The sequence below is a fragment of the Nocardiopsis halophila DSM 44494 genome, assembly GCF_000341245.1.
GTDB lineage: Bacteria > Actinomycetota > Actinomycetes > Streptosporangiales > Streptosporangiaceae > Nocardiopsis_A > Nocardiopsis_A halophila.
Map to the genome: position 1 here is coordinate 1 of NZ_ANAD01000003.1, position 57,381 is coordinate 57,381.

Below are 57,381 nucleotides of genomic sequence, written 5' to 3' on the forward strand. Positions count from 1 at the left end.
ATTCGTCGTCGCCCATCTCCTTGCACCCCGACGACCCGACACCCGGCAAGCAGCCCCGAGCGGGGCACCCGCCGTGCCGTCGCCGATGATCTTGCTGGACGACCAGGGGCCCGGCGGCCGAACGGCCACCCCGGGAACCGCCCCGCCTCTCGGACGGTCGCTTCTCGCGGCGGCCGCGGTGCCGGCTCCCGGCCGGGGGCCGGGAGCCGGGGTCACGGAGCCGGAGGCCGGGGTCAGGGAGCCGGGGCAAGACCCGGCCGACCCGGACACCTGGCCGTGTCTAGTCCTGTGCGGCCGCCGCGGCGCGGTTGACCGCGCTGCAGACCGCCTTCAGGGACGCGGTGGTGATGTTGTGGTGCATCCCCACGCCCCACATCACCCGGCCGTCCACCTCGGCCTCGACGTAGGCGGCGGCGCGGGCGTCGGTGCCTTCGCTCATCGCGTGCTCGACGTAGTCGACCACGCGGACCTTGACGTCCACCGCGGCCAGCGCGTCGCAGAAGGCCGAGAGCGGCCCCTGCCCGGTGCCGGTGATCTCCTGGATCCGCCCGTCCAGGCGCACGTCGGCCTCGATGCGGTACCCGTCCTCGCCGTTCTGCGAGCGGTGCGCCAGCACCCCGACCCGGCCCTTCTCGGACAGGTAGGTGTCGCGGAAGGCCTCCCAGATCTTCTCCGCGCTGAACTCGCCGCCCTCGGTGTCCGTGTGGCCCTGGATGACGTGGGAGAACTCGATCTGCAGGCGCCGCGGCAGGTCCAGGGCGTGGTCGCGCTGCAGCACGTAGGCCACCCCGCCCTTGCCGGACTGGCTGTTGACCCGGATGACCGCCTCGTAGTCGCGGCCCACGTCCTTGGGGTCGATCGGCAGGTAAGGCACCCCCCAGGCGTGCTCGGACACCGGGACGCCGGCCGCCTCGGCCTCGGCCTCCAGGGCGGCGAAGCCCTTCTTGATGGCGTCCTGGTGGGAGCCGGAGAAGGCGGTGTAGACCAGGTCGCCGCCGTAGGGGTGGCGCGGAGCCACCGGCAGCTGGGTGCAGTGCTCGGTGATGCGGCGGATCTCGTCGATGTCGGAGAAGTCCACCATCGGGTCCACACCCTGGCTGTGCAGGTTCATGCCCAGGGTGACCAGGTCGACGTTGCCGGTGCGCTCGCCGTGCCCGAACAGGCACCCCTCGACCCGGTCGGCGCCGGCCATCACGGCCAGCTCGGCCGAGGCCACACCGGTGCCGCGGTCGTTGTGCGGGTGCACCGACAGGCACACGTGCTCGCGCCGGGACAGGTTCCGGCTCATCCACTCGATCTGGTCGGCGTAGACGTTGGGGGTGGCGCGCTCGACGGTGGCGGGCAGGTTCAGGATGATCTCCCGCCCCGGGCCGGGCCGCCACTCGTCCATGACCGCCTCGCAGACCTCCAGGGCGAAGTCCAGCTCGGTGTCGATGAAGATCTCGGGCGAGTACTCGTAGCCCACGTACGCGGTCCCGCCCAGGTACTGCTCGGCGAAGCGCATGACGTGGCGGGTGCCCTCCACGGCGATGCGCTTGCAGTCCTCGCGGTCGACCTTGAACACCACCCGGCGGAACAGCGGCGCGGTGGCGTTGTACAGGTGCACGGTGGCGCGCTCGGCGCCGACCAGGGACTGCACGGTGCGCTCGATCAGGTCCTCGCGTGCCTGGGTCAGCACCGAGATCTGCACGTCGTCGGGGATGCGGCCGCCCTCGATCAGGCTGCGGACGAAGTCGAAGTCGGTCTGGCTGGCCGAGGGGAAGCCGACCTCGATCTCCTTGTAGCCCATGCGCACCAGCAGGTCGAACATCTCGTGCTTGCGCTCGGCGTCCATCGGCTCGATCAGGGCCTGGTTGCCGTCGCGCAGGTCGGTGCTCAGCCAGCGGGGGGCGGCGTCGATGGTCTTGGCGGGCCATGTGCGGTCGGGCAGGTCGACCGGCTTGAAGGGGGCGTAGCGCTGGAAAGGCATACCACTGGGCTGCTGCTGCGGCACCATGGAAAGGGCTCCTCAGAAGAAATCACGCGGTGTCGAAACGGCCGACAAGAGCATGCCGAAGCCCCGCGGCGAGGGAGTCGACCTCTTAGCGACCCCCGCCGCGGCCGCTAAGGAGGAGCAGCTCGCGCAGCATAACGTGGGCCACAGTAGCAGACCGGTCGGCACATGGTGGGCGGCCGGCCCGTAATCTGCGGGCCGCGCGCCCGGGCGGCGGCGCGGAACCGCAGGCCGCAGGCGGGACCTGGCGCGGGAGAAGACAGAACGGCGGGGCGCCGCGGTGGTCCGGCCAAGTGACCACCGATGCGCCCCGCCGTGCGCCGGTGTGCGGCGGTGGCCCGGCCAAGCGGCCACCGACGCAACCGGTCCCAAGGGGCGCGGAGGGCCTTCCGCCTCCGCGACCGCACCGCGCCCCCGTCTCGTGCCCCCTAGCCCTGCGGCTCGGGGGCGGGCTCGAACTCCTTCACGGCGTCGATCGCCGGGCCGTGCGGAGTGTTGGCCTCGCGCTCGATCATGATCTCCACCAGCACCGGCCGCGAGGTGGACTGCGCCTGCTTGCGGGCCCACTCGATGGACTCGCGGATCTGGGAGGGCTCGAAGACGCGGCGCCCGGAGCAGCCGTAGGCCTCCATGATCTTGACGCTGTCCGTGCCGTGGTCGTCGTAGTGGATGTCGACCTGGTAGTTCATGTCGTAGGGGATCTCCGCCTGGCGGATCAGCCCCAGGTACTCGTTGTTGAGCATGATGATCACGAACGGCACGTCGTACTGGGCGGCGACCGCCAGCTCCTCGACCATGTACTGGAAGCCGTAGTCGCCCACGACGCCGACCACCTCGGCGTCGGGCTCGGTGTCCTTGAGCGCCTTCTTGACGCCGATGGCCGCGGGGATCTCCCAGCCGAGCGGGCCCGCCTGGCCGCAGATCTGGTAGTGCCGCGGCTTGTAGGCCTTCTGGTGCTGGCCGCCCCAGATCTGGTACAGGCCGATGGCGGTGACGAAGTAGGCGTCCTCGCCGAAGACCTCGTTGATCTCCTTGTAGACGCGCGGGGCCTTGATCGGCACGGCGTCGAAGTCCTCGCGCCGGCCCAGGGTGCGCTTGAGCTCGCCCACGCGCTCGATCCAGGCGCCCACCTGCGCCTTGGCGGAGCGCTTCTTGGCGGCGTCGACGAGCTCGCGCAGGAAGAGCCTGGCGTCGGAGACGATGCCCAGGTCGGGTTCGAAGACCCGACCGAGCTGGGTGGCCTCGATGTCGACGTGGATGAACTTCCGGTCGCCCCGGTAGACGTCGATGGCGCCGGTGTGCCGGTCGGCGAAGCGCGCGCCCACCGCCAGCACCAGGTCCGACTCCAGGAAGGAGGCGTTGCCGTAGCGCTGGGAGGTCTGCACGCCGGTCATGCCCGCGTACAGGTCGGAGTCCTCGTCGAAGGAGCCCTTGCCCATGAGGGTGACCTGGACCGGGACCCGCAGCAGTTCGGCGAGCTCGGTCAGCTCCTCGGAGGCCTCGGAGATGATGATGCCGCCGCCGGCCAGGATGAGCGGGCGCTCGGCCTCCAGCAGCATGTCCAGGGCGCGCTCGACCCGCGGGCGGTGCGGGACGACGTCGTTGACCTTAAGCGGGGCGTCGATGGCGGGGTCGTAGGAGATCTCCTGCTGGGCGACGTCCAGCGGGATGTCGATGAGCACCGGCCCCGGGCGTCCCTCGCGGGCGATCCGGAAGGCCTCGCGGAAGACCCACGGGGCGGTCCCGGGCTCCTTGATCTGCACGGCCCACTTGGTGACGGGCTTGGCGATCTCGACGATGTCGACCGCCTGGAAGCCCTCCTTGTCCAGCAGGTCGGTGCGGTTCTGGCCGGTGATGCACACGATCGGGACGGAGTCGGCCATCGCGGTGTACAGGCCGGTGATCATGTTGGTGCCGGCCGGGCCGGAGGTGCCGATGGCCACGCCCACCTTGCCGGTGGTCCGGGCCCATCCGTCGGCCATGTGGGTCGCGCCCTCCTCGTGGCGGACCGTCAGGTGCTCGATCCCTCCGACCTGCTCGAGGGCCTTGTAGAGGGGCAGGATCGCGGCGCCGGGGCACCCGAAGGCGGTGTCGACGCCCTCGTCTTTCAGGACCTCGACGGCCGCGTTCATGGCGGGCATCTGTACCATTTGATGAGAACCCTTCAGTGCTAGGGGGTCGATGGGCCCGCCTGCGGGACCAAGGGTGCGGCCAACACCCAGGCCTCGGCGGTTCGCGCTGAGCACACACACGTAAGTCGCGAACCGTCCACGGCCGTCCCGCGGCGGGATCCCTTTCCTACTTCTGCTCGCCCTGCTCGCCGGAGAGCTGCTCCACGAGCTTCAGCAGCGCGGAGTGGTCCAGGCCGCCGTGCCCCTGGGCCTTGAGGGCGCCGACGAACTGCGCCACCAGCGCGCCCAGCGGGATCGACACACCGGCCTCGCGGGCCGCGGTGGTCACGATCTTCATGTCCTTGTCGTGCAGCTCGATCCGGAAGCCCGGGGCGAACTCGCGGTTGCGCATGCCCTCGCCCTTGCGGGTCATCACGGTGCTGCCGGCCAGGCCGCCGTTGAGGACCTTCAGGCCCTGCTCGGTGTCGACGCCGTGGGCCTCCAGGAAGACGAGCGCCTCGGCGACGAGCTGGATGTTGCCGGCCACGATGAGCTGGTTGGCGGCCTTCACGGTCTGCCCGGCACCGGCGGGGCCGACGAGGACCGGGGTGGTGCCCAGCACGTCGAAGACGGGGCGCGCGGCGTCGAAGTCCTCCTGGGCGCCGCCCACCATGATCGACAGCTTGGCCTCGATGGCGCCGGCCTCGCCGCCGCTGACCGGGGCGTCGAGCACCCGGAAGCCGCGGGCCAGGCCCTCGGCGGCCACGGTGCGCGCCACGTCGGGGCGGATGGTGCTCATGTCGATGACCAGGGCACCGGAGGGCGCGTTGGCGAAGACGCCGTCCTCGCCCAGCATCACCTGCTCCACGTCGGGGGAGTCAGGGACCATGGTGATGACCGCGTCGGCGCCGGCGACGGCCTCGGCGACCGAGGCGGCCGCCTTGCCGCCCTGCTCCGTCAGTTTGCGCGCCTTCTCCGGGCTGCGGTTGTACCCCGTGACCTCGTAGCCGGCCGTGGCGAGGTTGGCGGCCATGGGCAGGCCCATGATGCCGAGGCCGATGAAGGCGATGGTGCGCGGCTGGGACATGGTGGCTGTTTCCTTTCGTGGGTTCTGGTCGGCGCGGCCGGGGCCCGGGGTCAGCGCCCGATCCAGCCGAAGCTCTCGGCGGTGGGCACGGTCGGCTTGTACTCCAGGCCCACGTACCCGTCGTAGCCGCCGGCCTGGGCGGCGGCGAGCAGCTCCTGGAGGGGCAGCGCGCCCGTGCCGGGCTCGCCGCGGCCGGGGGCGTCGGCGATCTGCACGTGCCCGAACTCGGCGGCGTGGTCGCGCACGGCGGCGGCCACGTCGTCGCCGTTGACCGCCAGGTGGAAGAAGTCGGCCAGGAGCGCGACGTTGGCGGCGCCGGCGGCGCGGGCCTTGCCGACCACCTCCAGGCCGTCGGCGGCGGTCTTGACCGGGTAGCCTTCCGCGCCGCTGACCGGCTCGATCAGCACGGTGCCGTCCACGGCCCGCACGGCCTCGGCGGCGGCGACGACCGACTCCAGGCCGACGCGGTCCTGCTCGGCCGGGTCGACCCCGTCCTGGCGCAGCCCGTAGAGGGCGTTGAAGGCCTTGGTGCCGGTGCGGCGGGCGATGCCGACGACGACGTCGAGGTTGTCGCGGAACTCCTGGGCGCGCGAGGGCTGGGAGAGCACCCCGCGGTCGGGGCCGGGCAGCTCGCCGGCGAAGAAGTTGAGCCCGCTCAGGTGCACCCCGGCGTCCGCGATCGCCTCGACGAAGGCGTCGACCTCGCGGTCGGCGGGGACCGGGCTCGCGAAGGGCCACCAGAACTCCACGGCGTCGAAGCCGGCCTTGCGGGCGGCGGCGGGACGCTCGTTGAGCGGCAGCTCGGTGAACAGCAGCGAGCAGTTCACCGTGTAGCGCAGCGAGTGGCTCATGTCGCGCTCTCCTCAGTGCGGAGGTTTTCGTAATCCGGAAACTACTTTTCACTTGAAGGAATGCCTTGAGTCTGCGTCCGCGGACCGGGCTTGTCAACTCCCCCGCGCCCCGACCGGGCCGCCACCCCGTCTCCCCCCATCGCGCGCATAAGGTCGACTAGTAGGACATAGCTCACATATGACGCGGTTCACGAACGGGTACACCAGGCGACACGGCCGTCGACGCCTCCGGGATTTCGCCGCACCCGTGTTGACAACCCCACTGTGACCGGGGCTACAGTCCGAGATGTAAAAGCAAGTTTCTGCTCTACGAAATCCGGTCGCCGGAACGGGGAGCAGCGGGTGAACGCGCGCACCAGCCACCGGCCGCAGTGCAGCCGAGCGCGTCCCGGCGCATCCCGCCCGGGCACCGCCGGGTCGCCCGCCCTCCGCCGCCGCGCGGGCCGGACCGATCCAAGGAAGCGAGCCGCCATGCCCGAAACCCCGACCTCCCCGGGCACCGGGGACCCGGGGCTCGACCGGGTCAACGCGCTCTCCCCGCCGGCCTTCCGGGAGGAGTTCGCGCGCTGCCTCAACGTCGACCGGTGGGTCGCGGCCCTCGACGCCGAACGGCCCTTCGCCTCCCGGCAGGAGCTGCTGGCCGCCGCCGAGGCGCACGCCAGCCCGCTCACCGTGCCGGAGGTGGAGGCGGCGCTGTCCCGCCACCCCCGGATCGGCGAGAAGGCCTCCGGCGGCGACACCGAGTCGCGCTGGTCCCGCGGCGAGCAGGCCGCGGTCACCGCCGGCGGCGACACCACTGAGCAGGCCTTCAAGGCCGCCAACGCCGCCTATGAGGAGCGCTTCGGCCACATCTACCTGGTGTGCGCCAGCGGCCGCTCCCCCGAAGACCTCCTCGGCGACCTCGAGGCCCGCCTGGACAACGATCCGGAGCGGGAGAAGCGGGTCGTCGGCGAGGAGTTCCGCAAGATCGCGCTGCTGCGCGTGGAGAAGGTGCTGGACGAGGTATGAGCCATGTGACCACGCACGTCCTCGACGCCTCCCTGGGCCGCCCCGCCGCGGGCGTCCCGGTCCGGCTCGAGGCCGCCGCCGACGCCGACCGCTCCTCCTGGAAGCCGGTCGCCACCGGGACCACCAATGACGACGGGCGGGTGCCCGACCTGGGGCCCGATCAGCTCGCCGCCGGGATCTACCGGGTCGTCTTCGACACCGCGCGCTACTTCGAGCGCACCGGGCAGAAGGGGTTCTACCCCGACGTCACGATCGCGTTCGAACTGGCGGACACCGACGCCCACTACCACGTCCCGCTGCTGCTGAGCCCGTACGCGTTCTCGACCTACAGGGGGTCCTGACAGCAGGAGAAGAGCCCTCCCCATCCGAGTGCGGTGACAGGTCCTTCCGCATGACCACAGCGGTCCTCCCTCGTCGCACGCCGCCCGCTCCCCTTCCCCGACCCCAGGCCGGCCCCGGCCCGGAGCGGCGCAGGCAACTTCTGTGAAGCGCAGTTCGAGCACAGAATCCAGGAGACGACCCACATGGGCATCCGACTCGGAGACAACCAGTACGGCAAGGCCGAGGTCCGCATGGTGCACGTCACCCGCGACACCCCGGTGCACACCATCAAGGACATCAACTACACCTCCCAGCTCCGCGGCGAGCTGGAGTCGGTGCACACCGAGGGCGACAACGGCACCTGCCTTCCCACCGACACGCAGAAGAACACGGTCTACGCCAAGGCCAAGGAGTGGGGCGGCGTCGGCGCCATCGAGGACTTCGCCCTCAAGATGGCCCGCCACTTCGTCGACGAGCACGACTACGTGCACGGCGCGCGCCAGGAGGCCGAGGAGTACGCCTGGGACCGGATCACCACCGCCCAGGGCCCACACGACCACTCCTTCGTCCGCCGCGGCGGCGAGGTGCGCACCACGGTGGTCACCAAGGACGGCGACGCCGAGTGGGTGGTCTCGGGCTTCTCCGGCCTGACCGTCCTGAAGTCCACGGGCTCGGAGTTCCACGGCTACCCGAAGACGAAGTACACCACCCTGCCCGAGACCGACGACCGGATCCTGGCCACCGACGTCACCGCCCGCTGGCGCTACACCGGCACCGACGTCGAGTGGGACAAGACCTACGAGTCCGTGAAGGCCCTGGCCCTGGAGGCCTTCGCGCAGACGCACAGCCTCGCGCTGCAGCAGACCCTCTTCCAGATGGGCAAGGCGGTCCTGGAGGCCCACCCGCAGATCGCGGAGATCAAGTTCTCCATGCCCAACAACCACCACTTCCTGGTGGACCTGTCGCCGTTCGGGCTGGACAACCCGAACGAGGTCTTCTTCGCCGCCGACCGGCCCTACGGCAAGATCGAGGCCGTCGTCGAGCGCGACGACGCCCCCGAGGCGGGCCGCGCCTGGGAGACCGTCCCCGGCTTCGTGTAGAGCCCCCGCGCCGGGCCCCGCCTACCGCGGGGGCCCGGCGCGCCCGCGGTGCGGCCCGGAAACCTGCCGGTGCCGGGCACCGCCCCGCCGCCCGCCGGCCCGCGCGCCCGGCGTCCGCGGCCCTCACGCGTACCCGCTTCCAGGCCGCCGGCCCCGCTCCCTGAGGCCGCGACCTGTCATTGACCCACGGGACAGGTCACCTCCCATGCCGAACCACCCCTCCGGCCCGGACGCCCCCGGCGTCCCCTCGCCCCGCACCGAAGAACGGCCCGAAGACCACCGCCTGGGCGTCGGGCAGTACCTCGTCGGCGGGCTCCAGCACCTGCTCACCATGTACGCGGGGCTGATCACCCCGCCGCTGATCATCGGCACCGCCGCCGGCCTCGACGCGAGCGGGACCGCGACGATGATCGCCGCGACCACCCTGCTCGCCGGGCTCGCCACCCTCCTGCAGACCCTGGGCGTGATGCCCCTGCGCCTGGGCTCGCAGCTGCCCATCGTGGTCGGCGCCACCTTCGTCCCGGTCGGCGCGATGGAGTCCATCGCCGCCACCGACGGACTGCCCACCGTCTTCGGCGCCAGCCTGGCGGCGGGCCTCTTCGCCCTGGTCATCACCCCGTTCTTCGGGTCCCTGGTCCGCTTCTTCCCGCCGATCGTCACCGGCACGATCGTGACCGTCATCGGGCTCTCGCTGTTCCCGGTCGCCATCGGGTGGATCGTCGACGGCGCCCCCGGCGGCACCCCCGCCACCGCCGACCTGGCCCTGGGGCTGGGCACGCTGGCGCTGGTCCTGGGGCTCAACCGGGCCCCGGGGGTCCTGGGCCGCTTCGCCATCCTCATCGGCCTGGTCGCCGGGACCGCCGTGGCGGCCGCCCTCGGGCGCACCGACTTCTCCGGGGTCGGCTCCGGCCCCGCGTTCGCCCTGCCCGAGCCCTTCCACTACGGGCCCCCCGCCTTCGACCCCGCCGCGATCGTGACGATGTGCATCGTCATGCTGGTGGTCCTGACCGAGGGCACCGCCAACATCATGGGCGTGGGCGCGGTGGTCGGCGCGCGCGTGGACCGCCGGCGCATCTCCGACGGGATCCGCGGCGGCGCCCTGGCCTCCATGCTCGCGCCGATGCTCAACACCTTCCCGGTCTCCTCCTTCGCCCAGAACATCGGCCTGGTGGCGATGACCCGGGTGCGCAGCCGGTTCGTGGTCGCCTGGGCGGGCGGGCTGCTGGTGCTGCTCGGGCTGTTCCCGGTGCTGGGGCGGCTGGTCGCCGCCATCCCCATGCCGGTGCTCGGCGGCGCCGGGCTGGTGCTGTTCGGCACCGTCGCCGCCAGCGGCGTCAAGACCATCGCCGAGGCCGACCTGACCGACCAGCTCAACCTGGTGCTGGTCGGCGCCTCGCTGGCGGCGGGCCTGACCCCGCTGCTCTTCCCGCACTTCTACGAAGGGCTGCCCGGCTGGGCGGCCACCGTCCTGCACTCCGGCATCGTCGGGGCCTCGGCGGTGGCGATCGGCCTCAACGTGCTGTTCACCCTGGGCCGCGGCAGGCGCGGCCCCGAGACCCCCGCCGCCGGGGGCGAGGACCCCGGCGGCGGTGCGGCGGAGGCGCCCCCGGCACCGTCCGCCGCGACGCCGGCATCCGCACCGTCGGCCCGCTCCCAGGGCGGCTGACGCGCCGGCCGGGCGGCCCTGGACCTCAGGGCGCGACCGGGCCGCCCGCCCTTCCCACACGCCGGGTTCGGCCGCACCCCGGGACGGTGTCCCCCAGGGTGGAGTGCCCCGCACCTCGGGACGGCCGGACCCCGAACCGAAGGCTGGAAACTGGCCATGAGATTCGGAAAGCCGGAGCGTGAACCCCGGGCCACAACGAAAGCCGACGCCGAGGGAGACACCGCCACCCCCCAACGCCCTGAAGACGAGACGCTTCCCCCGAGACTGCTGCTGCTCTACGGGCTGCAGCACATCCTGACCATGTACGCCGGCGCGGTGGCCCCCGCGCTGGTCATCGGCGGCGCCGCCGGACTGGGCCCGGCCGACCTGGGCATCCTGGTCAGCGGCGCCCTCCTGGTCGCGGGCATCGCGACCCTGCTGCAGAGCCTGGGCCCCTGGCGCACGGGCGCCCAGATGCCCATCGTCGTGGCCGCCTCCTTCGTCCCGGTCTCGGCGATGACCGCCATCGCCGCCGACCAGGGACTGCCGGTGGTCTTCGGCGCCTCCCTGGCGGGCGGGGTGTTCGCGCTCTGCCTGACGCCGTTCTTCGGCCAGCTGGTGCGGTTCTTCCCGCCCCAGGTGACCGGGAGCATCATCACCGTGATCGGGCTGTCGCTGATGCCGGTGGCGGCCGGGTGGGTGGTCGACGGCGCGGAGTCGGGCCACCCCTCCGCGGGGGACCTGGCGCTGGCCGGGACCACCCTGGCGCTGGTGCTGCTGTTCTCGCGGGTGCTGCCCGGGCTGCTGGGCCGGGTGGCCATCCTGCTGGGCCTGGTGGCCGGCACGCTGATCGCCCTGCCGTTCGGCAAGACCGACTTCGGCTCGGTGCCCGACGGCGCCTTCTTCGCGCTGGGCTCGCCGCTGCACTTCGGCATGCCCGAGTTCGACGTGGCGGCGATCCTGACCATGTGCGTGATCATGCTGGTGGTGCTGACCGAGGGCGCCTCGCACATCATCGCCGTCGGTGAGATCACCGGCTCGAAGGTGGACGCCAAGCGCATCTCGGCCGGCCTGCGGGCCGACGTCAGCGCCTCCATCATCGGCCCGATCTTCAACTCCACCCCGGGCAGCTCCTTCGCCCAGAACATCGGGCTGCTCGCGCTGACCAAGATCCGCAGCCGGTACGTGGTCGCCACCGGGGCGGGCATCCTGATCGTGCTGGGGCTGTTCCCCGTGCTGGGGCGGGTCGTGGCCGCCATCCCGATGCCGGTGCTGGGCGGTGCCGGGCTGGTGCTGTTCGGCTCGGTGGCCGCCAGCGGCGTGCGCACGCTGGCGAAGGTGGACTTCGACAACAACCTCAACCTGATCCTGGTGGCCACCTCGCTGGGCTTCGGCATCATCCCGATGGCCGTGCCCGAGTTCTACGAGGGCTTCCCGCCGCAGGTGGCGCTGGTGCTGCACTCGGGCATCGTCGGTGCGGCGATCGTGGCGATCGTGCTGAACATCTGCTTCAACGTCATCGGCCGGCCGGCGGCCCAGGACCCTCCGGACATCGACGGGGACGAGCTGCGCACGGCCGGTCCGGGCGAGGCCAAGTACACCGAGTCGGCGGACGCCGCCTACCGCGCCCCCGGAGAGCGCGACCCGGGAGAGGAGCTGGCCAAGGAGGCGGAATAGCGGGACGGCGGCCGAGAGCGCTCCGGGTGTGAACGGACGCCCTCGACCGGGGAACGAAGGGCCCGGGACGTCGGTCCCGGGCCCTTCGCATCGCGGGTCGGCCCTGGTCGTGGCGGTCGCGGTCCGAGCCGTGGCCGCCCCTCCGAACAGGCGGTCACAACAAGGCGCAGGGCGCGGCGGGCGCCCTGCGCACGGTCGCCGCCGGGGCACAGGCCGCCGAAGAGCCAGAGGCGGGACACGGGCTCGTGTCCCGCCTCTGGCAGGGGATTCGCCCCTCGCCGACCTCTCGCCTCGGCGGGCGGCCGGCGGCCGAAGGCGGTGGCCCGGCGCCCCGCCTTCGGCCCGGCCCTCGGGCCCCCTGCCGCCTACGGGCGGTCCAGCAGGCGTCCCTTGGGGGTCTGCGGGTCGATCCGCTCTCCGCGCAGGTAGGCCGCGCGCACGACGCCCTTGAGGGTGCGGCCGTCGTAGGCGCTGACCTTGTTCTTGTGCTGGAGGGTCCTGGCGTCGATCGTGGTCGAGGCCTCCGGGGCCACCACCGCGAAGTCGGCGTCGCGGCCCGGCGCCAGGGCGCCCTTGGACGGGAGCCCGGCCACCCGGGCGGGCCCGGCGGACATCCACGCGGCCACGTCGGCCAGGGAGTACCCGCGCTCCGCGGCCTCGGTCCACACCGCGGGGAAGCCCACCTGCAGGCCGGCCACGCCGCCCCAGGCGGTGCCGAAGTCGTCGGTCTTCAGGTCGGCGGTGCTGGGCGAGTGGTCGCTGACGATGCAGTCGATCACCCCGTCGGCCAGGGCCTGCCAGAGGGCGTCGCGGTTGGCGGCGCCGCGGATCGGCGGGCAGCACTTGAAGCTGGTGTCGCCCGCCGGCACCTCCTCGGCGGCGATGGTCAGGTAGTGCGGGCAGGTCTCCACGGTCAGCGGGACCCCGTCCGCACGCGCCTTCTCGATCATCGGCAGCGCGGTGGCCGTGGACAGGTGCAGGATGTGCGAGCGGGTCCCGGTGCGCCGGGCGGTCTCGATGACCAGGCGGATCGCCTCGTGCTCGGCCTCGTCCGGGCGCGAGGCCAGGAACGAGGCGTAGTCGGTCCCGGACGCCTGGGGGGCCGACTCCAGCAGCCCGGGGTCCTCGGCGTGCACGATGATCTGCCCGCCCAGGGCACCGATGGCCGACACCGCCGACCGGTACAGGTCGGGGGTCAGGTGGCCGAACTCGTCCACCCCCGAGGGCGAGAGGAAGGCCTTGAAGCCGAAGACCCCGCCCTCGTACAGGGAGGCCAGCTCGCCGGTGGCGCCGGGGGCGCTGTTCTCCGGCACGGCGCCGCCCCAGAAGCCCGTGTCCACCGCCACCTGGTCCCGGGCGACCCCGCGCTTGACGCGCAGGCCCTCGGCCGTGGTGGTGGGCGGAACGCTGTTGAGGGGCATGTCGACGATGGTGGTCACACCGCCGGCGGCGGCGGCGCGGGTGGCGCTGGCGAACCCCTCCCACTCGGTGCGGCCGGGCTCGTTGACGTGCACGTGGCTGTCGACGAGGCCGGGGAGCAGCACCTCGTCCTCGGCCAGCTCGACGGTGCGGGCGCCGTCGAGCGCGGCCCCGGCGTCCTCCACCGCGGCGATGCTCCCGTCCCGCACGCCCACGGCCGCGGGGCGCTCCCCGTCGGGGGTGACCGCGCGGCGGGCGCGCACTACGAGATCGAAGTCGTGCTCGGACATGGTCCTCCGTACTCTGCAAGTCTGCATCTATTGTCGTCGCCGGTCGCGCCCGATGCCTCGGCTTCCGGCCCCGGCTCAGAGGGCACGGGCGCGGCACCGGGGTTCGACCGGGTCGTTCGTCTTCCTTCGTTCCTTATGGCAGGCTTCGCGTCCGCCCGGGTGGTGCCGTCGTCGGCCGCAGGGAAGTCGGCCCTACGCGGGGCCCTTGAGGCCGATGCTCCGAAGCCGCAACAGGTCCGGGCCGAGCCGCGCCCCTACCCGGCGCAGGGAGCATTCGGCCCCGTTCTCCCAAGGGCGGTACAGACCGTCAGGCCGTTCACGCTCCGGACGTCCTCGCGTGGTCGACCATCGGGCGCACCCGCCCTGCGCGATCTCGACGGGGACCGGACGACCCCACGGCCGGGCCCGACGAACCGCACAGGGGCAGATCGTGCCGCCTCGCCACTGCCTCAGACCGGCGGGGTCTCATCCCTGGTGACCCCCTGTACCGCAACGCTCGGAACGCCTACCACCGCCCTGGACGGGACCAGGCCCGTGTCCCCGGTCCGCCACCGTGGCTTCCCGGGGCGACGGAAGCGCGCCCGCCCGGTGGGACCGGGCTTCTTCAGAGCCACAGGCCTGGAAAGGGAACCGGCCCCGGAGGCGACGCCACCCGAGACATGTCAGGCGGACACGTCTCAGGCACTTCCAGCGCCCGAGCAGCCCTTCCCCTCGGTCGGCGTGCCCCGGCCTCAGGTGGGCTCCACACAGGTGTCCTGCACGTGCGCGGCTATCCCCGGTTCAAAGCGCGGCGCTCATCGGACGATCACCGTCACGGCCCTACCCGCCGTCGCGCCGCTCGGGGCCCTAGGGCGCCCGAGCCCCGCCGGAAGTCGCCAGCTGGAAGCGCCATGCGCACAGGCCCCAGGGGGCGCGGCTCAGGGGAGCCCCGGACGCCCAGCGGCCGCCCGGGGCTCCCCCCGCCCCATGGGGGCCGCAGGCACGGCCCCGGTGTCCGCCATCGGCGCCCTGGGCGGGCGGCTCCTCGTGCACGCCGAGGACCCCGGTCCTCTGAAAGCAGCCCCGCAGGCCCACAGGGCCGGGCACCAGGCGATCCGACCGCACGTCCCGCCCCCGCCGGGACACGAGACCGCCCCACCGGCGGCCGCGTTCGGCGGGCCGGTGGCCGGGGGGCGTGGTACGTACGGGCACGGCCGCCTAGCCCACCCGCCGGTTCGCGAAGCCGCGCAGCACCTCGGCCCCGACGCCCGTGGCCTCGGCGACCTCCTGCTCGGTCAGTGCGCCGCAGTTGACCCCGCGCACCAGCGCCGAGGCGAGGGCCTGGGCGGTCGCGGGCTCGTCGGCCACACCGCCCCCGGCGGCCGTCAGGTAGGCCTTGAGCCGCGCGGCGGCCGGTCCGAAGGCCTCCCGGTAGAAGGCGAACGTCGCCAGGTACCGGGTGGGCAGGTGGGCCGGGTGCATGTCCCAGCCCTGGTAGTAGGCGCGCTCCAGGGAGCGCCGCACCAGCCCGGCGTGCAGCCGCCAGGCGGCGTGCACCTCCTCGCGGGTGCCGACGGGCAGGACGTTGGTCGAGCCGTCGGAGAGCCAGACGCCGGTTCCGGCCGCGGCCAGCTGCATGACCGCCTTGGCGTGGTCGGCGGCCGGGTGGGCCATGCTCTGGAAGGCGGCGGTGACGCCCACGGCGGCGCTGTAGTCGTAGGTGCCGTAGTGCAGGGCGGTGACCCGGCCCTGGCCGGCGTGGACCATACGCGCCACCGCGGTGGTGCCGTCGGGGGAGAGCACCGACTGCGGGGTCTCGATCTGCAGCTCGAAGCCGAGCCGCCCCGCGGGCAGCCCGAACCGCTTCTCCAGGTGCTCGGCGGCCCACACCATGGCCTCGACCTGCTCCACCGAGGTGATCTTGGGCAGGGTGAACACGAAGCCCTCGGGGAGCCGCCCGGCCTCCTCCAGCAGGCCCCCGGTGAACACGGCCAGGCTGCGCATGCCGCGGCGGCGCCCGCCCGCCTCCATGCCCTTCATCCGGATCCCGACGTAGGCGGGGGCGCGGCCGGAGGCCAGGTCCGCGGCGACGGCGCGCACCGCGGCCGCCACGTCGCGGTCCTCCTCCTCGTCGGAGCGGTTGCCGTAGCCGTCCTCCAGGTCGATGCGCAGGTCCTCGACCGGTTCTTCGGCGAGCTTGGCCCGCACCGCGGGCAGCGCCCCGGCGACGGCGCCGGGATCCATCCCGGTGGCCTCGGCCAGGGCCGCGGCGTCGGGGGCGAACTCGTCGAGGGCGGCCAGGGCCTGGGCCCCCCACTCGTCGCAGACGCCCGCACGGACCTTGTCGGCGGGGATGTAGACGGTGTGCACGGGCTGGCGCCGCCCGGTGTCCCCGGGATACCGGCTCAGCAGCCGGGCGTCGGCCGCGGAGAGGCGGGCGTCCAGGGCGTCGCCCATCTCCTCCAGGCCGGCCCCTGCCGCCCAGCGTTCACCCTCCGTTGGCTCCTGTCCACCCACGTGGTGCTCTCCTCATCGCGTGGCCGTCCGCCCCCGGGGCCGTGCCCCGGGGGCGGGGCGGGCAATCCGCCCACCCCTAGGTCTTTTATATAGCGGACACTAACTTCTACAATTCGGAACAACAAGAGGGGGGTGGGAGCGAGCGGGCGCGCGGTTGGCGTCGGCCGACTTCCGTATCGCAGAATGAGACCGCACGATCCTCGCGATGGGAGCTGGAGACCCTTGGCAACGTCACAGACCTCGATCGGGGACGCCGACGGCGTCCCCCGAGCGCGCGCCGGCGGCGTGCAGTCGCTCGACCGGGCATTCGCGCTGCTGGAGATCATGGCCGATGCCGGGGGCGAGATCTCGCTGAGCCAGCTCGCCGACTCCTCCGGGCTGCCCCTGCCGACGATCCACCGCATCATCCGCACCCTGGTCGACAACGGGTACGTCCGCCAGCTCCCCTCGCGCCGGTACGCCCTGGGGCCGCGGCTGATCGGGCTGGGCGAGAGCGCCTCGCGGATGCTCGGCACCTGGGCCCGCCCGCACCTGGCCCAGCTGGTGGAGGAGCTGGGCGAGACCGCGAACCTGGCCATGCTCGACGGCGACAAGGTCGTCTACGTCGCCCAGGTGCCCTCGCCGCACGCGATGCGCATGTTCACCGAGGTGGGGCGGCGGGTCCTGCCGCACTCGGCGGGCGTGGGCAAGGCGCTGCTGGCGCAGCTCCCCCCGGACGAGGCGCTGGCCACTGTGCGGCGCACCGGCATGCCCGCGGCGACCGACCGCACGATCACCACCCCCGAGGACTTCGCCGAGGAGATGGGCCGCATCCGGGACCGGGGCTATGCCATCGACGACGGCGAGCAGGAGATCGGCGTCCGCTGCCTGGCCGTTCCGGTGCAGGGCGGGCCGGCCATGATGGCGGTCTCCATCTCCGGCCCCGAGGCCCGGGTGAGCTGGGAGTTCGTGGAGAAGGCGGCACCCATCGTGCAGCGCACCGCCCACTCCCTGGCCGGGGACCTCAACCACCAGAGCTGACCGGCCGACGGCGGGGGTGCCGGGAGGGCCGCAGGCCCCGGCGCCCCCATCGCCGACCGCTCCGCAGAGGTGGACCGGAACCGCTCGCCGGACTCACCCACCGCCCCCTTCGGCCGCGGGTGCGTCCACCGGTTACGCCGCCGCCGGCGCACCCGCCTCCCAGGACCCTCGGCCCACGCGCCGCAGGTGGACCAGGTGGCGTCCCAGGGCCACCGCGCACAACAGGGCGGCGACCGCGCACACCCCCGGCCACCGCGCCAGGGCGAAGGCCTGCACGCCCAGCCAGGACCCGGCGGTACCGCCGAGGAAGGCGCAGGTCATATAGGCCGTGTTGATCCGGCCTCGGGCCTCGGGGCGCAGGGCGAAGACCCGGGCCTGGTTGGCGACCATGCCGGACTGCATGGCCACGTCCAGCAGCAGGATCCCGGCGGTCAGGGCGGCGAGCCCGGCGGCCCCGCCCAGGGCCCCCAGGGCGAGCGGCCCGGCCGAGGCCAGGGCACCGAGCATGCAGACCAGCCCGACGGCGTCCGGGCCGCGCCGGTCCACCCACCGCCCGGCGACCGGGGTCAGCGCCATGGAGGCCGCCGCGACCAGCGCCACCGCCCCCGCGGCCGAGGCTCCCAGCCCGTACACCGGCCCGGTGAGCACGAGCGCCATGCCGGTCCAGGCCGCCGAGAAGGCGCCGAACACGCAGGCCTGGTAGAGGCAGGAGCGGCGCAGGTCCGGCTCGGTGCGCAGCAGCCGCAGCGGCGCCGCGAGCAGGGCCGGGTAGGGCTGCCGGCCGGAGGGGACCGTGGTGGGCAGGGCCGCGGCGAGGACGGCTGCGAGCAGGAGCACCGCGACCGCCGCCACCAGGTAGGGGGCGCGCCAGCCCAGCTGGTCGGCCAGCACCCCGCCGAACCCCCGGGCCAGCAGCATGCCGCCGATGGACCCGCTGAGCAGGGTGCCCATCACCTCCCCGCGCCGGTCCGCGGCGGCCGTCGCGGCCGCCATGGGGGCGATCAGCTGGGCGGCGACGGTGGCGGTGCCGACCAGGGCGCCCGCGGCCACGAGCACGGGCAGCGCGGGCGCCAGTCCGGCCGCCAGCAGCAGGAGGCCGGTGAGCCCGAGCAGTCCGGCGATCAGCGGGCGGTTGGGCAGCCGGTCGCCCAGCGGAACGAGGAGGAGGATGCCCACCGAGTACCCGGCCTGCGCGGCGGTCGCCGCCAGGGCCGCGGAGGCGGGGGCCACGTCCAGGCCTTCGGCGATGATCGGGGTGACGGCCTGCGGAAAGTAGAGGTTGCCCACGGCGACACCGCAGGTGACGGCCAAGAGGAGGACGAGGCGCTTACTCATACCGGGTGAGCGTGACACCGGAGGAGTGTCACAAGGGCCGCGCCCGACGGGCAATGGATTTTCGATGCGAGGCGGCGACGGCGGGGCAGGCGCCCCTGCTCGCGGGCCCTGGCCCGGGGGCGGGCCACTTGGTGTCCAGGAAGGGGCGGCGACGAGACGGCGGCGGCTCAGCGGCCAGCACTGTCGGGTGCCGGGCGTGCGGGTGGTCACCGGAGGGGCGGCGACGGAGGAGCACGTACCCTGCTCACCGACCCCGGCCGTGCGCCGGGGAGGGCGGCGACGAGACGAGGCGGGGCGGGGCGGGGAGCGGGTGGGTTTCCTCGGCTTCCCGATCGACTGCGGGGGCAGCGGGCCCACGGGGCCCGGGGTCCGGCTCGGTAGGCGGCCGCCCCGCATCGAGTGTGGTGGTATTGCCACGCAATCGCACATTGCGTGGCAATACCACCACACTCGATGGCCCCACCCCGCGGGCACGCCCGGAGGCGGTCCGGAAGAGGCGCCTCAGGTCTGCTGGTCGAAGCCCAGCCGGCGCAGCTGCTTGGGGTCGCGCTGCCAGTCCTTGGCCACCTTGACCCGCAGGTCCAGGTAGACCCTCCGGCCCAGCAGGGCCTCGATCTGGCGGCGGGCCTCGGTGCCCACCTGCCTCAGGCGCGCCCCCTTGGTGCCGATGACGATGGCCTTCTGGCTCGGGCGCTCCACGTACAGCGAGGCGTAGATGTCGGTGAACTCACGCCCCTGGGCGGTGTCGGGCCGGTCGGTCATCTCGTCGACCACGACCGCGATGGAGTGCGGCAGCTCGTCGCGCACCCCCTCCAGGGAGGCCTCGCGGACCAGCTCGGCCACGAGCATCTCGTCCGGCTCGTCGGTCAGGTCCCCGTCCGGGTAGAGCGGGGGGCCCTCCGGCAGGTGCGTGCACAGCACCTGCGCCGCCTCCTGCAGGTTGTCCCCGGTCTCGGCCGAGACCGGGACGATGTCGGCCCACTCGCCCAGGCGCTCCACCGCCAGCAGCTGCTCGGCGACCCGCCCGCGGTCCACCTTGTCGGCCTTGGTCACCAGCGCCACCACCGGCGTGTGGCGCTGGGCGGCCAGCTCCCGGGCGATGTAGGTGTCCCCGCGCCCGATCGGCTCGTCGGCCGGCACGCAGAACCCGATCACGTCGACCTCGACCAGGGTGGAGCGCACCAGGCTGTCCAGCCGCTCCCCCAGCAGGGTGCGCGGCTTGTGCAGGCCCGGGGTGTCCACCACGATCAGCTGGGCGTCCTCGCGGTGCACGATCCCGCGCACGGTGCGCCGGGTGGTCTGCGGCCGGTTGCTCGTGATGGCGACCTTCTGCCCCACCAACGCGTTCATCAGGGTCGACTTGCCCACGTTCGGGCGGCCCACGAAGCAGGCGAAGCCGCTGCGGAACCCGTCGGGCACCGCGGTGGCGCCCGGCAGCGGGGCACGGAGTCTGTCGAGGTCGAGCTCGTCCATCGTCGTCATGTCTCGAATCGTGCGGGTGCGGGGGCGGGCGGGGCGCGGCGGCCCCGCCCGGCCGGGTCAGGGGCGGTCGACGGAGGCCGGGGTGCCGTCGGGGGCGGCGGTGATGAGCACGCCCGTCTTCAGGTCGGCGGCCACCTCGCGGTCCTGCTCGCTCGGCCCCTCCTGGTCGGTCACCACGGCGGCGGCCTCCAGGCGGTCGGCCTCGCTGGCGACCGCGGCCGCGACGGCGGCCTGCAGGGCGCTCAGCCGCAGGTGCGGCAGGTCCACGGTGACGGCGGCATAGGTGCGGCCGGTCTCGTCGCGCACCGCCGCGCCCTCGGCGGCGCCGGTGCGGGCCCGCGAGGCGCGGGCCAGGGTGACGAGCTTGCCGTCCTCGGCGCCCAGCTCAGGGGTGGTGCTGTCGGTCACTGCTCTCCTTCGTCCGGTCCGGGTGGCGGATCCAGCCGCTCCACCAGCACCGTCGCGGTCCGGTTGCGGCGGCCGGCGGGATCCTCGGCGGTGAGCCTCAGACCAGCGTAGTCGGCCCGGGACCCGCTGATCGGCACCCGGCCCAGCGCGTAGGCGAGCAGCCCGCCCACGGTGTCCACATCGGGCGCGTCGAGCTCCATGCCGAAGTGCTCGGCCAGCTCGCCCAGCGGCAGCCGCGCCGTCACCCGGGCGCGGCCCGGGCCCAGGTCCTGCACGGGCGGCACCTCGTCGTCGTACTCGTCGGTGATCTCGCCGACGATCTCCTCGACGATGTCCTCGATGGTGACCAGCCCGGCGGTGCCGCCGTACTCGTCGATCACCACCGCGATGTGGATGCGCTGGCCCTGCATCTGGCGCAGCAGCTCGTCGATGGGCTTGGAGTCGGGCACGTAGGACGCCGGGCGCATGGCCTCGCTCACCGGCGGCACCGGCGCGTCCGCCCCGGCCTCGGCCCAGTGCTCGCGCATCCGCGCGGTCAGGTCCTTGAGGTAGACGATGCCCACCACGTCGTCCTCGTCCCGGCCGGTGACCGGGATCCGGGAGAAGCCGCTGCGCAGCGCCAGCGACAGGCAGGAGTCCAGGTCCTCGTCGGCCGACGCGAACACGATGTCGGTGCGCGGGACCATCACCTCGCGCACCACCGTGTCGTCGAGCTTGAACACCGAGTGGATCATCTGCCGCTCGTCGGCGTCGATCACGTGCCCCCGCTCGGCGAGGTCGACCAGCCGCCGCAGCTCCTCCTCGCTGCTGAACGGGCCGCCGCGCTCGCCCTTGGTGCGCGGGGTCAGCGCCCGGCCCAGGCGGACCAGCAGCTGGGCGGGCGGCCCCAGCACCACCGAGGGCCAGGCCAGCAGCACCGCCGTCGCCTCGGCCACCTGCACGGAGAACTGCCGCCCCAGGATCCGCGGGGTGACGCCCATCAGCACGTACTCCACCGGGATCAGCACCGCGACGGTCAGCGCGGCGGAGGCCCAGCCGAAGCCGAGCAGCGCGGTGAATCCGGCGGCGACCGCGACCACGGCCGCCACCTCGCAGGAGACCCGCAGCAGCAGGACCAGGTTGAGGGTGCGGGCCGAGTCGGCGGTCAGCGACTCCAGACGGGCGCGGCGGCGCTCGGGCAGGTCCGCGGCGGCCCCGGCGCCGCCGGCGGCGACCCGGGTGACCGCGATCTCGGCGGCCACCAGGAAGGCGGCGGCCAGGCCGAACACGGCCCCGGCGGGGAACGCGGCCCAGGCGGTCGGCACGTCAGGCCTCCCGGGTCTCGGCGGTGCGGGAGGCCTCCGCGGCGCTGGGCCGCCACCCCGTCAGCAGCTCCGCCTGCAGGCCGAACATCTGCGCCCGCTCGTCGGGCTCGCCGTGGTCGTAGCCCAGCAGGTGCAGGATGCCGTGCGTGCACAGCAGGTCCAGCTCGTCCTGGGCGCTGTGCCCGCCCTCCTCGGCCTGGCGGGCCGCCACCTGCGGGCAGATGATCACGTCTCCCAGCTGGCCCGGGTCGCTGGTGCGGTCCGGGCCGCCGGGGCGCAGCTCGTCCATCGGAAAGGACATCACGTCCGTGGGCCCGGGCAGGTCCATCCACCGCTGGTGCAGCTCGGCCATCGGCTCCTCGTCCACCAGCACCACCGACAGCTCGGCGAGCGGGTGCACCCGCATCGCGTCGAGGACGTAGCGGGCCAGCTCCGAAAGGGCCGATTCGTCGACCGGGACGCCGGACTCGTTCGCGACGTCGATACTCATCGTGTTGCGCGCCTTACTCGTGTGCTCCTGCGGGGCTCAACCGTCCTCGCCCCGGCGGCCGTGCTCTCTGCCCTGGCTCTGGCCCCGGCCCTGCTCCCGTCCCGACTCGCGGCCCTGTTCCCGGCCCCGCTCGCGGGCGCGGCCCCCGTCGTAGCGCCCGTAGGCGTCGACGATGGCGCTGACCAGCTTGTGGCGGACCACGTCCTCGCTGGCGAGCCGGCAGAACCCGATGTCGTCGATGCCCGAGAGGATGTTCTCGATGGTGCGCAGACCGCTGGAGGTCCCGCTGGGCAGGTCGACCTGGGTGACGTCGCCGGTGACGACGATCTTGGAGCCGAACCCGAGCCGGGTCAGGAACATCTTCATCTGCTCGGGCGAGGTGTTCTGCGCCTCGTCGAGGATGATGAAGGAGTCGTTGAGGGTGCGCCCGCGCATGTAGGCCAGCGGAGCCACCTCGATCGTGCCCGACGACATCAGCTTGGGGATGCTGTCGGGGTCGAGCATGTCGTGCAGCGCGTCGTAGAGCGGCCGCAGATAGGGGTCGATCTTCTCGTAGAGGGTGCCGGGCAGGAAGCCCAGCCGCTCCCCCGCCTCGACCGCCGGGCGGGTCAGGATGATCCGGTTGACCTGCTTGTTCTGCAGTGCCTTGACCGCCTTGGCCATGGCCAGGTAGGTCTTGCCGGTCCCGGCCGGGCCGATGCCGAAGACGATGGTGTGCCGGTCGATGGCGTCGACGTAGCGCTTCTGGTTGAGCGTCTTGGGGCGGATCGTCCGCCCGCGCGACGAAAGGATGTCGGCGGTGAGGACCTCGGCGGGGCGCTCCTCGGAGGGCGAGCGCAGCATCGCCAGGGTGCGGTCGATCGCGTCGGGGGTGATGTGCGTGCCGTTCTTCACCAGCTCCAGCAGCTCCTCGATCAACCGGACGACCAGCGAGGTCTCCTCGGGGGAGCCGCTGATGGTGATCTCGTTGCCGCGGACGTGGATGTCGCTCTCGAAGGACCTCTCGACGGTGCGGAGCAGCTCGTCCTCGGGACCGAGCAGGGCGACCATCATGTGCTCTTCCGGCACGACGATCTTGACCTGGGTGCTGTTCTGCGTTGTCTCGACCATGGGTAGGCCTCGCGGCCTTCTCGCCCCTGCCTCTCGCGTTCCACGTGGTCGCTTCCGGCGACCCCTTCACTTTATCCCAATGGGCCCCCGGTCCGGTTTGTTCCCAGGGGCCGCCGCGCCTCCCGGAGGCCTACCCCGGGGGCCACTCCATCCCGCGCCCGCCCAGCACATGGGCGTGCACGTGGAAGACGGTCTGCCCGGCGCCGGTGCCGGTGTTGAACACCAGGCGGAAGTCGGACCCGATGCCCTCGTCCCGGGCCGCCGCCTCGGCCTCCCGGGCGATCTCGTCGACCAGGCCGGTGTCGGACCGCGCCGCCGAGCCCACATCCGGGTGGTGGTCGCGGGGGATCACCAGCACATGGGTGGGGGCCTGGGGGTTGATGTCGCGGAAGGCGAGCGTGCGGCCGCCCTCGCGGACGATGTCGGCCGGCACCTCGCCCTTGACGATCTTGCAGAACAGGCACTCGGGGTCGCTCTGGGCCACCTGTCGTCCTCTCCCAACTGGTCGGCGTCTCCCCGCTGCCGGGGCCGTCGGTCGGCACCCGGCGCCGCAGGGCGTTCCGGGCCCGCCCCCATCATGCCGCAGTCCGGCCGCGGCGAGGGGGAGCACGGCGGCCCGGGCGCGCGGCCGTGTCCGGCCGCGCGGGCCGATCCGCCGGTTCCGGCCCGGCGGGCCGCGCGTTCTTCTACCGTTGGCTGCGGCGCCGCGGACGTTCCGGCTCGCCGGGCGGCGCGGACCGTGACGGTTTCGTGAGGTTGCGGGGGCCTGCGCCGGGGAAGCACAATCGGCGACCCCTCCGCGATTCGCCGCCGTTGCGGGCTATTCTGTTCCTTCGCGTGGCTTCGCCCACAGCGTCCTCTTCCCGGGGCCCCTCCCCCGCGGAGCACGGCGGTATGCGGACACGTGGCGAGGCGCGTGCCCGACCACAGACCTCAACGAGAAGAATAGGTATGCCCTTTCGTAAACCCGGCGACAAGGGCGCGCGTCGAACGGACGTGACGGAGACCATGGTCGCGGGGACGACCGCGGCGGCAGCGACAGCGATCGAATGGGACGCGGACCAGGCCGTGACCCGGCTCTACAGCGAGCACTACCGGCCGCTCGTGCGCCTGGCGGCCCTCCTCGTGCGCGACCACGCCACGGCCGAGGAGGTCGTCCAGGACGCCTTCGTGGCGATGCACGGCGCCTGGCGGCGGCTCAGGGACCCCAACAAGGCCCTGTCCTACCTGCGCCAGTCGGTGGTCAACCGCGCGCGCTCGGTGCTGCGGCACAGGGCCGTGGTGGAGAAGCACGCCCCCAAGGCACTGCCCGACGCGCCCAGCGCCGAGCACGGTGCCCTGGGCGAGCTGGAACGGGCCGCGGTGATCGCGGCGCTGCGCCGGCTGCCGACCCGCCAGCGCGAGGCCATCGTCCTCCGCTACTACGGCGACCTGTCCGAAGCCCAGATCGCCGACGCGATGGGTATCAGCCGCGGCGCCGTCAAGAGCCATACGGCACGGGGCATCGCCGCGCTCCGCTCGGTTCTGGAGCAGACGACATGAGCGAACCGTTCGACGAAGGAACCGAGGAGCGGCTGCGCGCGATCCTGCGCTCGGAGGCCGACTCGGTGGAGCCGTCCCCCGAGGCGCTGAACATGATCAGGGAGCGCACCCAGAGCCGGCGCTCGCCGCTGTGGTCGGGGCTGCCCTGGCTGCGGCCGGTCGTGGCCGTAGGGGCGGCGGCCGCCATCGCGGGCAGTGTCCTGATGGGCACTCCGCAGCTGCGCGACCAGATCTTCTTCGCCGCCAACGACACCGGCACCCCCCAGCAGCAGGAGCGGCCCGAGGGCGACGGGGCGGGCGAGGCGACCGACTTCACCTCCCATGACGACGGCCGGGCCGAGCAGGAGGGCACCGGGGGCGGCCAGGGCGGCGGCGCGGCGTCCCCCACCGAGGAGGACGAGGAGCGGCGGACGCAGGAGCTGCCGGCGCACTGCCGCACGCCCGAGCCGCCCGGCTCCGAGTCCCCCGTGGCCACCGCGACCGGCCGCTCGGATCAGGACGAGGGCGACGGCCAGGAGCTCCCGCCCGAGTGCGACCCGGACAAGGAGCCGGACGAGGGCGACGGTGACGGCGGCGGAGACTCCGGTGACGGCGGCTCCGGCGACGGCGGCGGCGGGGACGACGGTTCCGGCGGCGACGGCTCGGACGGGGACGGCGACGGCGGAGGATCCGGCGACGACGGCGGCGACTCGGACGGCGGGTCCGACGGCGGCGGGAGCACCCCCACGCCGGACGAGCCGGACCCGGGCGGTACCGACGGCGGCGGAGGCACCGGCGACTCCTCGGCGGAGTAGCAGGCGCACGGCCTCCGCGCTGCGCCACGCGCCCGCTGACCGGGTCCGGACCGCCCACCGGCCGGACCCGGCGGCATCGCGGAGGGCGGGCGGAGGGCGGAGAGCGGTCCGGCCCCCGCCGCGGCGGTGGCGGCAGGGGCGAAGAGCTTCGGCTCTACCGGGCCGGAGCGCGCCGTGGCGCTACCAGCGGCCGACGCGGGCCTGGAGGACGGCGAGGGCGGCCACCCCCGCGGTCGAGGTGCGCAGGACCGTGGGGCCCAGCAGCACGCGCTGCGCCCCGACCGCCTCGAACGCCTCCAGTTCGGCCTCGGACACCCCGCCCTCGGGGCCCACGGCCAGCACGATCTCGGCGGCGCCGCCCCCTTCGGCCGGCTCCGGGGGCCCATCGGGGGCACCGGTGGGAACACCGGTCCGCGCCAGCGGCCGACCGGCCTCCTCGTGCAGCACCAGCCCCAGGTCCGCCTCGCCCAGCAGCTCGGCGGCGCCGTCCCGGCCCACCGGTTCGGCCACCTCCGGGACGCGGGCGCGGCGGGCCTGCTTGGCGGCCTCGCGCGCCGTCGAGCGCCACTTGGCCAGCGACTTGGCGGTGCGGTCGCCCTTCCAGCGGGCCACGCACCGCTCGGCCGCCCACGGCACGATCCGGTCCACCCCGGCCTCGGTCATCATCTCCACCGCGAGCTCGCCGCGGTCGCCCTTGGCCAGGGCCTGGAGCACGGTCAGGCGCGGGCGCGGCTCGGGCTCGGCCCTGCGCTCGCGCACCGCGCACACCACCGTGTCCTTGCCGACCTCGGTGACGGTGCAGCGGGCGCGCACGCCCGCACCGTCCACCAGGTCGACCTGCTCCCCCACCGCGATGCGGCGCACCGCCGCGGCGTGCCGCCCCTCGGGGCCGCGCAGCACCGCGGTGGCGCCGTCCAGCCCGCCCTCCTCGGCGAGGAAGACCGGCGCGGTCATCAGCGGGCCCCGAAGGCGTCCCGCAGCCGGGAGAACAGTCCGCCGTGCCCGGGGCTGAACTTGCCCGGGGGCTGGGTCTCACCGCGCAGCTCGGCGAACTTGCGCAGCAGCGCCTCCTGCTCCTCGTCCAGCTTGGCCGGGGTCTCCACGTCGACCTGGATCATCAGGTCGCCGCGGCCGCCGCCGTCCAGGTGCTTGACGCCCTTGCCGGCCAGGGTGATGACGTGCCCGGAGCCCGTGCCCGGTCGCAGGTCGATCTCCTCGGTGCCGTCCAGGGTGTCGAAGGTGAACGAGGCGCCCAGCGCGGCCGCCGTCATCGGCACCGTTATGGTGCAGTGCAGGTCGTCGCCCCGGCGCTCGAACACCGAGTGCGGGCGCTGGACGATCTCCAGGAAGATGTCGCCGCGCGGACCCCCGTTGGGGCCCACCTCGCCCTCTCCGGCCAGCTGGATCTGGGTGCCGTCCTCGACACCGGCCGGGATCTGCACCTTGCGGGTGACGCGCTCGCGCACCCGGCCCTCGCCGGCGCAGTCCGCGCACGGGTCGGTGATGACACTGCCCTGGCCCGAGCACTGCGGGCACGGGCGCGTCGTCATGACCTGCCCCAGGAAGGACCGGGTGACCTGGGACACCTCGCCGCGCCCCTGGCACATGTCACAGGTGTGCCGGCTGGTGCCCTCGGCGGTCCCCTCGCCCTCGCAGGTGTCGCACAGGACCGCGGTCGGGAACGTCACGTCCTTGGTGACGCCGAACGCGGTCTCCGACAGGTCCAGCTCGACCCGGATCTTGATGCTGCGCCCGCGGCGCACGCGGTCGCGCGCGCTGCCCCGGCCGCCGCCGGCCTGCCCCCCGAAGAAGGCGTTCATGATGTCGTCGAAGGGGAAGCCGGCCGCACCGAAGCCGCCGGCGCCTCCGGCCCCGCCGCCGCCACCGGGGGCGAACGGGTCGGCCCCCATGTCGAACATCCGGCGCTTCTCATCGTCGGAGAGGACCTCGTAGGCCTGGGTCACTTCCTTGAAGCGCTCTTGGGTGGCCGGGTCGGGGTTGACGTCGGGATGCAGCTCCCGAGCGAGCCGACGGTACGCCTTCTTGATCTCGTCCTGAGACGCGTCCCGGCGCACACCGAGGATCTCGTAATAGTCTCTCGCCACTTACTGCCCCGCCAGAATCGAAGAAATGTACCGAGCCACCGCGCGTACCGCTCCCATCGTTCCCGGATAGTCCATGCGTGTCGGTCCGACCACACCGAGTTTGGCCAGGGTCTGATCGCCCATGCCGTAACCCGCGGAGACGATGGAGGTGCCCCTCAGGCCCTCATAGGGGTTCTCCGCGCCGATGCTCACGGTGAGCATGGAGGGATCCCCCGCCTCCCCGAGCAAACGGATCAGGACCACGTTTTCTTCCAAGGCCTCCAGCACGTCCCGCAGGCCGGCCGTGAAGCCCATCCGCGCCAGGTTGGCGGTGCCTCCCAGCACCACCTTCTCCTCGTGCCGCTCCACCAGGCTCTCCAGCAGCACCGACAGCACCGAGGCGGTCAGCTGCCGGTCCTCCGGCGGTGCCTGCGCGGCCAGGTCGGCCACGGCGGCGGGCACGTCGTTGAGCCACTGCCCGGCGGTGGCCTGGTTGAGCACCTGGCGCAGCCGGTCCACGCCCTCCTCGGCCACCCCTTCCAGGTGGTCGATGACACGCTGCTCGACCCGGCCGGTGTTGGTGATCAGCACCATCATCACCCGGTTCGGGCCCAGCGGCACCAGCTCCACGTGCTGGACGTAGGAGCGGGTGAGCGAGGGGTACTGGACGATGGCGACCTGCCGGGTCAGCTGCGCCAGCAGCCGAACCGTGCGGGCGACGATCTCGTCCAGGTCGACGGCTCCGCTCAGGAACGTCTCGATGGCCCGGCGCTCGGCCCCGGACAGCGGCTTGACCGTGGAGAGGCGGTCGACGAACAGGCGGTACCCCTTGTCGGTGGGGATCCGCCCGGCGCTGGTGTGGGGCTGGGCGATGTACCCGTCCTCCTCCAGCGCGACCATGTCATTGCGGATCGTGGCCGGGGATACGCCCAGGGAGTGGCGCTCGGCCAGGGCCTTGGACCCCACCGGCTCGTTCGTGGACACGTAGTCCTCGACGATGGCACGCAGGACGGCCAGCTTCCGGTCGTCTAGCACGCGCTCACCTCCTGGCACTCCGTGGTCTTAAGTGCTAATTCTATGCGCCCCGGTCCAACCGCCCTGGGACCTGCCCCGACGGCGGCCCGTGCCCGGGCACGGCGGTGGACCCTCCGGAGCATGGCACATGCCCGCCCCCGGACGTCGCATCGCGGACACCCGGCGGTCATCTGTGGCCGACCGCACCGCTTCCGACCGGGACCGACGGTCGGTTCCGCACCGGTGCCGCAGGCCCTCCCCGTCCGGCACGGCCGCCCCTCGGGGCGCAGGAGGCCCGGAAGGCCCCCGGTACGCCCCGCGCCCGGGGAGCGCCCGGGGAGCAGGGCGCGTCCGGCGCGCATGCCGGGCCCCGCGGCCCCGTTCCCACTACAATCCCCGCCGTGCCTACGAATTCCGACAGATACGGTTCCGACGTGCTGGCGGGCGACTGGCGGCGGCCGCGCAAGGACCGCATCGCCGAGGTCGTCCTGGAGCCGGGACTGGTCCTGGAGTCGGCCGACGAGGGCTTCTGCGGCGCCGTGGTGACCTGGGACAAGTCCACCGTCACCCTGGAGGACCGGCAGGGCGGCACCCGTGTCTTCCAGCTGGAGCCGGCGGCCTTCCTGGTCGAGGGCCGCCCCGCCACGGCGGTCCGGCCCTCGGCGCCCGCCCCTGCCGGTCCGGTGCTGAGCGCCTCCGGTTCGGTCGCGGTGCGCGGCGCGGGCGCGCGCGTGGCCCAGGAGAGCCGCATCTACGTCGAGGGCGTGCACGACGCCGAGCTGGTCGAGAAGATCTGGGGCCACGACCTCCGTGTGGAGGGCGTGGCCGTGGAGTACCTGGAGGGCGTGGACCACCTGCCCGCCATCGTGGAGGCGTTCGCCCCTGGCCCCGGGCGCCGCCTCGGCGTGCTCGTGGACCATCTGGTCCCCGGCTCCAAGGAGAGCCGGATCGCCGAGCGCGTCTCCTCCCCGCACGTGCTGGTCACCGGCCACCCGTTCATCGACGTGTGGCAGGCTGTGAAGCCCTCGGCGCTCGGCATCGGGGCCTGGCCCGAGATCCCGCGCGGCACGCCCTGGAAGGAGGGGGTGCTGGCGGCGCTGGGAATCCGCGAGGAGCCCGGGGAGGCGTGGCGGCGCATCCTCGGCGCGGTCCGGTCGTACAAGGACGTGGAACCGGAGCTGCTCGGCCGCGTCGAAGAGTTGATCGACTTCGTCACGGTGCCGCCCGCGATGCAAGACTAGGGCGTCGGAACCGCGGTACCGGCGCGGCGTGCGGCGGCCGGGCGCCCGTCGGCGCACGACCGGGACCGCAGCACCACGCAATCGGCAAGCCAAGGGACGAGATGAGCGAGACCCCGCCCAATCAGCAGCAGCCTCCGGACCCCGCACAGGGATCGGGCGGAGCCGCGCCCGGAGGCGCCGGCGGACCGGGGACCGGTGGTCGGCCGGGGTTCGCACCGCAGTCGCCGCCACAGCCCCAGCAGCCCCAGGGCCCGCAGCAGGCCCCGCAGGGGCCCGGCTCCACCCCGCAGGCCGGAGGGCCGCCGCCGCACCCCGCCACCGGCGGGGGCCCCCNGCGGGTACCCGGCGCCCGGCCCCGCGGCGCACCAGCCCTACGGGCAGCCCCAGCAGGGCGGGCCGCGGATGGCCCCGCCCGGCGGCCCGGTCCCGCCGGGGCCGGGGGCGCCCCACGGTCCGGCGACCGGTCAGCAACCGGCGGCCGGCCACGGCGCGCCGGGCCCGGCGGTCCCCGGCTTCCCCGGCGGCGGCACGGTCCCCGGCTCGGGCCCGGCCCCCTCGGCCGAGGACCCCACCTGGGCGATGATCGCCCACCTGGCCGGAGTGGTGACGGCCTGCCTGGGCTGGGTGCCGGCGCTGCTGGTCCTCTCCAGCCAGAAGCACCGGTCGGCGTTCGGGCGGCACCACGCCGCCGAGGCGCTCAACTTCCAGCTGACCCTGCTCATCCCCTACGCCCTCGCGTGGATCGTCTACATCGTGCTCGCGTTCCTGACACCGGCGGTGTCCTGGATCGGGTCGGTGCTCATCGCGCTGATCTGGGGACTGTCCATCCTGTTCGGCGTCCTGGCCGCGGCCAACGCCAACAAGGGCGGGTGGTACCGGTACCCGGTGGCCCTCCGCCCGGTGAAGTGACCGGCGCCGGCGGTCGGCGCCGACCGATTCCCGGCCCCTGACCTCCGGCCGGCGACCGCTCCTCTGCGCATGCCGCAGACCCCCATCGCCGCAACGAACCTGAACGAGCGAGGAGTCCGACCATGGGTTACCCACCCCAGCCCGACCCCTACGGCGGGCAGCAGCCCTACCCCCAGCAGGGGTACGGCCAGCANAGCCCGGCTACGGGCAGCCCCCGGCGCCCCAGCAGCCGCAGCCGCCGCAGCAGCAGCCCCAGCCCGGTTACGGCCAGCCCACCGGGGGCCAGCCGGGGTACGGCCAGCAGCCCCAGCAGCCGCCGCAGCCCGGCTACGGCCAGCCCACCGGCGGCCAGCCCGGCCAGCAGATGCAGCCCTACCCCCAGCAGGGGTACGGCCAGCAGGGCGGCTACCAGCAGCCCGGCTACGACCAGGTGTACGGGCAGCAGGGGTACCAGCAGCAGGCCTACGGCCATCAGGGGTACGGCCAGCAGCACGGCCAGATGGCTCCCGGCGAGGAGGGCCTGGTCGCGGCGGCCCACATCGGCGGCGCCTTCATCCCGCTGCTCCCGCTGATCCTCTACTTCGCCAAGAGCGACGCGTCGCCGTTCACCAAGCACCACCTCGCCCAGGCGACCAACTTCCAGATCGCGATGATCATCGCCTACTTCGTCAGCGGGCTCCTGATGTTCGTGATCATCGGCATCCTCACCTACCTCGTCGCCCTCGGCCTGGCCATCTACTTCGGCATCAAGGCCAACTCGGAGGCCAAGAAGGGGGTCTGGTTCACGTACCCCTTCTCCATCCCCGTCGCGAAGTAGGACCGCGGGACCGGGCCGCGCGGGGTCCGCGCCCTCAGGTGAGGTCGCGGACCACCGCGTCGGCCAGCAGGCGGCCGCGCCGTGTGAGGACGGCGCGGCCGCCTTCGTGTGCGGAGGCGTCCAGGAGGCCCTCCCCCACCGCGCGCGCGGCGGCCGCCCTCCCGTCGTCGTCGAGCAGGTCGAGGGAGCAGCCCTCGGCGATGCGCAGCTCCAGCAGGATGCGCTCGAACCGGCGCTCGTCCTCGGTCAGCACCTCGCGCGCGTGGCCGGGCGAGATGTGCTGCGCCAGGCGGGCGGCGTAGGCGGCCGGGTGCTTGACGTTCCACCAGCGGGTGCCGCCGACGTGGCTGTGGGCGCCGGGGCCCACGCCCCACCAGTCGCCGCCGGTCCAGTACAGGCGGTTGTGCTCACTGCGGGACTCGGGGCCGCGCGACCAGTTGGAGACCTCGTAGGCGTGCAGGCCCGCGCCCTCCAGGACCGAGTCGGCGATCAGGTAGCGGTCGGCCAGCACGTCGTCGTCGGGGGCGTGGAGCTCGCCCCGGCGCACGCGCGCCGCCAGGCGGGTGCCCTCCTCCACGATGAGGGAGTAGGCGGAGACGTGGTCGGGGTCGGCCTCTAGGGCGGCCTCCAACGAGGCGCGCCAGTCGTCGTCGGTCTCGCCCGGGGTTCCGTAGATGAGGTCGAGGTTGACGTGCTCGAACCCGGCCTCGCGTGCCCACGCGGCGCACTGCTGGGGCCGTCCGGGGGTGTGGGTGCGCTCCAGGACCTTCAGTACGTGCGGGCGGACGCTCTGCATCCCGAAGGAGACGCGCGTGAAGCCGGCATCGCGCAGGCGCTTGAGGTAGTCGGCGTCGACGGTCTCAGGGTTGGCCTCGGTGGTGACCTCGGCGCCGGGGGCCAGGCCGAACTCCGTGTCGATCGCCGCCAGGACCCGGCCCAGGTCCTCGGGCGGAAGCAGGGTCGGCGTACCGCCGCCGACGAACACGGTGCGCACGGGCACGTCGGCGTCCCCGAGCACCCGCCGGGCCAGGTGCACCTCGCGCACGGCCAGGTCCGCGTAGCCGTCCCGGGTCGCGGTGGCGGTTCCGTCGCGGGAGACGAGCTCCTCAGCGGTGTAGGTGTTGAAGTCGCAGTACCCGCAGCGCGTGACGCAGAAGGGGACGTGGACGTACACACCGAACGGCCGCCGCCCCACCCCTCGGAGGGAGGCGTCGGGCAGGGAACCGTCCGACGGAACGGGATCGCCGTCGAGGACAACAGATGGCATGCCTCCAGTGTCGGTGATCGGGACCGATGACCGCGCCCGACAACGGGGCAACGGTCCGGGCGGCGCGGGCCCCCGGACCGTTGCCGCCGGGGAGCGCAGGCGCGTCCCCGCCGGCGGCTAAGCCGTGTAGGCCACCAGGCCCATCATCCCGACCTCACCGTGGTAGATGTTGTGGCAGTGCACGAGCCACCGTCCGGGGTTGTCTGCGTCGAATTCGACCTCCACCGACCGGCCCGGCAGCACGATCAAGGTGTCCTTGCGCGGTCCGTCCTTGCCGACCTGGAAGGTGTGGCCGTGCAGGTGCATCGGGTGCCACATCTTCGTGGAGTTCTTGAACACCAGCCGCACCCGCTGCCCCTGCTCGACCTTGAAGGCGCCCCTGGTCGGGTCCTCACGGTCGAACCGGCGCCCGTTGAGCGCCCAGTCGTAGGCCGCCATGCTCCCGGTCAGCTCGATCTCGTGCTCGGTCTCCGGGCTCCGCCGCTCCAGACGGACCTGCGGGTCGGCGGCCAGCTCGGTGGCGTGCACGACCTCGCCGTCCAGCTCGTCGGGCCGCACGTCCTCCTTCGGCGCCTCCCCCGATCCGGTGCGCACGACGGCCCTCCCCGTCATGTCCTTGCCCTCGGCCAGTGCGACCAGCGGGAACACCCCGTCCTCCAGGGTCACCAGGACGTCGTAGCGCTCCCCCATGCCCAGCAGAACGGCGTCGACCTCGCGGTGCTCGACCGGGTAGCCGTCGGTGTGCGTGACCGTCATGCGGTGCCCGCCCAGGGCCACCCGGTAGGCGGTGTCGCCCCCGGCGTTGACCAGGCGGATCCGGACCCGCGCCCCCGGCTTGGCCGAGAACGTCCGGGGGTCGGCCCCGGGCCGCCCGTCGACCAGGTGCACCGGGTAGTAGACGTCCCCGGCGTCGCCGCCCAGCAGGTCACTGCTCGCGCCCATGAGCATGGCCCCCATCCGCATGGGCCCTTCGTCGCCGTGGCCCATGCCGTGGCCGCCGTGGTCCATGCCGCCCCGCACCTCGTCGAGGACGTCGTCGGGGGTGGCGCCGTCGACCCCGTCGAGCCAGTCGTCGAGCATCACGACCCATTCCTCGTCGTAGGCGAGCGGCTCGTCGGGGTCCTCGACGATGATCGGCGCGTACAGGCCCCGGTCGATCTGGGTGCCCACGTGCGGGTGGAACCAGTGGGTGCCGGGGGTGTCCACGATGAACCGGTAGGTGAAGTCCTCGCCGGGCTTCACCGGCGCCTGGGTGACGGACGGGACGCCGTCCATGTCGTTGCGCATGGCCAGCCCGTGCCAGTGGACGGAGGTCGGGTCCGGGAGCCGGTTCTCCAGCGTTGCCTTGATCGTGTCGCCGGCGGTGAGCCTCAGCTCCCGGCCGGGCAGCGCGTCACCGTAGCTCCAGGTCCGCACGGTGCGTCCGCCGAGGTCGAGCTCGGTCTCGGCGGCGCGCAGGGTGAACGCGCGCTCCTTGCCGGAGGCGGGGCGCTCCTTCTCGACGGCGTCGACGATCGGGTCCGTGGGCTTGACGAGGGCGCCGGAGGGGCCGGACGCGCCGCTGCGCCCGCAGGCGGCCGTCAGGCCGAGGCCGGAGACGGCGAGGCCCGCACCGATGAACGAGCGACGGCTGAACTTGGGCATGACTGAACTGTCCTTCGCGTGAAAGGTGGATACGGATCGGGTCGGCAGGCGCCGGGCGCCGGGTACTAGATCCGTAGAATCGACAGTTCTGCCAGGTCAGGCGGGGTGGGAAGAGCCGCGCTCGCGGGGTGGGCGACGACGGGCGGCAGGGGTCGTGCGTTCGGCAGCACGAGCCGGGCGCGGGGCGGCAGCGCGACGTCGACGGTGACCTTCGCGCTCTGGCAGGTGCCCGACGCCGGGCCGCAGTCGCCCTGGTCGTCCGAGCCTTCGTGGCCGACGTGGTCGTGCCCGCCGTGCTCGTGGCCGGACGGGGACGCGGCCGCGAGGCCGGGGGCGGCCTGCTCTGATCCGGCAGGGCCGACTCCGAAAGGGCCGGTGCGGTGCTGTGCGGCCTCAGAGACGGCCGTCGTCGCCGATGCCGGCGCGCTCTCCTGAAGCGCCACCCGCGGCACGGTGCCGTGGTGCGCGGCCAAGGCGAGCATCATGAGCAGGATCGCGGAGAACACGGCCGCGAACGCCGCACCGCCACGATGGGGCGACCGAGTGCGCATCCCCTTCGGCCGCATGGTCACCCCGCTTCCCTGCCCGTGTCGGATCCCAGACTGCCGCATGTAGGGGACCGGATACTCACCGTTCGCACGTGCAACACCTCACACGAGAGGGGGCGTGGGGCCAATCGACGGCCCGGCGGCCGACCGGGTGCCCCGCCCCCTCCGACGGGGCACCCGGGTCCGTGCGCGGTCACCGGATGCGCACCGCCGGCGCCCTCCTTCCAGTGGCGATACGGGCCGCGACCTGGGCACGGAGGACCTGGGCATCCGGGGACCCCGCGATGGGGAGGCCGAACCACACGGACTTCCCGGGTTCCGGCTCCAGGGGCTCCACCCCGCAGCGGCCACCGGAGCACCGGGTGACCAGGGCGAGGCCCCACCCGGAACCGCGCTCCCATCCGACCTCGTCGGGGGAGATCGCCGAGGGCAGCACCGGCAGGGAGCCGCCCGCGTCGCGCACCTCCAGGACCGCGCAGCCGAGTTCGCTCTTCCACGCCACCATCGAGGCGGGCGCGCGGCCGTGCTCGACGGCGTTGGTCAGCAGTTCCGAGGCCATGAGCCCTCCGTCCCGCACGAGAGGGTCGGGGACCCCCATGCACCCCAGGGCGAGTTCGGCGAACTCGCGCCGGAGCCCGACCCCCTCCGGGCAGGGCAGGGCCCATTCGTGTGCGACGACGTCACGTACGTCAGCCATAGGGCTTCCTCCAGGGGGAAGCGTCGCCTCTCCTGCTGACCACTTGAATTAGTGCACAACTGGCACCGGCCGAAGCGGGAGCGGCGACTTTCGATCGCGTTCACCTCGGATGTTCGCAGCACTGACCAGCGTTGACGCTGAAGACCCCCACCAGGTTCACTTCCGAGGGGCATAGTGGTTTACAGGCCGCGAAGAGTGGCCGATAGTGGTTCCATGGTGTACTCACCCGGTCAGGCGAAGAAGCGTTTCGGCATCGAACTTCATCGGACCCGGGAGAGGACCGGGATGACCCAGCGAGACCTGGCTCGAAAGGCGTTCCTCTCGCCGACCTACATCGGTGTGATCGAGCGCGGGGAGAAAAACCCCAAACGCGACAAAGCGCAACTCATCGACGCCGCGTTGACCGCCGACGGCGCACTTCTCTCCCTTTGGGACTCGCTGTTCACCCCGAACGGCCTCAGCGCCTACTTCCGGGATGTCGCGGCGCTGGAAGCATCGGCCTCTGAGATCCGCGAATACCGCCTGTGCTCCTTCCCCGGCCTCTTGCAGACCGAACGCTATGCGCGGTCGCTCATTCGCGTCGGCCGCCCCAGGGACAGTGACGACAAGATCGAGAACGCCGTACTGGCCCGCCTCGCACGGCAACAGATCCTCTCCCGCGAAGAACCCCCCAGCTACGCGCTCGTTCTCGATGAGGCGGTCCTGCGCCACCTCGTCGGAACCCTCGACACCATGGTCGAACAGCTGGACCACCTGATGGAGCTCGCGCTCCTGCCGAACGTGTCCATCCAGATCATTCCGTTCGGCACACCGGGGCACCCCGGCCTGGAGGGTACCTTCAAGCTGATCAAGGCCCCAGGACGAGGCGAGGTGGTCTATACCGAGACCCGGGCCACCGGGCACCCGTTCGACGACCAATCGGTCGTCGACGACTACGCACGGGTCTTCGGCGACCTCCGCGGATCCGCCCTTCCCGACTTCCCTTCTCGGGAATTCATCGAGAACATCAGAGAAGAGTACGCACGATGATCGAACAGCACTGGACCAAGTCCGGCTACAGCACCGGCGGCGACGCCAACTGCGTCGAGGTGCGCTCCCCCGCCCCCGGTGAGACTGTGCAGGTCAGAGATACCCAGAACCGCCCCCTCGGCACGATCGACCTCCCCCGCCACCAGTGGACCTCCCTCCTGGGCGCCCTCCGGGCCGGGCGGCTCTGACACGCCCCCGCCATGACAACGCGGCCCCACCCAGACGCGGGCGGGGCCCTCCTCAAAGGGGGAGCCCCTGCCCTGCCCGCCGGGTCAGGACGAACGGGGAGACGTCTCGGCGTCTGCGTCGTCCACTCCCTCACCCCAGAGGGCGCGCTCTGTGGCCCATCCCCGGATGAAAACGACGGCGTCCGTCCCGGCGATCCCGTCCAGCGGGATGTAACGCGGGTCCTTCAGGTCACTCCTGGCCTGGAGGACCCGACCGTCCCACCCTGCCTGGGCCATTCCCGCCGCCGGGAAGAGCGCCCCCTCCCGCGCGCGCGACGCGCCTGCGGCGACCGCCCGTGAGAGGACCCCTTGCAGGCTGTCCGGGTCGCCCTCGGCGGCGTCGCGTCCCTCCGCCTCGGCCATGTCCGAGGCGATGAAGACGTACCGCCCCTTGAGCTTCTGCGCGACGAGCGCCCCGGCTCCCCACCAGTGCATCCGCTCCCCTCCCATGACCATGGAGGACCGCCGCCGCTGAAGGTGGGCGTTGTGCGCGAATGCCAGACACGGCCCGCGCCCGGCCTCGGCCTCTGCGACGGCCTCCAGGTTCTCCGCCATCATCGCGTCGCGGAGGCCGCACAGGTCCGCGAACCGGTCCGGTCCCGAGGACGCCATCGCGGCGTGGTAGCGGAGCAGCCCGAGGGCAGTACGGGCGAGCATGTGCGCATGCTCGTATCCGGCATCCGAGCTCTCCTCGCGCAGCCCGGGTGCCTCCGCCTCCAGGAGGGCGAGGAGGTCATCGGCCACTGGCCTCAGGGCGCGCGCCTCCTCGCCGTCCCCCACCGACTGCGCGGGGTCCATCATCGCCGCCGGATTCGACCATGCCGCGTCGTCGCCGAGCAGCGCGTCCACCCTCCGGGCATCGTGCCGGACACGCCGCTCCCCGAGGTGACGTACCAGGTAGCGGTGCGCCCCCATCAGCGAAGCGCGCGGGCTCGGGGCGGACATCATCTCCATCGGGCCGTCGAAGCCGTAGAACCTCACCCGGTCCGCGGGGTCCCGGTCCGCGTTGAACTCCCTGAGCCAGGCCAGTAGCCGGCGGTTGGAGGGCAGGGACCCGAACTCGTGGCTGAACCCCTTCTCCAGGGCCTCGTCCAGTGTTCCTTCGCCCCGGGTGATGTAGGCGTCGGCGATCGCACCGGCCGGGCAGCCGCTCTCCAGGGCGATGGAGCGGTACCCGCGGTTCCGCACCAGGTGTTCGACGATGTGGTTGCGCAGGTCCGGAAAGGCCTCCACCCCGTGCGTCGGCTCTCCGAACCCGAGCAGGTCCGGCGTACGGTCGAGCGTTCCGAGGAAGCGGTCGACGCTCTCGGCCGCGGTCTCTCCGTCGGTGAAGCGGATTCCCGTCTCTCCGAGAGTCCCTCGTTCCGGCATCCCCACTCACCCCTTCTCATCGCTGCGTGAGGCCGGGGCCGGTTTCGCCCCGACTGGGATGCCTTGAACCGTATCCTTGAACGAACGGTTGAGATTTTTCGCCGCTGTTTCCCTGTTTTCCGAGAAGAACCTTAAACCGGAGGATCATGCCACCGCCCCCCGCACGGCTGCGGCCGACCGACCTGGCACGCGAGCACGGGCTCTCCACCCAGGCGGTCCGCAACTACGAGGAGCAGGGGATCCTCCCGCCCGCCGAGCGCGCTGAGAGCGGCCACCGCCGGTACCGGCCGCACCACGCCCAGGCCCTGCGCGCGTTCCTGGCACTGCGGCGGGGCTTCGGACACCGGACCGCCACCGAGGTGCTGCACGCGGCCAACGAGGGGGACGAGGAGGCGCTGTTCCGCGTGATCGACCAGGCCCACGCCCGCCTGCTGCGCGAGCGGGAGACCCTGGACGAGGTCGCCGAGGCCTTGGCCGCGCTGCTCTCGGCACCGACGACCCCCTCCTCTCCGCGCACGGGGACCGGGCGCCCGCTGACCGTGGGGGCGCTCGCCCACCAGCTCGGCATGCACCCGGCGTCCCTGCGCACGTGGGAGCGCGCGGGCGTCCTGCGCCCGGAACGCGACCCGGCGACCGGCTACCGGGTCTACTCCCCCGAGGCCGTCCGCGACGCCCACGCCGCCCGCGAACTGCGCCGGGGAGGCTTCCTGCTCGCCCGGATCGCGGACTTCCTCGACCACCTCCGGGGCGCCGGCGACCCCGCGGACCTGGAGGCGGCCCTCGACGAGTGGCGCACCCGGATCACCGACCGCAGCCGGGCCATGCTCACCGGCGCCCGCGAGCTGGACGCCTACCTCGACCATCTGCCAACGGGGACGGCTGGAGGCCCATGCCGCCTCTCGTGAAACAGGAACGTCGCCGGAATCACTCCGATACTCTCCGGAAGCATCACCCACGAGGTCACCATGAGAGGACTGACGTGCGCGCCGGACCAGGCGGTCAGGGCGGTGCCCTCCCTAAGCCGAGGAGAACGCCGGATGGACGGCCGGTTCGCCGCGGAGAGCACCTCCCCTGCCTCCCCCATGCCGGATAAGACCCCGGAGGCATTGAGGCTCGCCGTCATCCGCCTGGCCCCGGATGCGCTGGCGAAATTCGACCGCCACTGGGCAGAGGCGGCCGACAGGATGCGCGACGAGCGCAGTCTCCTCCCTGGGCATCAGTTCGTCGAGCACTGGTGGATGTGGGTCGCGGTCGCCAGACGGCCTGGCCGGCTCGCCAGGATGCGTGATTGCGAGCGCATCGTCGCCTACGGCGGGGAGCGCTCGGAACGGCGCAAGGCCGCCGCCGAGATCTCCCGGATCCTCGCCGAGTCGGCCACCGACGCGGGACGCGCTCTCTAGTGGTCCACGCATTCCGCGTAGTCGAGCGGCATCGGTGCCACGCGCAGGAGGAGCGGCAGCGGGTCGGGCAGGCGCTCGCGCTGGCGGACGGTGAATTCGGGGATGTGGGTCAGTGTGCGGTTCCGGTAGCCCCCGATCTGAATGCGGGCCAGGGACCGCTTCCCCGGCCCCTGCACCGTGCAGTCCTTCCACATGGGCTTGGGGGCGGTCGACAGCGAGGCCAGCTTGCGGTGCGCCGCGTCGTGCAGTGCGAACCGGCGGCGGAAGGCCGAGTCGTCGGTGCGGGTGACGGTGCCGATCAGGGCGCCCGCCGGCGTGCTCACCGACGTCCGGGACTTCGTCCGGGTGCGCTGCTCCTCCAGTAGCAGGAGCACCTGGCCGTCGGGGGCCTCGACCACCAGGGACCGGGTGTTCATCATGCTGCGCGTGAACGAGTGGAAAAGCCTCTTCCCGGCCGACTCGCCGAGGTCCTCGTGGGCGCGGGCCAGAACCCTCCCCTTGGTGTCCCGCAGCTCGTAGGCGAGCCCTCCGAACAGCTCGTCCGCGTTGTCCACGGCGCTCACGACCAGGGGGTCGACGTTCACCAGGGGGATCACCGGCTGCCTCCTAGGGCTGGACGGGCGGTGGAAGGGGTCCGGGCACGGTCGCAGCTCCGACGCGCCCCGCCCGGACCCGGTTCCCCGGCCGCGCCTTGCGCCACCGGACCGCCCCGTGCGCCTACCCCTTCACGGCTCCGCTGGTCAGGCCTTCGACGATGAAGCGCTGGAGGTACCAGAACACCGCCAGCACCGGGATGGCCAGCAGCAGGGTCCCCGCGGCGAACATGCCGAAGTTGCTGTCCCTCTGGTCGGCGACCATCGCCGCGAGCCCCAGCGCGACCGTCTGGGAGTCGGGGTCGCGCAGGAACACGCTGGCCATGATGAACTCGTTGACCGTCGCGATGAATACCAGCAGCCCGACGATCGCCAGCACCGGGGTCACCAGCGGCACCAGGATCCGGAAGAACATCTGGGCGTGCGTGGCCCCGTCCACGCGGGCCGCCTCGTCGAGCTCGATGGGCAGGGTGTCGAAGAAGCCCTTCATCAACCACGTGTTGATGCTCAGCGCCCCGCCCATGTAGACGAGCAGCAGCCCCCAGTGGGTGTCGAAGCCGATCTCGGGCCGCAGGTCGGTGATGGTGGAGAACATCAGGTAGATCGCCACGATCGCCAGGAACTGCGGGAACATCTGGATGATCAGCAGTCCGTACAGCCCCGCCCGGCGCCCGGCGAACCGGAAGCGGCTGAACACGTAGGCCGCCAGGGCCGACAGGAACACCGTGGCCGCCGCGTTCGACACCGCCAGCACCAGCGAGTTCAGGTACCAGCGCGGGAAGCGGGTCTCGGTCAGCAGCTGGACGAAGTTGCCCGCGCTCGCCCCCGTGGGGATCAGCTGGGCGCTGCTCAGGGTGCCCAGGGGGTTCAGCGCCGCCGAGACCACGAACAGCACCGGGAAGGCCGCGAAGGCCGTCATCGCCAGCAGGAAGACGTGTCGCCACAGGTGGCCGGACGTGCGGCGGGACCGCCGCCGGACCGGGCCGGCCGCGGCCGCCGGCGGCGCCGGCCGCGGCGGGGCCGGGGACGACGTCGTCGGTTGCGCCATCAGCGGTTCACCTCTTCCAGGGCCGCGCTCCTGCGCAGGCTGACATAGGAGATCAGGGTGACGATGAGGAAGATGAACACCGAGATCGCGGCGGCGTAGCCGTACTGCGCGCTCTGCCCGCCGAACGCCAACCGGTAGGTGTAGGTGATCAACAGGTCCGTCGCCCCGGCCATGGGGCTGTCCGCGGGGAACGGACCGCCCTCGGTCGTCAGCCAGATCGCGTTGAAGTTGTTGAAGTTGAAGGCGAACGTCGCGATCAGCACCGGCGCCATCGCCACCATCAGCAGGGGCAGGGTGACGTTGCGGAACGCCTGCCAGGCGCCCGCGCCGTCGATGCGGGCCGCCTGCACGAGCTCACGCGGGATGGCCTGCAGCGCCCCTGTGGCGATGAGGAACATGTACGGGAACCCGAGCCAGATGTTGATGGTCAGAGCCGCAGCGCGCGCGGTGCCCGTGCCGCCCAGCCAGTCCACGTCCAGGCCGAGCATCCGGTTGATGAGCCCGAAGTCGGCGTTGAACATGTCCCGCCACAGCAGCATCATCGCGAACGCCGGCATGGCGTAGGGCAGCACCAGCAGCAGCCGGTAGGCGGTCCTGCCGCGCAGCGGCCGGGTGGTGTGCATCGCCAGCGCGACCGCCAGCCCGAGCACGAACACCCCGAGCGTGGTCCCGGCGGCGAACACCACGTTCCACCCCAGGATGGAGAGGAACGACGAGGCGATGCCCGCGTCGGAGGCCACCCTCGCGTAGTTGTCCGCGCCGACGCCGACCCGCCAGCCCTGGGACAGGCGGTCGCCGTCCTCTCCGACGAAGGCCCCGCGCTCGTCGTCGGCGGTGTAGACCTCGCCGGTGGTGCTGTCGGTGATGCAGTCGCACCCCTCGTCGTACACCCGGGTGGCCCGGCCCTCGTAGGCGGCCGAGAGCCCGCTGGCGCGGATCCCGGCGCCCTCGCCGGCGGGGACCGCCAGCTGCGAGATCTCCTCACTGCGCTCGCCCGCCTCGGCGGCCGTCAGCAGCGTGAGCCCGCCCGCCTCGGTGACCTTGCCGGTCGGGCCGGTCCGCGCCCCCGGCAGCGGCTCCAGGCCCTCCTCGTCGCCGGCGAGGACCCGGTCGCCCTCACCGGTGAGCAGGAAGACCAGCTCTCCGGTGGCAGCGTCGCCGCGGGCCGCCAGCGTGAGCACGTAGTCCTGGCCGCCCTCGCTCTCGGCCACCGACGCGGCCTCGATCTGGGCGATCGCCTGCTCCTTGGTGCCCCGGTGCCCGTCGCCGTAGTTGGTCACCGAGGTGCCGACGGTGTAGAGCACCGGCACCACCTGGAAGGCGATGAGCAGCAGCACCCCGGGCAGCAGGTACTTGGCGGGGACGTGCCGCTCGGACAGGTACACGCGGAAGACCACGGCGGTCACGGTCGCCACGGCGGCCAGCCCGAACCAGTTTCCGGCCGCGATCAGCGGGAGCGCGGCCCACACCGCGATCCCCGCGGACAGGGCCAGCAGTGCCGCTTTGACCAGGTGCCCGGCCGTTCCGCCGCGGGGGGCCAGGCGCGCTCCGGGAAGGGGGGCGGGCGCCTTCGCGGGCGCGCCCGCCCCGTCGTCGTTCCTCACCACCGGATCAACCGATCTGCTCGGAGATGGCCTTCTCGGCGGAGGCGACGGCCTGCTCGGGGTCCTCGCCGCCGATGACCGCCGCCTGGGCCTTGCCGAAGGGGTCCCAGATCGCGCTCATCTCCGGGATGACCGGCATCGGCTCGGCGTCCTCGGCCGCCTCCATCATCGCCGCCAGGTCCGGGTCGTCGGCCTCGGCGGCCTCGAAGACCTCGACCAGCGCCGGCGGGCGCGGGTCGGCCTCGTACAGGGCGGTGGCCAGCTCGGGCTGGGCCACGTTGTTGACGATGAACTCCTCGGCCAGGACCTTGTTCTCGCCGCCGGAGGCGACGAAGAAGCTCTGCGCGCCGAGGAAGGGCCGTGCCTCGTTCATGCCCTCGAAGCCGGGCACCGGGGAGATCGCGTAGTCGACCTCGGCGTCCTTGACGGCCGCCAGCGACCAGGGGCCGGTGATGAAGTAGGGGGTCTGGCCGCGCTCGAAGAGGGAGCCCACGTTGTCGGAGTCGATCGAGCGCTTGAGCACGCCCTCGCCCTCCTCGCCGAGCTCGGCGATCTTCTCCATGGCCTCGACCGACTCGGGGGTGCCCACGCCCAGGTCGGAGGGGTCGGGGTCGCCCTCGTCGTCGGTGCCGAACAGGTAGCCGCCGGCCGAGGTGTACAGCGGCTGCAGGTGGAAGGGGTCGCCGGTCTGGCTGACCTGGACCCCCAGGGCCTCCTCGACGTCGCCGTCGTCCTTGAGCGCCGTTCCGGTCTCCACCAGCTCCTCCATGGTGGCGGGCGCGTCGGGGGCGAGCTCGGTGTTGCGGAGGAGCATCAGGGACTCCATGGCGTAGGGGACGCCGTAGAGCCGGCCCTGGTAGGTGACCGCGTCGATGGCGCCCGGGTCGAACCGCTCCTGGGCGTCCCCGGGGAGCTGCACAGGGTCGATGGAGCCGTTCTGCACCAGGTTGCCGATCCAGTCGTGCGCGCCGACGAGGATGTCGGGGCCGGACCCGGCCTCGTGGGCGGTGACGAAGTCGCCCTGGATGTCGTCGACGGGGAGCGACTGCACGTCGACCTGGACCCCGTTGGCCTGGCCGAACTCCTCGGCGAAGGGGGCCAGGACGTCGGTGCGCTCGGGGTCGGCCCAGATGACCAGGGTGCCCGCGGCCTCGTCGGCGGTCTCGCCTCCGCCGGAGCAGGCGGTCGCCGCCAGGGCGAGGGCCGCGGCGCCGGCGAGCGCGCGCGGGGGTGCGGTTCTCGGTCGCATGGGGGTTCTCCTCGTCTCGGCCGCCTCCGCCGGAGGCGGCGGTCGGGGGTGGTGGAGGGCGGGGGCCGGGGCGGTGCGGGCGCCCCTGCCGCGGGGCGGGGCTGGGCGCCGCCCCTGTGACCTCCCCTACTTTCGGCAAGATCTGCAAGATTTTGCAGCCTTTTTCCATCACAATCCGGAAACATCCTCGAAACCCGGGCGTCGTCTTGCGTTCGCGCCTTCCACGCAGAACCGCCCGGGTACCCGGCCGCGGACACGCCGACGAGGGAGGCGGCACCCACCGCCTCCCTCGCAAGGGTTTCTTCACTTTCCGGCGCCGCTCACCGTCCGGCGCCGGGCGGCTCCGCCCTCCCGCTCAGACGGACTGCCGCTCAGGGTCCTCGGATACGCGCTCAGGCTCCCGGGACGAACCAGACCCCGGTGTCCGGAGGGAGGACCAGCGCCCCGTCCCGGCCCTCGACACCGCCGCCGGACAGCAGGACCTCGCCCACCCCGTCCAGCTCGACGGGGGCCGTGGACATGTTGACCGCACAGGCGAAGCGCTCCCCCCGCCGGAAGCGCAGCACCCCGCGGGGCGCCGTCTCCCACTCCAGGCCGTCCTCGCCCGGGGACGCGGCCACCACCTCGCGGCGCAGCCGCAGCGCCTCGGTGTACAGCGCCAGGACCGACCCGGGATCCTCGCGCTGGGCCTGCCGGCTCAGGCCGGCCCACTCCGAGGGGACCGGGAGCCAGGGCCGGCTGCCCTGCGGGCCGAAGCCGTAGGGGGCCTCCCCTTCCTCCCAGGGCAGCGGCACCCTGCACCCGTCGCGCCCGCGCTCGGTGCGCCCCGACCGCTCCCACGTCGGATCCTGCAGGGCCTCTTCCGGAAGGTCGGTGACCTCCGGCAGTCCCAGCTCCTCCCCCTGGTACAGGTAGGCCGACCCCGGGAGGCCCAGGGTGAGCAGCGCGGCCGCCCGCGCGCGCTTGAGGCCGCCCTCAGGCCCGCCGAAGCGGGTGCGGTGGCGCGTCACATCGTGGTTGGACAGCACCCACGTGGTGGGCGCCCCGACCTTTCCGTTGGCGGCGAGGGTCGCGTCGACGACCCGCGCGACCTCAGCGGGGTCCCATCCGGCCCCCAGGTACTCGAAGTTGAAGGCCTGGTGCAGCTCGTCGGGCCGGATGTAGCGCGCCACCCGCTCGGAGTCCTCCACCCAGGCCTCGGCCACGAGCGCGCGCTCGCCCGGGTAGGAGTCGGCGATCCGCCGCCACTTGCGGTAGATCTCGTGCACCCCGTCCTGGTCGAAGTAGGGCAGCCGGGTGGAGCCGTCCAGCAGGTCGGGCTTGGCGCCGTCGTCGATGTCGGGGAGTGCAGGGTCCTTGACCATCCCGTGCGCCACATCGATGCGGAACCCGTCCACGCCCCGGTCGAGCCAGAACCTGAGCACGTCCTCGAACTCGGCGTGCACCTCGGGGTGGGTCCAGTCCAGGTCGGGCTGCTCGGGGGCGAACAGGTGCAGGTACCACTCCTCGGGCGTGCCGTCGGGACGCTTGAGCCGCGTCCAGGCCGGGCCGCCGAAGATGGAGCGCCAGTTGTTCGGGGGGAGCTCCCCGTCCGCCCCCTTGCCGGGGCGGAAGATGTAGCGCGCGCGCTCGGGCGAGCCGGGCCCGGCGGCCACGGCCGCGTCGAACCACCGGTGCGCCGAGGAGGTGTGGTTGGGCACGACGTCGATGATCACCCGCAGGCCCAGGCCGTGCGCGGTCTCGACCATGGCGTCGAAGTCCTCCAGCGTCCCGAAGCGCGGGTCGACGTCGCGGTAGTCGGCCACGTCGTACCCGCCGTCGGCCAGCGGGGACACGTAGAAGGGGGTGAGCCAGACGGCGTCCACGCCCAGCTCGGCCAGCTCCGGCAGGCGGCGCCGGACGCCGCGCAGGTCGCCGTCGCCGTCGCCGTCGGAGTCGGCGAAGCTGCGGACGTAGATCTGGTAGATCGCGGCGTCGCGCCACCACTCGGTACGGCCCGCGGACGTCGCGGGGGCCGCGCCCGGTGCGCGGGAGGCCTGGGGGGCAGGGGACTGCGGCATGCGGGGGTACCTCCACGTTGACCCGGATGGTGCTGAGGCTCTGCAAGAGCTTGCGCAATATTACCCAGATCTTGCGGAGAGATGTCGAAGAATCTGCATTAGAGTGCTGCCCATGGCTCCACGACTGACCGACATCGCCCGGCACGCGGGCGTCAGCGAGGCGACCGTCTCCCGCGTGCTGAACGACAAGCCGGGGGTGGGGGCCGAGACCCGGCGGGCGGTGCTGACCGCGTTGGACGTGCTGGGCTACGAGCGCCCCGCGCGGCTGCGCCGGCGCTCGGCCGGGCTGGTCGGGATGGTCGTGCCCGAGCTGGACAACCCCGTCTTCCCGATGTTCGCCCAGGAGGTGGAGAAGGTCCTGGGGCAGCACGGGTACACCCCCGTGCTGGGCACCCAGACCCCCGGCGGCAACACCGAGGACGAGTACGTGGAGATGCTGCTGGAGCGCAACGTCGCCGGCATCATCTTCGTGTCCGGGCTGCACGCCGACACCACCGCCGACCACGACCGCTACCGCCGCCTGGTCTCCCGCGGGCTGCCCATCGTGCTGGTCAACGGGTACGCCGAGGACGTGCCGGCCGCCTTCGTCTCCTGCGACGAGCACGAGGCCGCACGGCAGGCCGTGGACCACCTGGCCACCCTCGGCCACACCCGGATCGGGTTCGCCAGCGGCCCCGAGCGCTTCGTGCCGGTCAAGCGGCGCCGGGAGGGCTACCGCGCGGCGATGCTGCGCCACGGGCTCGACCCCGAGTCCCTGGTGACGCTGGCCCAGTACGGCGTCGAAGGGGGCTACGCCGCGGCGGTACGGCTGCTGCGCGAAGGGGCGACCGCCCTGGTGTGCGGGTCGGACCTGATGGCCTTGGGGGCGATCCGCGCCGCCCGCCAGCGCGGGCTGTCGGTGCCGCGGGACTTCTCCGCGGTCGGCTTCGACGACTCCCAGCTCATCGCCTTCACCGACCCGCCGCTGACCACGGTCCGCCAGCCCGTCAAGGCCATGGCCCACGCATCGGTGCGCAGCCTGACCGATGCCATCAACGGGCACGCCGTCTCCCACGACGAGTACCTGTTCGACCCGGAGCTGGTCGTCCGCGCCTCGACCGCGGTCCCGCCCGCGACGGCCCGCCGCGCGGCCGCCGCGCCGGCGGCGGCCGGCCCCGGGACGGGCGCCTGAGGGCCGCCCGCATCCCGTTGATCTCGGGGAAGTCGGGGGTGTACCAGCCGGTACAAGGCCGACTTCCCCGAGATCAACGCGGGGAAGGACCGCGCCGGGCGATGCGGCGGCACCCAGGCGGCCCCTCCTGCCGGGAGCTACTTCTTCTTCGCATCCTCCTTGGGATCCGAACCGGTGGACAGCGCGGAGATGAAGGCCTCCTGGGGGACCTCGACGCGGCCCACCATCTTCATGCGCTTCTTGCCCTCCTTCTGCTTCTCCAGCAGCTTGCGCTTACGGCTGATGTCGCCGCCGTAGCACTTCGAGAGCACGTCCTTGCGGATCGCGCGGATGTTCTCACGGGCGATCACCCGGGAGCCGATGGCGGCCTGGACCGGGATCTCGTACTGCTGCCGGGGGATCAGCTCGCGCAGCTTCTTGGTCATCTCCGTGCCGTAGGCGTAGGCGTGCTCCCGGTGCACGATCGCCGAGAAGGCGTCGACGGTCTCCCCCTGCAGCAGGATGTCGACCTTGACCAGGTCCGCGGACTGCTCCCCGGAGGTGTCGTAGTCCAGCGAGGCGTACCCCTTGGTGCGGGACTTGAGCTGGTCGAAGAAGTCGAAGACGATCTCGGCCAGGGGCAGCATGTAGCGCATCTCCACCCGGTCCTCGGACAGGTAGTCCATACCGAGGAGGGAGCCGCGCCGCCCCTGGCACAGCTCCATGATCGCCCCCACGTAGTCGGAGGGCGAGAGCAGCGTGGCCTTCACGACCGGCTCGAAGACCTGGTCGATCTTGCCCTCGGGGAACTCACTGGGGTTGGTCACCGTGTGCTCGGTGCCGTCCTCCATGACCACCCGGTAGATGACGTTGGGCGCGGTGGAGATGAGCGCCAGGTCGAACTCGCGCTCCAAGCGCGCGCGGGTGATCTCCAGGTGGAGCAGCCCGAGGAAGCCGCAGCGGAAGCCGAAGCCGAGCGCTGCGGAGGTCTCCGGCTCGAACACCAGGGACGCGTCGTTGAGCTGGAGCTTCTCCAGGGCATCGCGGAGGACCGGGTAGTCGGTGCCCTCGATGGGGTACAGCCCGGAGAAGACCATCGGCTTGGCCTCCTGGTAGCCGGGCAGCATCTCGGTGGCGCCCTTGGCCGCGGAGGTGATGGTGTCACCGACCTTGGACTGGCGGACGTCCTTCACACCGGTGATGATGTAGCCGACCTCGCCCACGCCCAGGCCCGCGACCTTGGTGGGCTCGGGCGAGATGACGCCGACCTCCTGCATCTCGTGGGCGGCGCCGGTCGACATCATCGTGATGCGCTCGCGGGAGCTCAGCGCCCCGTCCACGACCCGCACGTAGGTCACCACGCCGCGGTAGGTGTCGTAGACCGAGTCGAAGATCATCGCGCGCGCGGGGGCGTCGGCGTCGCCCTCCGGCGGCGGGACCTGGCGGACCAGCTCGTTGAGGAGCTCCTCGACCCCCTCGCCGGTCTTGGCGCTGACCTTGAGCACGTCGGAGGGCTCACAGCCGATGATCCCGGCGAGCTCCTCGGCGTACTTCTCCGGCTGGGCGGCCGGCAGGTCGATCTTGTTCAGGACCGGGATGATCGCGAGGTCGTTCTCCAAGGCCATGTAGAGGTTGGCCAGGGTCTGGGCCTCGATGCCCTGGGCGGCGTCGACCAGAAGGATGGTGCCCTCGCAGGCCGCCAGGGAGCGGGAGACCTCATAGCTGAAGTCGACGTGTCCGGGGGTGTCGATCAGGTTCAGCACGTAGGTCCGGTCGTCGAGCGCCGTGAAGGGGAGGCGGACGGCCTGCGACTTGATCGTGATGCCGCGCTCGCGCTCGATGTCCATGCGGTCCAGGTACTGGGCGCGCATCTGGCGGTCCTCGACGATGCCGGACAACTGGAGCATGCGGTCGGCCAGCGTCGACTTGCCATGGTCGATGTGCGCGATGATGCAGAAGTTCCGGATCAGCGCGGGATCGGTCCGTTTCGGCTGTGCCACCGTGCTCCGTTCACCTTTGTCGTCGGTAGAGGGACAGCGCGCGCGGGCGCGTGAGCGGCCGTGCTGCGCGGGTATCGCCCTCCATGATCCCATGTCCACCGGCGGCCGGGACCTCGGCGGCCCTGCGGGCGGTGCGGATCCCAGGGCGTAGGGCGTACAGGTCTCAGGCTATGCGACGGCGGGAGAACGGGGGACATCGGTGAAGTGGCTGCTGAAGCGCGTCGCCGCGGGTGTGGCGGCGCTGCTGGTCGTGGTGGTGGCGGCCGGGGCGCTTCTGGGCATGAGGTTCTCCGGGGACAAGGCCGACTGGGCCGCCGGGAACGGCGGGGACGCCGCCTGGCTGTCGGACCGGTGGCTGACCGGGGAGGCCGGGGCCGAGGAGCGTGGCGCGCTCAAGGCGCGCGTCGAGCAGGGTGAGATCGGCGAGCTGTACGTTCTGGCGGGCGAGATCGACGCGGACGGCGCGGTGACGGGCGCCGGCGGCTCGGACGGCGCCGCCGGCTTCCTCGAATGGGCCGGACAGGAGCTGCCCGAGGTGCGGGTCCTGGCGTGGCTGCGGCACCGGGCCGAAGGCTCGTCCCTGGTCGAGGACCGCTTCGACGAGCAGGCACGGACCGAGCTGTCGTCGGCGGCGGGCGCCATGGCCGACGCCGGGTTCGCCGGGGTGCACCTGGACGTGGCGCCGGTGTCGGTGAACGACCCGTCGTATCCGGGACTGCTCGAACAGGTCGGGGAGGAGATCGGGGACGACGCGGTGCTGTCCGTGCAGGCGCTCCCGGTGGAGCTGGTGCCGGGGCTGCGCGTCCCCTACTTCGCGATCGACCGGGGCGAACGGTACTGGTCGAAGGGGTACCTCAGGCGCGTCGCGGAGCGCGCGGACGTCGTCGTCGTTCCAGGGCACGGGTCGGGGATGCCGGTCGGGTCGATGTACGGCGGGTACATGGTGCGCCAGGTCGAGGAGACCGCGGAGGCCCTGGACACCGAACGCACCGAGGACACGGCGGTACGGTTCGGCGTGCCGACCTATGAGGACGAGCGCTGGGGCCCTGAGGCCGGGAGCGAGGACGCCTCCACGGCCGTTGAGGCCGTGCGGATCGGAATGACCAGGGCGGGCATGCGCGATACGGACGCAGGGGTGGCCCTGTATCTGCTCGACACCGCCTCGGACGAGGACTGGGACGCCTATGTGGCCGGCTGGGCGTCGCCGTCCGGCTGACCCCCCGGACGGTCGGAAGCACTCCCCCAGACGTTGCATAATGGAAGTCCGTGTCTCGGACGTTCCACGTTCGTTTGAGCCCTTCGGTCTCATACACCCGGTGCCGGTCCGGGCCCGGCCCTCCGCGGAACGGCTGCCCGCGGTCGGGGTCGAGCGTCAGGACCCACCACCCGAAATTTCACTGGAGCACGTTTTCGCATGGCGAACATCAAGTCGCAGAAGAAGCGCATCCGGCAGAACGAGAAGGCTCGTCTGCGCAACCGCTCGGTCAAGTCGTCCCTGAAGACGGCCGTCCGCCGGTTCCGTGACGCCGCCGACGCCGGAAACGTGGAGCAGGCCGTCGTCCTGCAGCGCGCCGCCGCCCGCCAGCTGGACAAGGCCTCCAGCAAGGGCGTCATCCACAAGAACCAGGCCGCGAACCGCAAGAGCGCCATCGCCAAGCGCCTGGAGCAGCTCCAGAAGTAGGCAGGGCGCCCGGTCGTCGGCCGGAAGCGTGAAAAGCGGGCCGTCCCCGAGGGGACGGCCCGCTTTTCACGCTTCCGCACGGCTCCGTCGGCCACCGGGCGCCGGGCCTGCCCTGCGGCACAGGTCATCGGGGTGCGGCGCCCCGCCGCTCCCCCGTGCGAGGCCCGCGGCACGGACTCCCCGAACCGGTCGGCCGCCCCGTCGCCGGGCGCGAACCGGACCGCCCCGTGACGTGCCCCACCGGACCCGGGACGCGGGTCGGTTCCTGATCTAGCGTGGTCGTCGTGGACGGTGTCGACTACGCCTCACTCCGCCTGGCCCTGTGGGAGGACCCGGGGCCGCGGGGCGAGGTCACCGCTTGGGTGGAGGGCAGGCTCGCCGAGCGCGGCGGACGGGTGCTGCCGGTGCCGCCGCGGGTACGGGTGCGGCCCTGGTCCACCACGGCCCGCTTCGCCACCACGCTGGGCACCGTGTGGTTCAAGGCGGGGGCGCCGGGCGCCGACTTCGAGGCGGCCCTGGCCGGCGCGCTGCACGCCTGGGCGCCGGGGCGGGTGCTGACCCCCATCGCGGTGGACGCCAAACGCGGGTGGGCCCTGCTGCCCGACGGCGGGCCGCCGCTGGTGGACCTGCTGGGGCGGTCGCGGGACCTGAGCATGTGGGGGTCGGTCCTGCGGGCCTACGCCCAACTGCAGCGGGCTCTGGTGGGGCGGGTGCGGGACATGCTCGCGCTGGGCGTGCCCGACCTGCGGCCGGCGAGGCTGGGAACGCTGCTGGACGAGCTGCTGGCGGACCGGGGCGTGTCCGCGCAGCTGGGGCCGGCGCGCACGGACGTGGAGGCGTTCCGCCCGGAGTTCGAGCGCATCCGGGCCCGGCTGGCGTCCTCGGCCGTGCCGCCGTCGCTGGACCACTCGGACCTGAACATGGGCAACGTGTTCCTGCTGGAGGGCGGGTACCGCTTCGTGGACTGGGGGGACGCCTCGGTGGCGCACCCGTTCACGAGCCTGCTGGTGCCGCTGCGCTTCGCGGCCGCCGAGTACGGCGCGTCCCCCGCCGAACTGGAGCGCCTGCGCGACGCCTACCTGGAGCCGTGGAGCGACACGGGATCGATGCCCGAGCTGCGCGACGAGGCCCAGGCGGCGCTGCGGCTGGGCCCGGTGTCCCGCGCGCTGGCCTGGGGGCGGGTGTTCCCCGAACTGGGCCCGCAGGTGCGGCGGGCCCGCGACGCGAGCATGGCGGCCTGGCTGCGCACCCTGGCCACCGGCGACCTCGGGGTCCCCTTCCGCGACGCCTGACCCCGGCGGATCCGAACGGGCGGGCAGACCAACCGGCGGCGCTGGCGCGACCGCGTCGGGCTCGGCGCCGAGTCGATCCGAGCCGAGGCCGTGCTCGACCATGGGCCGTCCAGCACGTCCGTATAGACCGCGCACGGACAGGCATCCTCGTCACCTCGTTCGCTCTCCCGGATATGACCTCCGAATCAGTGGCCTCATCCGGCGACGACATGAGGATCATCTCGAACCCTGCGGCCCCCGAGGGAAGCGGTGGCGCACTCCCGGGAGGCGGTCGCGCGTCCACGGTTGTCCACAGCGGGGAGATCCGCGCCCCGATCGGCGCGCGGGCGGCCCACTCTGGCCCCATGTCTCCGCTCCGCGGCCGAGGCCGCCACTCCGATTCCCGCGACAAGGCGAGTGACCGCCTCCGCGCGGTCACGAGCGCCCGGGCCGCCCCGCCCGCTCCCCCTGCGGCCGGGCCGGCGGCTCCCCCTTTCGACGATCCCGCCACCGCAGCCACCGCCGCCACCGAGCCCACGGCCCGGCCGGCCCCTCCCCGCGATCCCCCCGACGAGGACGCCGTCTCCGGGATCGACGTGCCCGCGCCGCCCTACGCGGTCCCCGTCGACCGGCCCGGTGCCGCCGCCCCCGCTCCCGGCCCTCGGCCGTCGCCCCGCCGCCGGCGGGCCCCTGCCCCCGGGCCTGTGTCCGAGCCTGTGTCCGAGGAGGGGGCACTCCCCCGCGGCTACGCCGAAGTCGCACCGCCGCCCCTGCGGCCGTCACTGACCGAGCTGCTCGCCGAACGCCTCCAGCTCAGCGCCCCGGACGGCCGGGCCCGGCTGAGCAGGGCGGGTCTCGGCGGACTGCTGCTCGTCTGCGTCGCGGCGGTGGCGGTGACCGCCTGGTTCGCCCTGGGCGGTGCACCCACCGGCGATCCCGCACCCCGCCTCCAGGCGGACGCCGCGGCCGCGCCTTCCCCCTCCGGGGCCGATGCCCCCGCCGCGAGCCGTCCGCCGCCGGACGAGGGCCCCGCGGCGGGAACCCCCGGTGCGGCCGCGCAACAGGGGGAGGTCACCGTGCACGTCGGCGGGGACGTGCAGGAGCCGGGGGTGGTGACGCTGCCCGCCGGATCGCGCGTGGCCGACGCGATCGAGGCGGCGGGCGGGGTGGCCGACGGGGCCGGGACCGGGACCCTGAACCTGGCGCGCCCGCTGGCCGACGGCGAGCAGATCCTCGTCGGTGAGGAGTACGAACAGTCCCCGCCGGGCACCGCTCCCCCGGCCCCGAAGGCAGGGGCGGAGGCACCGGCGGAGGCCCCGATCGACCTGAACACGGCCACTCAGGAGCAGCTCCAGGAACTCCCCGGCGTGGGCCCGGTGCTGGCCGAGCGCATCATCGCCTTCCGCACCCGGAACGGAGGATTCACGTCGGTGGAACAGCTCCAGGACGTGTCGGGCATCGGCGAGAAGCGCTATGCGGAACTCAAGGACCTGGTCCAGGTCGGGGTCCCGCCACCGTGACCGGGCCGCGCCCGTCGGAGTGCCGTGGCCGTTGGACGGACGGGGTACCCGTGGGGCGCACCAGCCACAGCGCCCGGGCACGGCCCTCGTCGCGTTCCCCTCAGTCGACGGCCCACCCAGGCGGAATCCCCGTCCATCCCTTCCACCTGTGGGGGCACGGCGGCCCTGCGATGACCACGTGAGCGGGGCATCGACCGCCAGGTGGTGCCGGATCGCCGTGTCGAGTACGTGGCGCGGCGCTCCGGGCGGCGCACAGCGTCCGGGCCACCGCCCTGAGCCGCAGGGCATCCGGGCGCATGGCCGCACACCGGCCATGAGCGCCCTTCGCCGTGCCCGAAGCCGCTTCAGCACTCCCTCATCGACCTTCTACGACCCCGGTGGTTTCGCTCGCCAGTCTCCTCCGGGGGCTCTGTTCCCCTTGGCCCGCCCGTTCTCAGGAGGCCTCATGCGGACGTCGCTGCTCTTCGGGACCGATGCTCCCGATGCGCCCGGCTCCGACGGGGAGGTGCGCGCCGTCGACCTCCGACTCGTCGCGCCGGCCGTGGGAGCCTGGGTCACGGCCGCCCTCCTCATCGGCGGGGGCGCCGCCGTCGCCACGGGAGCCTCCGTCCTGCTCACGGCCGCCGCCGGAGCGGCCCTGCTCCGGCTCCGGCGCCCCGCCCCGGGGACGCCCGCCCGGGCCGCCGTGGCCGCACTGCTCGCCTGCTGCGCCGCGTCCGCCGTGGCCTGCGCCGGTCGGCTCGCCTCCGTCGAGGCCTCCCCCGTCACCGCGCTCGCCGCGCGCGAGGCCACTGCCGAGCTGGAGGTCGAGGTCTCCGAGCCCCCGCGCCCCAAGGCCGGCGCCGCGGCCGGCGACGAGGCGCGTCCGGACGCGGAGCGGCACGTCGTCCGGGCCATGACCGTGGCCGTGCTGCGCCCCGACCGGCCCCGCCTCGCCACCCGCGTCCCCGTCGTCCTCGTCGCCTCCGGCCCCGGCTGGGGCCCCCTGCTCCCCGGGCAGCGCGTGCGGATCTCAGGCGCGGTGGTCCCCGCCGACGGCGGCGGCCCCGTCCGCGCCCTGGTCCTGGTCCGGGGGCCGCCGCACGGCGTCCGGCCTGCGCCCGCCGCCCAGGCCTGGGCCGAGCACGCCCGCGAGCGCCTGCGCGCCGCCTCCTCCGGGCTGCCCTCCCCCGCCGACACCCTGCTGCCGGCGTTCGTGGCCGGGGACTCCGCGCGCGTGCCCTCCTCGGTCGTGGAGGACTTCCGCGCCTCCGGGACGACCCACCTGATGGTCGTCTCCGGCACCCACCTGGCCGTGCTCACCGGATCCGCCCTGGCCCTGGCACGGTGGGCGCGCCTGCCTCCGTGGGCCGCCGCGCTCGCCGCGGCCGCGCTCATCGCCGCCATGGTCCTGGTCGCCGGGCCCCGCCCCAGCGTGCTGCGCGCCGCGCTGATGGCGCTGATCGCCCTGTCCGCCCTCGCCGCAGGCCGCCCCCGCACCGGGCTGGCCGCGCTGGCGGCCGCCCTCCTGGCGCTGGTGCTGTTCGACCCCGCCCTGGCCCGCGCCTACGGCTTCTCCCTGTCGGTCCTGGCCACCGGCGGCATCATGGTGCTCGCCCCGCGCTGGAGCCGCACGCTGCACGGCCTGCGGCCCCGTGCGCCCCGGCCTCCCCGGTGGATCGCCGAGGCGGCCGCAGTGGCCCTGGCCGCCCACGTGGCCTGCCTGCCGGTGCTGGTGCTGCTGCGCCCCGAGGTGGGCTGGGCGGCGGTGCCCGCGAACATCGCGGCCACCCCTCTCGTCCCCGTCGCCATGGCAGGCGGGTTCGCGACCGCGGTCGCGGCTCTGCTCTGGCCTCCGGTCGCCGCGCTCCTGGCCTGGGTGCCCGGGCTGGCGGTGCTGGCCGTCGCCGCGATCGCCCGCGCTGTGGCCTCCCTGCCCTTCACCGCCCTGCCCTGGCGCGGCGACGCCGTCGGCGCGCTGGTCCTGGCCGTGGTGGTCGCCGCCGTGCTCGTGCTGCGGGGCCGCGCCCGGCGCGGCCTCCTGGCCTCCCTCACTGCGGTCGGGGTCTGCTCCGCCGCCACGATGTGCGTGCTGAAGGGCTGGCCGCCGCAGGGGTGGGCCCTGGCGGCCTGCGACGTCGGGCAGGGGGACGCGCTGGCCCTGGCCACCGGGGACGGGCAGGCCGTGCTCGTGGACACCGGTGATGAAGGCGCCGGCGTCGACCGCTGCCTCGGGGACCTGGGCGTGGAGCACCTGTCGCTGCTGGTGCTCACCCACGCCCACGCCGACCACGCAGGCGACACGGTCGGCGCGCTGAAGGGCCGCGGCGCCCACGCCGTACTGGCGCCCGGCGGGTTCGGGGCCTCCTCGCCCGGCGAACACCTGCGCGCCGAAGGGATCCCGCTGCACGCCGCCGAATCGGGACAGGTGTGGGCCGCCGGCCCGTGGACCCTGACCGTGCTCTGGCCGGAAGGAGCACCGGGCGGTTCCCGGGAGAGCACCGGCGCCTCCGCCTCCGCGGGCGACAACGATCACAGCGTCGTCCTGCACGCGCGCTGGAGTCCGCCGCGCGACGGGGACGCCCTCCCCATGACGGTCCTGCTCACCGGGGACATCGAGGAGCCGACGCAGCGCGCGCTGCTCGGCCGGACGGACGCGCTCGCAGTCGACGTGCTCAAGACACCCCACCACGGGGCCAAGACACAGGAGAAGGCGTTCCTTGAGGCCACGGGCGCCCGTCTGGTCCTGACATCGGTGGGCGCGGACAACTCCTACGGCCACCCGTCACCGGAGACCCTGCGGGTGGTGGAGGGCCTCACCGACGCGCACTACCGGACCGACCTGCAGGGCGACATCGCCGTCGTCCCGGGCCCTGAGGGCCCCGAAGCCTTCGCTCGCGGACAGGACGATCGGGCATGAGCCGTTCGGGCCCACCGGCAGGACGCGGGCAATCGAGAGTGGTGATAGCACCACTCTTGGTGCGATCGGGTGGTGTTGTCACCACATCCGATACCCCCGAGCCACCCAGGGGACCGGTTCCGGGCCCCGTTCGCGCCGCCCCGTCGCCCTTCCCGCATCACCGCCGATCCGGCGGCGCCGACTCCGGCCCGAACGGTCACCGGTGCGTGGCATCCTGCTCGTATGGCTTCCGCGTCCGTCTCCCCGGTCACCCTCGTCGTCGGCGACGAGGAGCTGCTCGTCGACCGCGCCGTCGCCGAGCTGGTCGCCGCCGCCCGGGACGGCGACCCCGAGGTGGACGTGCACGACCTGGTGCCCGCGCAGGTCACCGTGGGCAAGCTGGCCGAGGCCGCCTCGCCCTCGCTGTTCGGCGAGCGCCGGGTGGTGGTGCTGCGCTCCTCCCAGGACCTGACCAAGGACCTGGCCGCGGAGGTCACCTCCTACCTCGAGGACCCGGCCGACGACGTGGTGCTGGTCCTGGTGCACGCGGGCGGGGCCAAGGGCAAGGCGCTGCTCGACGCCGCGAAGAAGGCCGG

At 73.2% G+C, this 57,381-nt stretch carries 49 protein-coding genes (1 of these 49 only partly in view); 22 read left to right on the forward strand and 27 right to left on the reverse strand.

Annotated features, from left to right (window positions below; all coding sequences use genetic code 11):
• Nucleotides 1-280: 280 nt before the first annotated feature.
• The 4 genes from leuA to D450_RS0100205 all read right to left on the reverse strand — a co-directional run bounded on the left by leuA (nt 281) and on the right by D450_RS0100205 (nt 6,042).
• A complete protein-coding gene (gene leuA / locus D450_RS0100190) occupies nt 281-1,996 on the reverse strand; it encodes a 2-isopropylmalate synthase (RefSeq protein ID WP_017536661.1) in 1,716 nt (571 codons plus the stop codon).
• Nucleotides 1,997-2,421: 425 nt separating this feature from the next.
• A complete protein-coding gene (gene gcl, locus D450_RS0100195) occupies nt 2,422-4,143 on the reverse strand; it encodes a glyoxylate carboligase (protein ID WP_026128291.1) in 1,722 nt (573 codons plus the stop codon).
• Nucleotides 4,144-4,291: 148 nt separating this feature from the next.
• Nucleotides 4,292-5,245: a 2-hydroxy-3-oxopropionate reductase gene (locus D450_RS0100200; RefSeq protein ID WP_169541681.1), complete on the reverse strand. Its 954-nt coding sequence runs from the start codon at nt 5,243-5,245 to the stop codon at nt 4,292-4,294.
• Nucleotides 5,242-6,042: a hydroxypyruvate isomerase family protein gene (locus tag D450_RS0100205; protein ID WP_017536664.1), complete on the reverse strand. Its 801-nt coding sequence runs from the start codon at nt 6,040-6,042 to the stop codon at nt 5,242-5,244. The genes D450_RS0100200 and D450_RS0100205 overlap by 4 nt, the downstream gene beginning before the upstream one ends.
• 471 nt (nt 6,043-6,513) lie before the next feature.
• Here D450_RS0100205 and uraD point away from each other — a divergent pair, with 471 nt between their 5' ends.
• The 5 genes from uraD to D450_RS0100230 all read left to right on the forward strand — a co-directional run bounded on the left by uraD (nt 6,514) and on the right by D450_RS0100230 (nt 11,793).
• Nucleotides 6,514-7,050, forward strand: a complete 537-nt coding sequence (gene uraD / locus D450_RS0100210; protein ID WP_017536665.1) for a 2-oxo-4-hydroxy-4-carboxy-5-ureidoimidazoline decarboxylase — start codon at nt 6,514-6,516, stop codon at nt 7,048-7,050.
• Nucleotides 7,047-7,391 (forward strand): hydroxyisourate hydrolase, encoded by a 345-nt coding sequence (uraH, locus tag D450_RS0100215; RefSeq protein ID WP_026124261.1) that lies wholly within the window; start codon nt 7,047-7,049, stop codon nt 7,389-7,391. Before uraD ends, uraH begins: the two co-directional genes overlap by 4 nt.
• 183 nt (nt 7,392-7,574) lie before the next feature.
• Nucleotides 7,575-8,471: a factor-independent urate hydroxylase gene (gene pucL, locus D450_RS0100220; protein WP_017536667.1), complete on the forward strand. Its 897-nt coding sequence runs from the start codon at nt 7,575-7,577 to the stop codon at nt 8,469-8,471.
• A 205-nt stretch (nt 8,472-8,676) separates the two neighbouring features.
• Nucleotides 8,677-10,137 carry a nucleobase:cation symporter-2 family protein gene (locus D450_RS0100225; protein WP_017536668.1) on the forward strand — a complete coding sequence of 487 codons (1,461 nt, stop codon included), beginning with the start codon at nt 8,677-8,679 and terminating at the stop codon, nt 10,135-10,137.
• A 156-nt stretch (nt 10,138-10,293) separates the two neighbouring features.
• Nucleotides 10,294-11,793, forward strand: a complete 1,500-nt coding sequence (locus tag D450_RS0100230) for a nucleobase:cation symporter-2 family protein (protein ID WP_017536669.1) — start codon at nt 10,294-10,296, stop codon at nt 11,791-11,793.
• 365 nt (nt 11,794-12,158) lie between these two features.
• On the opposite strand, the gene allB is transcribed toward D450_RS0100230, so the two are convergent.
• Together allB and D450_RS0100240 are read right to left on the reverse strand one after the other, a co-directional pair.
• Nucleotides 12,159-13,502: an allantoinase AllB gene (allB, locus tag D450_RS0100235; protein WP_017536670.1), complete on the reverse strand. Its 1,344-nt coding sequence runs from the start codon at nt 13,500-13,502 to the stop codon at nt 12,159-12,161.
• A 1,197-nt stretch (nt 13,503-14,699) separates the two neighbouring features.
• Nucleotides 14,700-15,938: a DUF6986 family protein gene (locus D450_RS0100240; protein ID WP_017536671.1), complete on the reverse strand. Its 1,239-nt coding sequence runs from the start codon at nt 15,936-15,938 to the stop codon at nt 14,700-14,702.
• A 282-nt stretch (nt 15,939-16,220) separates the two neighbouring features.
• Between D450_RS0100240 and D450_RS0100245 the strand changes: the two genes are divergently transcribed.
• Complete coding sequence (locus D450_RS0100245) at nt 16,221-17,018, forward strand: IclR family transcriptional regulator (RefSeq protein WP_193374765.1); 798 nt, start codon at nt 16,221-16,223, stop codon at nt 17,016-17,018.
• A gap of 132 nt (nt 17,019-17,150) precedes the next feature.
• Here D450_RS0100245 and D450_RS0100250 read toward each other — a convergent pair whose 3' ends face one another.
• The 7 genes from D450_RS0100250 to D450_RS0100280 form a co-directional block, all read right to left on the reverse strand.
• Nucleotides 17,151-18,353, reverse strand: a complete 1,203-nt coding sequence (locus D450_RS0100250) for an MFS transporter (RefSeq protein WP_026128292.1) — start codon at nt 18,351-18,353, stop codon at nt 17,151-17,153.
• 501 nt (nt 18,354-18,854) lie between these two features.
• On the reverse strand, nt 18,855-19,826 hold the full coding sequence (gene era, locus D450_RS0100255) for a GTPase Era (RefSeq protein ID WP_026124262.1): 972 nt from the start codon (nt 19,824-19,826) through the stop codon (nt 18,855-18,857).
• Nucleotides 19,827-19,892: 66 nt separating this feature from the next.
• Nucleotides 19,893-20,243 (reverse strand): hypothetical protein, encoded by a 351-nt coding sequence (locus D450_RS0100260; protein WP_017536675.1) that lies wholly within the window; start codon nt 20,241-20,243, stop codon nt 19,893-19,895.
• Nucleotides 20,240-21,547 (reverse strand): hemolysin family protein, encoded by a 1,308-nt coding sequence (locus D450_RS0100265; RefSeq protein ID WP_017536676.1) that lies wholly within the window; start codon nt 21,545-21,547, stop codon nt 20,240-20,242. Before D450_RS0100265 ends, D450_RS0100260 begins: the two co-directional genes overlap by 4 nt.
• A gap of 1 nt (nt 21,548) precedes the next feature.
• Nucleotides 21,549-22,037 (reverse strand): rRNA maturation RNase YbeY, encoded by a 489-nt coding sequence (gene ybeY / locus D450_RS0100270; protein WP_017536677.1) that lies wholly within the window; start codon nt 22,035-22,037, stop codon nt 21,549-21,551.
• A gap of 36 nt (nt 22,038-22,073) precedes the next feature.
• On the reverse strand, nt 22,074-23,147 hold the full coding sequence (locus tag D450_RS0100275) for a PhoH family protein (RefSeq protein WP_017536678.1): 1,074 nt from the start codon (nt 23,145-23,147) through the stop codon (nt 22,074-22,076).
• A 130-nt stretch (nt 23,148-23,277) separates the two neighbouring features.
• Entirely contained in the window at nt 23,278-23,631 is a 354-nt protein-coding gene (locus D450_RS0100280; protein ID WP_017536679.1) for an HIT domain-containing protein, read from the reverse strand.
• 524 nt (nt 23,632-24,155) lie between these two features.
• Here D450_RS0100280 and D450_RS0100285 point away from each other — a divergent pair.
• Both D450_RS0100285 and D450_RS0100290 read left to right on the forward strand, forming a co-directional pair.
• Entirely contained in the window at nt 24,156-24,689 is a 534-nt protein-coding gene (locus D450_RS0100285) for a SigE family RNA polymerase sigma factor (RefSeq protein WP_026124263.1), read from the forward strand.
• Entirely contained in the window at nt 24,686-25,483 is a 798-nt protein-coding gene (locus tag D450_RS0100290; RefSeq protein WP_017536681.1) for a hypothetical protein, read from the forward strand. Before D450_RS0100285 ends, D450_RS0100290 begins: the two co-directional genes overlap by 4 nt.
• Nucleotides 25,484-25,663: 180 nt before the next feature.
• Here D450_RS0100290 and D450_RS0100295 read toward each other — a convergent pair whose 3' ends face one another.
• From D450_RS0100295 to hrcA, 3 genes are read right to left on the reverse strand one after another with little or no spacing between them, the layout of a single operon-like run.
• Nucleotides 25,664-26,437 carry a 16S rRNA (uracil(1498)-N(3))-methyltransferase gene (locus D450_RS0100295; RefSeq protein ID WP_017536682.1) on the reverse strand — a complete coding sequence of 258 codons (774 nt, stop codon included), beginning with the start codon at nt 26,435-26,437 and terminating at the stop codon, nt 25,664-25,666.
• Nucleotides 26,437-27,588, reverse strand: a complete 1,152-nt coding sequence (dnaJ, locus tag D450_RS0100300) for a molecular chaperone DnaJ (protein WP_026124264.1) — start codon at nt 27,586-27,588, stop codon at nt 26,437-26,439. Before dnaJ ends, D450_RS0100295 begins: the two co-directional genes overlap by 1 nt.
• On the reverse strand, nt 27,589-28,602 hold the full coding sequence (hrcA, locus tag D450_RS0100305) for a heat-inducible transcriptional repressor HrcA (protein WP_017536684.1): 1,014 nt from the start codon (nt 28,600-28,602) through the stop codon (nt 27,589-27,591). It abuts the gene before it with no gap.
• A 413-nt stretch (nt 28,603-29,015) separates the two neighbouring features.
• Here hrcA and D450_RS0100310 point away from each other — a divergent pair, with 413 nt between their 5' ends.
• The 3 genes from D450_RS0100310 to D450_RS34345 all read left to right on the forward strand — a co-directional run bounded on the left by D450_RS0100310 (nt 29,016) and on the right by D450_RS34345 (nt 31,548).
• On the forward strand, nt 29,016-29,822 hold the full coding sequence (locus tag D450_RS0100310; RefSeq protein WP_017536685.1) for a DUF3097 domain-containing protein: 807 nt from the start codon (nt 29,016-29,018) through the stop codon (nt 29,820-29,822).
• A gap of 402 nt (nt 29,823-30,224) precedes the next feature.
• Nucleotides 30,225-30,731, forward strand: coding sequence for a DUF4870 domain-containing protein (locus D450_RS0100315; protein WP_017536686.1), 507 nt, complete (start codon nt 30,225-30,227; stop codon nt 30,729-30,731).
• Between the two features lie 499 nt (nt 30,732-31,230).
• Nucleotides 31,231-31,548: a DUF4870 domain-containing protein gene (locus D450_RS34345; RefSeq protein WP_017536688.1), complete on the forward strand. Its 318-nt coding sequence runs from the start codon at nt 31,231-31,233 to the stop codon at nt 31,546-31,548.
• A gap of 34 nt (nt 31,549-31,582) precedes the next feature.
• On the opposite strand, the gene hemW is transcribed toward D450_RS34345, so the two are convergent.
• The 4 genes from hemW to D450_RS31655 all read right to left on the reverse strand — a co-directional run bounded on the left by hemW (nt 31,583) and on the right by D450_RS31655 (nt 35,704).
• Entirely contained in the window at nt 31,583-32,815 is a 1,233-nt protein-coding gene (gene hemW / locus D450_RS0100325; protein ID WP_026128295.1) for a radical SAM family heme chaperone HemW, read from the reverse strand.
• A 117-nt stretch (nt 32,816-32,932) separates the two neighbouring features.
• Nucleotides 32,933-34,459, reverse strand: coding sequence for a multicopper oxidase family protein (locus D450_RS0100330; RefSeq protein ID WP_017536690.1), 1,527 nt, complete (start codon nt 34,457-34,459; stop codon nt 32,933-32,935).
• 65 nt (nt 34,460-34,524) lie between these two features.
• A complete protein-coding gene (locus tag D450_RS0100335; protein ID WP_241483000.1) occupies nt 34,525-35,025 on the reverse strand; it encodes a hypothetical protein in 501 nt (166 codons plus the stop codon).
• Between the two features lie 175 nt (nt 35,026-35,200).
• Nucleotides 35,201-35,704: an ATP-binding protein gene (locus tag D450_RS31655; RefSeq protein WP_017536692.1), complete on the reverse strand. Its 504-nt coding sequence runs from the start codon at nt 35,702-35,704 to the stop codon at nt 35,201-35,203.
• Between the two features lie 213 nt (nt 35,705-35,917).
• Here D450_RS31655 and D450_RS0100345 point away from each other — a divergent pair, with 213 nt between their 5' ends.
• Together D450_RS0100345 and D450_RS0100350 are read left to right on the forward strand one after the other, a co-directional pair.
• Nucleotides 35,918-36,733 (forward strand): helix-turn-helix domain-containing protein, encoded by an 816-nt coding sequence (locus D450_RS0100345; RefSeq protein WP_039819985.1) that lies wholly within the window; start codon nt 35,918-35,920, stop codon nt 36,731-36,733.
• A complete protein-coding gene (locus D450_RS0100350) occupies nt 36,730-36,921 on the forward strand; it encodes a DUF397 domain-containing protein (RefSeq protein WP_017536694.1) in 192 nt (63 codons plus the stop codon). The genes D450_RS0100345 and D450_RS0100350 overlap by 4 nt, the downstream gene beginning before the upstream one ends.
• A gap of 84 nt (nt 36,922-37,005) precedes the next feature.
• Here D450_RS0100350 and D450_RS0100355 read toward each other — a convergent pair whose 3' ends face one another.
• Entirely contained in the window at nt 37,006-38,331 is a 1,326-nt protein-coding gene (locus D450_RS0100355) for an erythromycin esterase family protein (protein WP_241482995.1), read from the reverse strand.
• Nucleotides 38,332-38,477: 146 nt separating this feature from the next.
• Here D450_RS0100355 and D450_RS0100360 point away from each other — a divergent pair, with 146 nt between their 5' ends.
• Nucleotides 38,478-39,236, forward strand: a complete 759-nt coding sequence (locus D450_RS0100360; RefSeq protein ID WP_017536696.1) for a MerR family transcriptional regulator — start codon at nt 38,478-38,480, stop codon at nt 39,234-39,236.
• A 132-nt stretch (nt 39,237-39,368) separates the two neighbouring features.
• Entirely contained in the window at nt 39,369-39,731 is a 363-nt protein-coding gene (locus D450_RS0100365) for a DUF6247 family protein (protein WP_017536697.1), read from the forward strand.
• Here D450_RS0100365 and D450_RS0100370 read toward each other — a convergent pair.
• The 5 genes from D450_RS0100370 to D450_RS0100390 all read right to left on the reverse strand — a co-directional run bounded on the left by D450_RS0100370 (nt 39,728) and on the right by D450_RS0100390 (nt 46,285).
• Nucleotides 39,728-40,327, reverse strand: a complete 600-nt coding sequence (locus D450_RS0100370; RefSeq protein WP_017536698.1) for a hypothetical protein — start codon at nt 40,325-40,327, stop codon at nt 39,728-39,730. The two genes, D450_RS0100365 and D450_RS0100370, sit on opposite strands and share 4 nt — an antisense overlap.
• Nucleotides 40,328-40,448: 121 nt before the next feature.
• A complete protein-coding gene (locus tag D450_RS0100375) occupies nt 40,449-41,372 on the reverse strand; it encodes a sugar ABC transporter permease (protein ID WP_017536699.1) in 924 nt (307 codons plus the stop codon).
• Entirely contained in the window at nt 41,372-42,976 is a 1,605-nt protein-coding gene (locus tag D450_RS0100380) for an ABC transporter permease subunit (protein WP_152520766.1), read from the reverse strand. The genes D450_RS0100375 and D450_RS0100380 overlap by 1 nt, the downstream gene beginning before the upstream one ends.
• A gap of 7 nt (nt 42,977-42,983) precedes the next feature.
• Nucleotides 42,984-44,225, reverse strand: coding sequence for a sugar ABC transporter substrate-binding protein (locus D450_RS0100385; protein ID WP_017536701.1), 1,242 nt, complete (start codon nt 44,223-44,225; stop codon nt 42,984-42,986).
• Nucleotides 44,226-44,617: 392 nt separating this feature from the next.
• Entirely contained in the window at nt 44,618-46,285 is a 1,668-nt protein-coding gene (locus D450_RS0100390; RefSeq protein WP_017536702.1) for a glycoside hydrolase family 13 protein, read from the reverse strand.
• A gap of 112 nt (nt 46,286-46,397) precedes the next feature.
• On the opposite strand from D450_RS0100390, the gene D450_RS0100395 reads away from it, so the two are divergent.
• Nucleotides 46,398-47,456, forward strand: coding sequence for a LacI family DNA-binding transcriptional regulator (locus tag D450_RS0100395; RefSeq protein WP_017536703.1), 1,059 nt, complete (start codon nt 46,398-46,400; stop codon nt 47,454-47,456).
• 137 nt (nt 47,457-47,593) lie between these two features.
• Here the strand turns inward: D450_RS0100395 and lepA are convergent, their stop codons facing one another.
• Complete coding sequence (gene lepA / locus D450_RS0100400) at nt 47,594-49,435, reverse strand: translation elongation factor 4 (RefSeq protein ID WP_017536704.1); 1,842 nt, start codon at nt 49,433-49,435, stop codon at nt 47,594-47,596.
• 199 nt (nt 49,436-49,634) lie between these two features.
• Here lepA and D450_RS0100405 point away from each other — a divergent pair, with 199 nt between their 5' ends.
• The 6 genes from D450_RS0100405 to holA all read left to right on the forward strand — a co-directional run.
• A complete protein-coding gene (locus D450_RS0100405; protein WP_017536705.1) occupies nt 49,635-50,651 on the forward strand; it encodes a hypothetical protein in 1,017 nt (338 codons plus the stop codon).
• Nucleotides 50,652-50,849: 198 nt separating this feature from the next.
• A complete protein-coding gene (rpsT, locus tag D450_RS0100410) occupies nt 50,850-51,116 on the forward strand; it encodes a 30S ribosomal protein S20 (RefSeq protein ID WP_017536706.1) in 267 nt (88 codons plus the stop codon).
• A 284-nt stretch (nt 51,117-51,400) separates the two neighbouring features.
• On the forward strand, nt 51,401-52,408 hold the full coding sequence (locus D450_RS0100415) for a phosphotransferase (RefSeq protein ID WP_239647327.1): 1,008 nt from the start codon (nt 51,401-51,403) through the stop codon (nt 52,406-52,408).
• Nucleotides 52,409-53,091: 683 nt separating this feature from the next.
• Entirely contained in the window at nt 53,092-53,907 is an 816-nt protein-coding gene (locus D450_RS0100420; RefSeq protein WP_241482996.1) for a ComEA family DNA-binding protein, read from the forward strand.
• A gap of 445 nt (nt 53,908-54,352) precedes the next feature.
• Nucleotides 54,353-56,806 carry a ComEC/Rec2 family competence protein gene (locus D450_RS0100425; RefSeq protein WP_017536709.1) on the forward strand — a complete coding sequence of 818 codons (2,454 nt, stop codon included), beginning with the start codon at nt 54,353-54,355 and terminating at the stop codon, nt 56,804-56,806.
• 222 nt (nt 56,807-57,028) lie between these two features.
• Nucleotides 57,029-57,381, forward strand: partial view of a DNA polymerase III subunit delta gene (holA, locus tag D450_RS0100430; protein WP_017536710.1) — the start only. Its footprint extends 622 nt past the window's final position; the window shows 353 of its 975 coding nt (coding positions 1-353); the start codon lies at nt 57,029-57,031; the stop codon falls past the right edge of the window.

Bases quoted from the DNA above. Each gene is read 5' to 3' on its own strand.
- leuA (WP_017536661.1), bottom strand. From the start codon at position 1,996: ATGGTGCCGCAGCAGCAGCCCAGTGGTATGCCTTTCCAGCGCTACGCC.
- gcl (WP_026128291.1), bottom strand. From the start codon at position 4,143: ATGGTACAGATGCCCGCCATGAACGCGGCCGTCGAGGTCCTGAAAGAC.
- D450_RS0100205 (WP_017536664.1), bottom strand. From the start codon at position 6,042: ATGAGCCACTCGCTGCGCTACACGGTGAACTGCTCGCTGCTGTTCACC.
- uraD (WP_017536665.1), top strand. From the start codon at position 6,514: ATGCCCGAAACCCCGACCTCCCCGGGCACCGGGGACCCGGGGCTCGAC.
- uraH (WP_026124261.1), top strand. From the start codon at position 7,047: ATGAGCCATGTGACCACGCACGTCCTCGACGCCTCCCTGGGCCGCCCC.
- pucL (WP_017536667.1), top strand. From the start codon at position 7,575: ATGGGCATCCGACTCGGAGACAACCAGTACGGCAAGGCCGAGGTCCGC.
- D450_RS0100225 (WP_017536668.1), top strand. From the start codon at position 8,677: ATGCCGAACCACCCCTCCGGCCCGGACGCCCCCGGCGTCCCCTCGCCC.
- D450_RS0100230 (WP_017536669.1), top strand. From the start codon at position 10,294: ATGAGATTCGGAAAGCCGGAGCGTGAACCCCGGGCCACAACGAAAGCC.
- allB (WP_017536670.1), bottom strand. From the start codon at position 13,502: ATGTCCGAGCACGACTTCGATCTCGTAGTGCGCGCCCGCCGCGCGGTC.
- D450_RS0100240 (WP_017536671.1), bottom strand. From the start codon at position 15,938: ATGGGCGACGCCCTGGACGCCCGCCTCTCCGCGGCCGACGCCCGGCTG.
- D450_RS0100250 (WP_026128292.1), bottom strand. From the start codon at position 18,353: ATGAGTAAGCGCCTCGTCCTCCTCTTGGCCGTCACCTGCGGTGTCGCC.
- era (WP_026124262.1), bottom strand. From the start codon at position 19,826: ATGGACGAGCTCGACCTCGACAGACTCCGTGCCCCGCTGCCGGGCGCC.
- ybeY (WP_017536677.1), bottom strand. From the start codon at position 22,037: ATGAGTATCGACGTCGCGAACGAGTCCGGCGTCCCGGTCGACGAATCG.
- D450_RS0100275 (WP_017536678.1), bottom strand. From the start codon at position 23,147: ATGGTCGAGACAACGCAGAACAGCACCCAGGTCAAGATCGTCGTGCCG.
- D450_RS0100285 (WP_026124263.1), top strand. From the start codon at position 24,156: ATGGTCGCGGGGACGACCGCGGCGGCAGCGACAGCGATCGAATGGGAC.
- D450_RS0100290 (WP_017536681.1), top strand. From the start codon at position 24,686: ATGAGCGAACCGTTCGACGAAGGAACCGAGGAGCGGCTGCGCGCGATC.
- D450_RS0100295 (WP_017536682.1), bottom strand. From the start codon at position 26,437: ATGACCGCGCCGGTCTTCCTCGCCGAGGAGGGCGGGCTGGACGGCGCC.
- D450_RS0100315 (WP_017536686.1), top strand. From the start codon at position 30,225: ATGGCCCCGCCCGGCGGCCCGGTCCCGCCGGGGCCGGGGGCGCCCCAC.
- D450_RS34345 (WP_017536688.1), top strand. From the start codon at position 31,231: ATGGCTCCCGGCGAGGAGGGCCTGGTCGCGGCGGCCCACATCGGCGGC.
- hemW (WP_026128295.1), bottom strand. From the start codon at position 32,815: ATGCCATCTGTTGTCCTCGACGGCGATCCCGTTCCGTCGGACGGTTCC.
- D450_RS0100330 (WP_017536690.1), bottom strand. From the start codon at position 34,459: ATGCCCAAGTTCAGCCGTCGCTCGTTCATCGGTGCGGGCCTCGCCGTC.
- D450_RS0100335 (WP_241483000.1), bottom strand. From the start codon at position 35,025: ATGCGGCCGAAGGGGATGCGCACTCGGTCGCCCCATCGTGGCGGTGCG.
- D450_RS31655 (WP_017536692.1), bottom strand. From the start codon at position 35,704: ATGGCTGACGTACGTGACGTCGTCGCACACGAATGGGCCCTGCCCTGC.
- D450_RS0100345 (WP_039819985.1), top strand. From the start codon at position 35,918: ATGGTGTACTCACCCGGTCAGGCGAAGAAGCGTTTCGGCATCGAACTT.
- D450_RS0100350 (WP_017536694.1), top strand. From the start codon at position 36,730: ATGATCGAACAGCACTGGACCAAGTCCGGCTACAGCACCGGCGGCGAC.
- D450_RS0100355 (WP_241482995.1), bottom strand. From the start codon at position 38,331: ATGCCGGAACGAGGGACTCTCGGAGAGACGGGAATCCGCTTCACCGAC.
- D450_RS0100360 (WP_017536696.1), top strand. From the start codon at position 38,478: ATGCCACCGCCCCCCGCACGGCTGCGGCCGACCGACCTGGCACGCGAG.
- D450_RS0100365 (WP_017536697.1), top strand. From the start codon at position 39,369: ATGGACGGCCGGTTCGCCGCGGAGAGCACCTCCCCTGCCTCCCCCATG.
- D450_RS0100375 (WP_017536699.1), bottom strand. From the start codon at position 41,372: ATGGCGCAACCGACGACGTCGTCCCCGGCCCCGCCGCGGCCGGCGCCG.
- D450_RS0100385 (WP_017536701.1), bottom strand. From the start codon at position 44,225: ATGCGACCGAGAACCGCACCCCCGCGCGCGCTCGCCGGCGCCGCGGCC.
- D450_RS0100390 (WP_017536702.1), bottom strand. From the start codon at position 46,285: ATGCCGCAGTCCCCTGCCCCCCAGGCCTCCCGCGCACCGGGCGCGGCC.
- D450_RS0100395 (WP_017536703.1), top strand. From the start codon at position 46,398: ATGGCTCCACGACTGACCGACATCGCCCGGCACGCGGGCGTCAGCGAG.
- rpsT (WP_017536706.1), top strand. From the start codon at position 50,850: ATGGCGAACATCAAGTCGCAGAAGAAGCGCATCCGGCAGAACGAGAAG.
- D450_RS0100425 (WP_017536709.1), top strand. From the start codon at position 54,353: ATGCGGACGTCGCTGCTCTTCGGGACCGATGCTCCCGATGCGCCCGGC.